The organism is Trinickia sp. (assembly GCF_051954495.1).
In the GTDB taxonomy this organism is placed as follows: Bacteria; Pseudomonadota; Gammaproteobacteria; order Burkholderiales; family Burkholderiaceae; genus Trinickia.
Map to the genome: position 1 here is coordinate 1 of NZ_JBQCHR010000124.1, position 41,457 is coordinate 41,457.

36 protein-coding genes are annotated in these 41,457 nt (G+C 65.0%); 26 read left to right on the forward strand and 10 right to left on the reverse strand.

Translation table 11 applies throughout. The features are described 5' to 3' along the window. The 4 genes from infB to ACTHNR_RS16640 all read left to right on the forward strand — a co-directional run. Positions 1-1,188: translation initiation factor IF-2 (gene infB, locus ACTHNR_RS16625; RefSeq protein WP_440548753.1), on the forward strand; the 1,188-nt coding region annotated here is incomplete at its 5' end. 160 nt (positions 1,189-1,348) lie between these two features. After that, entirely contained in the window at positions 1,349-1,717 is a 369-nt protein-coding gene (gene rbfA / locus ACTHNR_RS16630) for a 30S ribosome-binding factor RbfA (protein ID WP_440548754.1), read from the forward strand. An 83-nt stretch (positions 1,718-1,800) separates the two neighbouring features. Next, positions 1,801-2,751 (forward strand): tRNA pseudouridine(55) synthase TruB, encoded by a 951-nt coding sequence (truB, locus tag ACTHNR_RS16635; protein WP_440548755.1) that lies wholly within the window; start codon positions 1,801-1,803, stop codon positions 2,749-2,751. 134 nt (positions 2,752-2,885) lie between these two features. Continuing rightward, positions 2,886-3,206 carry a hypothetical protein gene (locus ACTHNR_RS16640; RefSeq protein ID WP_440548756.1) on the forward strand — a complete coding sequence of 107 codons (321 nt, stop codon included), beginning with the start codon at positions 2,886-2,888 and terminating at the stop codon, positions 3,204-3,206. Between the two features lie 91 nt (positions 3,207-3,297). Here ACTHNR_RS16640 and ACTHNR_RS16645 read toward each other — a convergent pair whose 3' ends face one another. The 4 genes from ACTHNR_RS16645 to ACTHNR_RS16660 form a co-directional block, all read right to left on the reverse strand. After that, positions 3,298-4,857: a DHA2 family efflux MFS transporter permease subunit gene (locus ACTHNR_RS16645; RefSeq protein WP_440548757.1), complete on the reverse strand. Its 1,560-nt coding sequence runs from the start codon at positions 4,855-4,857 to the stop codon at positions 3,298-3,300. Between the two features lie 64 nt (positions 4,858-4,921). Beyond that, the gene (locus tag ACTHNR_RS16650) at positions 4,922-6,184 is read right to left on the reverse strand and encodes an EmrA/EmrK family multidrug efflux transporter periplasmic adaptor subunit (RefSeq protein WP_440548758.1); all 1,263 of its coding nucleotides are present in this window, start codon (positions 6,182-6,184) and stop codon (positions 4,922-4,924) included. A gap of 91 nt (positions 6,185-6,275) precedes the next feature. After that, positions 6,276-7,775, reverse strand: a complete 1,500-nt coding sequence (locus tag ACTHNR_RS16655) for an efflux transporter outer membrane subunit (protein WP_440548787.1) — start codon at positions 7,773-7,775, stop codon at positions 6,276-6,278. Between the two features lie 116 nt (positions 7,776-7,891). After that, entirely contained in the window at positions 7,892-8,371 is a 480-nt protein-coding gene (locus ACTHNR_RS16660; RefSeq protein WP_440548759.1) for a MarR family winged helix-turn-helix transcriptional regulator, read from the reverse strand. A 480-nt stretch (positions 8,372-8,851) separates the two neighbouring features. Here ACTHNR_RS16660 and typA point away from each other — a divergent pair, with 480 nt between their 5' ends. The 6 genes from typA to ACTHNR_RS16690 all read left to right on the forward strand — a co-directional run bounded on the left by typA (position 8,852) and on the right by ACTHNR_RS16690 (position 18,464). Beyond that, positions 8,852-10,678, forward strand: a complete 1,827-nt coding sequence (gene typA / locus ACTHNR_RS16665; RefSeq protein ID WP_440548760.1) for a translational GTPase TypA — start codon at positions 8,852-8,854, stop codon at positions 10,676-10,678. Between the two features lie 290 nt (positions 10,679-10,968). Then, a complete protein-coding gene (locus ACTHNR_RS16670) occupies positions 10,969-13,830 on the forward strand; it encodes a 2-oxoglutarate dehydrogenase E1 component (protein WP_440548761.1) in 2,862 nt (953 codons plus the stop codon). Positions 13,831-13,933: 103 nt separating this feature from the next. After that, on the forward strand, positions 13,934-15,196 hold the full coding sequence (gene odhB / locus ACTHNR_RS16675) for a 2-oxoglutarate dehydrogenase complex dihydrolipoyllysine-residue succinyltransferase (RefSeq protein ID WP_440548762.1): 1,263 nt from the start codon (positions 13,934-13,936) through the stop codon (positions 15,194-15,196). Between the two features lie 131 nt (positions 15,197-15,327). Beyond that, entirely contained in the window at positions 15,328-16,758 is a 1,431-nt protein-coding gene (lpdA, locus tag ACTHNR_RS16680; protein ID WP_440548763.1) for a dihydrolipoyl dehydrogenase, read from the forward strand. Between the two features lie 93 nt (positions 16,759-16,851). Next, entirely contained in the window at positions 16,852-17,949 is a 1,098-nt protein-coding gene (gene zapE, locus ACTHNR_RS16685; RefSeq protein WP_440548764.1) for a cell division protein ZapE, read from the forward strand. 101 nt (positions 17,950-18,050) lie between these two features. Then, a complete protein-coding gene (locus ACTHNR_RS16690; protein ID WP_440548765.1) occupies positions 18,051-18,464 on the forward strand; it encodes a transposase in 414 nt (137 codons plus the stop codon). Between the two features lie 48 nt (positions 18,465-18,512). Here the strand turns inward: ACTHNR_RS16690 and ACTHNR_RS16695 are convergent, their stop codons facing one another. The 4 genes from ACTHNR_RS16695 to ACTHNR_RS16710 all read right to left on the reverse strand — a co-directional run bounded on the left by ACTHNR_RS16695 (position 18,513) and on the right by ACTHNR_RS16710 (position 23,632). Then, positions 18,513-19,019, reverse strand: a complete 507-nt coding sequence (locus tag ACTHNR_RS16695; RefSeq protein ID WP_440548766.1) for a DUF2147 domain-containing protein — start codon at positions 19,017-19,019, stop codon at positions 18,513-18,515. Between the two features lie 177 nt (positions 19,020-19,196). Next, the gene (locus ACTHNR_RS16700) at positions 19,197-20,888 is read right to left on the reverse strand and encodes a ShlB/FhaC/HecB family hemolysin secretion/activation protein (RefSeq protein WP_440548767.1); all 1,692 of its coding nucleotides are present in this window, start codon (positions 20,886-20,888) and stop codon (positions 19,197-19,199) included. A 119-nt stretch (positions 20,889-21,007) separates the two neighbouring features. Then, positions 21,008-22,177 carry a collagen-like triple helix repeat-containing protein gene (locus ACTHNR_RS16705; RefSeq protein ID WP_440548768.1) on the reverse strand — a complete coding sequence of 390 codons (1,170 nt, stop codon included), beginning with the start codon at positions 22,175-22,177 and terminating at the stop codon, positions 21,008-21,010. Positions 22,178-22,255: 78 nt separating this feature from the next. Next, positions 22,256-23,632, reverse strand: a complete 1,377-nt coding sequence (locus ACTHNR_RS16710; protein ID WP_440548769.1) for a collagen-like triple helix repeat-containing protein — start codon at positions 23,630-23,632, stop codon at positions 22,256-22,258. Between the two features lie 617 nt (positions 23,633-24,249). Here ACTHNR_RS16710 and ACTHNR_RS16715 point away from each other — a divergent pair. The 14 genes from ACTHNR_RS16715 (at position 24,250) to ACTHNR_RS16780 (ending at position 38,214) form a co-directional block, all read left to right on the forward strand. Then, positions 24,250-24,417 carry a Flp family type IVb pilin gene (locus tag ACTHNR_RS16715; RefSeq protein WP_440548770.1) on the forward strand — a complete coding sequence of 56 codons (168 nt, stop codon included), beginning with the start codon at positions 24,250-24,252 and terminating at the stop codon, positions 24,415-24,417. 124 nt (positions 24,418-24,541) lie between these two features. Continuing rightward, complete coding sequence (locus tag ACTHNR_RS16720; protein ID WP_440548771.1) at positions 24,542-25,051, forward strand: A24 family peptidase; 510 nt, start codon at positions 24,542-24,544, stop codon at positions 25,049-25,051. Then, positions 25,048-25,518 carry a TadE/TadG family type IV pilus assembly protein gene (locus ACTHNR_RS16725; protein WP_440548772.1) on the forward strand — a complete coding sequence of 157 codons (471 nt, stop codon included), beginning with the start codon at positions 25,048-25,050 and terminating at the stop codon, positions 25,516-25,518. The genes ACTHNR_RS16720 and ACTHNR_RS16725 overlap by 4 nt, the downstream gene beginning before the upstream one ends. An 88-nt stretch (positions 25,519-25,606) precedes the next feature. Next, a complete protein-coding gene (gene cpaB / locus ACTHNR_RS16730) occupies positions 25,607-26,548 on the forward strand; it encodes a Flp pilus assembly protein CpaB (RefSeq protein WP_440548773.1) in 942 nt (313 codons plus the stop codon). Between the two features lie 156 nt (positions 26,549-26,704). Beyond that, positions 26,705-28,102 (forward strand): type II and III secretion system protein family protein, encoded by a 1,398-nt coding sequence (locus tag ACTHNR_RS16735; protein ID WP_440548788.1) that lies wholly within the window; start codon positions 26,705-26,707, stop codon positions 28,100-28,102. Positions 28,103-28,166: 64 nt separating this feature from the next. Then, positions 28,167-29,486, forward strand: a complete 1,320-nt coding sequence (locus ACTHNR_RS16740; RefSeq protein WP_440548774.1) for a fimbrial protein — start codon at positions 28,167-28,169, stop codon at positions 29,484-29,486. Between the two features lie 3 nt (positions 29,487-29,489). Further along, complete coding sequence (locus ACTHNR_RS16745; protein WP_440548775.1) at positions 29,490-30,821, forward strand: CpaF family protein; 1,332 nt, start codon at positions 29,490-29,492, stop codon at positions 30,819-30,821. After that, a complete protein-coding gene (locus tag ACTHNR_RS16750) occupies positions 30,814-31,860 on the forward strand; it encodes a type II secretion system F family protein (protein WP_440548776.1) in 1,047 nt (348 codons plus the stop codon). Before ACTHNR_RS16745 ends, ACTHNR_RS16750 begins: the two co-directional genes overlap by 8 nt. Positions 31,861-31,863: 3 nt before the next feature. Beyond that, positions 31,864-32,883 carry a type II secretion system F family protein gene (locus ACTHNR_RS16755; RefSeq protein WP_440548777.1) on the forward strand — a complete coding sequence of 340 codons (1,020 nt, stop codon included), beginning with the start codon at positions 31,864-31,866 and terminating at the stop codon, positions 32,881-32,883. A gap of 15 nt (positions 32,884-32,898) precedes the next feature. After that, positions 32,899-33,681, forward strand: coding sequence for a pilus assembly protein (locus ACTHNR_RS16760; RefSeq protein ID WP_440548778.1), 783 nt, complete (start codon positions 32,899-32,901; stop codon positions 33,679-33,681). A 45-nt stretch (positions 33,682-33,726) separates the two neighbouring features. Continuing rightward, positions 33,727-34,128 carry a DUF3613 domain-containing protein gene (locus ACTHNR_RS16765; protein WP_440548779.1) on the forward strand — a complete coding sequence of 134 codons (402 nt, stop codon included), beginning with the start codon at positions 33,727-33,729 and terminating at the stop codon, positions 34,126-34,128. A gap of 13 nt (positions 34,129-34,141) precedes the next feature. Continuing rightward, positions 34,142-35,938 carry a TadG family pilus assembly protein gene (locus tag ACTHNR_RS16770; RefSeq protein WP_440548780.1) on the forward strand — a complete coding sequence of 599 codons (1,797 nt, stop codon included), beginning with the start codon at positions 34,142-34,144 and terminating at the stop codon, positions 35,936-35,938. A gap of 36 nt (positions 35,939-35,974) precedes the next feature. Beyond that, entirely contained in the window at positions 35,975-37,369 is a 1,395-nt protein-coding gene (locus ACTHNR_RS16775; RefSeq protein ID WP_440548781.1) for a sigma 54-interacting transcriptional regulator, read from the forward strand. A gap of 59 nt (positions 37,370-37,428) precedes the next feature. After that, a complete protein-coding gene (locus ACTHNR_RS16780) occupies positions 37,429-38,214 on the forward strand; it encodes a DUF2968 domain-containing protein (RefSeq protein WP_440548782.1) in 786 nt (261 codons plus the stop codon). A 114-nt stretch (positions 38,215-38,328) separates the two neighbouring features. On the opposite strand, the gene ACTHNR_RS16785 is transcribed toward ACTHNR_RS16780, so the two are convergent. Further along, positions 38,329-39,021 (reverse strand): GntR family transcriptional regulator, encoded by a 693-nt coding sequence (locus tag ACTHNR_RS16785; RefSeq protein ID WP_440548783.1) that lies wholly within the window; start codon positions 39,019-39,021, stop codon positions 38,329-38,331. A gap of 59 nt (positions 39,022-39,080) precedes the next feature. Here ACTHNR_RS16785 and ACTHNR_RS16790 point away from each other — a divergent pair, with 59 nt between their 5' ends. Then, complete coding sequence (locus tag ACTHNR_RS16790; RefSeq protein WP_440548784.1) at positions 39,081-39,404, forward strand: antibiotic biosynthesis monooxygenase family protein; 324 nt, start codon at positions 39,081-39,083, stop codon at positions 39,402-39,404. Positions 39,405-39,473: 69 nt separating this feature from the next. On the opposite strand, the gene hfq is transcribed toward ACTHNR_RS16790, so the two are convergent. After that, positions 39,474-39,983, reverse strand: coding sequence for an RNA chaperone Hfq (gene hfq / locus ACTHNR_RS16795; RefSeq protein ID WP_440548785.1), 510 nt, complete (start codon positions 39,981-39,983; stop codon positions 39,474-39,476). A 361-nt stretch (positions 39,984-40,344) separates the two neighbouring features. On the opposite strand from hfq, the gene ACTHNR_RS16800 reads away from it, so the two are divergent. Beyond that, positions 40,345-41,457, forward strand: a 1,113-nt coding sequence (locus ACTHNR_RS16800; protein ID WP_440548786.1) for an FAD-binding oxidoreductase, incomplete at its 3' end; no start/stop codon positions are given.

The following is a 41,457-nucleotide window of genomic DNA, read 5'->3' on the forward strand; positions in this document are numbered from 1 at the left end:
GTGGCGATCAACAAGATCGACAAGCCCGAGGCGAACCCCGAGCGCGTAAAGCAAGAGCTCGTCGCCGAAAGCGTCGTGCCGGAAGAATACGGCGGCGATTCGCCGTTTGTCCCGGTTTCGGCGAAGACGGGCGCAGGCATCGACGATCTGCTCGAGAACGTGTTGCTGCAAGCCGAAGTGCTCGAGTTGACGGCGCCGGTGACGGCGCCTGCCAAGGGTCTCGTCATCGAAGCCAAGCTCGATAAGGGTAAGGGGCCGGTTGCGACGATTCTCGTGCAGTCCGGTACGCTCTCGCGCGGCGACGTCGTGCTGGCAGGCAGCGCCTACGGCCGCGTGCGTGCGATGCTGGATGAAACGGGCAAGCCCACGAAGGAGGCCGGCCCGTCCATTCCGGTCGAGATCCAAGGTCTGTCGGAAGTGCCGGCCGCGGGCGAGGAAGTCATCGTGCTGCCCGACGAGCGCAAGGCGCGCGAAATCGCGCTGTTCCGCCAGGGCAAGTTCCGCGACGTCAAGCTTGCGAAGCAGCAGGCCGCGAAGCTCGAAAGCATGCTCGAGCAGATGGGCGAGGGCGAAGTGCAGACGCTGCCGCTCATCGTCAAGGCCGATGTTCAGGGTTCGCAAGAAGCACTCGTGCAGTCCCTGCAAAAGCTGTCAACCGACGAAGTGCGCGTGCAAATCGTGCATGGCGCCGTGGGCGGCATCAGCGAGTCCGACGTCAACCTCGCAACGGCTTCGAAGGCGGTCATCATCGGCTTCAACACGCGGGCCGATGCGCAGGCGCGCAAGCTTGCCGAGACGAACGGTATCGACATCCGCTACTACAACATCATCTATGACGCAGTCGATGAAGTGAAGGCGGCGATGTCGGGCATGCTCTCGCCCGAAAAGCGCGAAGTCGTCACGGGCATGGTCGAAGTGCGCCAAGTCTTCAAGGTGCCGAAGGTGGGCGCGGTGGCCGGCTGTATGGTCACGGACGGTGTCGTCAAGCGCTCGTCGTCGGTGCGCGTGCTGCGCAACAACGTCGTCATCTTCACGGGCGAGCTCGATTCGCTCAAGCGCTTCAAGGACGACGTGAAGGAAGTGAAGCAAGGCTTCGAGTGCGGTATGTCGATCAAGAACTTCAACGATATCGTCGAAGGCGATCAGTTCGAGGTGTTCGAAGTTACGGAAGTCGCGCGTACGCTGTAATCGCCAAGCGCGCGGCTCGGGGCGGAGCAGGCGGCTAGCCTTCTCCGCCCCGATTGTTTTATGGTGGTGCATCGGCGCGGGCGCGGACCCAAGGTTCGGCTCGCCTATGTTGCGCCCCGGGCCGCATGCTAGCGCGCCCTAACCGCTAGGCGGGTTCATCATGTCGAAGAAACGCACGTCCCCTAATCGCAACGTTCAGATCGCCGATCAGATTCAACGCGATCTGTCCGAACTCATCGCGCGCGAAGTGAAAGATCCGCGCATTGGGCTCGTCACGATTCAAAGCGTCGAGCTCACGCCCGACTACGCGCACGCGAAGGTCTACTTCACGACGCTCACCGGCGATGCCGGCGCGACGCAAACCGCGCTCAATCACGCCGCGGGACATCTGCACAACTTGCTGTTCAAGCGCCTGCATATCCACACGGTGCCCACGCTGCATTTCCACTACGACAAGTCGATCGAAAAGGCCGTCGAAATGTCGCGGCTGATCGACGAAGCGAACGCCACGCGCGCGAAAGAAGATTGAGCGTCGTCGACCAAGGGGCAGGGGTCGGGGCTTGAGCCTGGCCGGACCTGTTCCGGTCGGCCCGTTTTAAAGCAAGTTATTCGATGAAACAACCTCAACGTCCGCGTGTGCCGCGTCGCGCTCTAGACGGCGTGCTGCTGCTTGATAAAGGTCTCGGGCTATCGAGCAACGACGCGCTGATACGCGCCAAGCGGATATTGCTCGCTCAGAAGGCCGGTCATACGGGTACGCTTGATCCGCTCGCATCGGGATTGCTGCCGCTTTGCTTCGGCGAGGCGACCAAATTCTCGCAGGATTTGCTCGACGCCGACAAGACGTATGAGGCCACGATGCGGCTCGGCGTGCGCACGAGCACGGGCGACGCCGAGGGCGAAATACTGGAAACGTCCGCGGTCGAAGTCGGCATACCCGACATCGAAGCGGCGCTCGCGCGTTTTCGCGGGCCGATCTTGCAGATCCCGCCGATGCACTCGGCGCTCAAGCGCGACGGCAAGCCGCTGTACGAATATGCGCGCGCGGGGCAGGTCGTCGAACGCGAGGCGCGAGAGGTGACGATTCATGCACTCGAGCTGCTCAGCGCCAGCCTTCCGGATGTCGCGTTTCGCGTCACGTGCAGCAAGGGTACCTACGTGCGCACGCTGGCGGAAGACATCGGCGCGTCGCTGGGTTGCGGCGCGCATCTCGTCGCGTTGCGCCGCACGGGCGTCGGTGCGCTGACGCTTGAGCACGCGGTCACGCTGGAGGCGCTCGAGCAGATGGAGAGCGCGGAGCGCGACGGCTGCTTGCGCGCGGTCGATGCGCTGCTCTCGACGCTTCCGGCCGTCCGACTGGGCGGCGACGACGCCAATCGCTTCCAGCATGGGCAGCGGCTCAGGCTCGCCGGTTTGCCGACTATTCCGAGCGGCGATGGCGCAACGCGAGTGCGGGTCTATCGAGATCAGGATGGTGCGTTGCTGGGCGTCGCGCTAGCGGAAAACGGCGTGTTGTCGCCCCAACGATTGATCGCGGCGCAACCGCACGAATCACCCAAATAGTGGGCTTGAAGGACTCGGCGAAGCCTCGGCGCTTGAATGCGTCTTGCGCGTCACCTAGCGTGGGGAGGTGGTCGACGACCACCGCTAGCCGGCCAAACCGCGTCGGCGCGCTAACATGACCCGGAGGGCAGTCGATGGCAACGACGACGCTTTATCAGTTCGCTGGTGAAATGAATTCCACCGAAGGCGTACCCGCGCTGCTTGGCGATCTCGACGTCAGCGGTTGCGAGAAGATCAGAATCTCGGGTTACAGCGATGTGTTTTCCCCGGGAACGATCACGCTGATTCTCTCCATCGTAGATGACAAGGGCCAGGGTTACGGACCGCTGTTTACGACAGTGCTGCAGCCGGCAACGTCCTTCACGGAAGTCTACGCCGCACCCGGGATACGACTCAAACTGACGGCCATCTCCTCGCAAAAGACGACGATCGGCGTTCTGATCACCGGCAATTAGCGCGCACGCGCTTATGAGAGCGCTTGGCTAAAGCGCAGCCGTCCGCTTGCGTGATTCATGCGGACGGCACGATGCCTCATTCCACGTTCCTTCAATGCGCGGCGGACGCCGCGGCGCTCGAATCTCCTGCGCCGCTTCGCTCGGGCCGCGTGATCCAGATCAACGCGATGAGCACGATGAAGATGACCGAAGAAATATAAAAAAGATCGTTCACGCCCAGCTGCGCGGCTTGCTGCGAGACTAGCCGGTCGAACATGCCGTAGCGCTGCGAAGCGTCGAGTCCGAGCGAGCCCAACTGCGTCATCGATTGCCCGAACGTCGGGTCCAAGGCGCTCGCGCGCTCGGTCAACTGCGCATGATGCAGGCTGGTGCGATGATCCCACGCCGTAGTGAAGATCGACGTGCCGATGCCGCCACACATGATCCGCACGAAGTTCGACAACCCCGACGCCGCCGCGATGCGCTGGCCGGGCAGCCCCGAGAGCGTGATCGACACGAGCGGAATGAAGAAGCCCGCCATGGCGATGCCCTGCACGAGCGTCGGCAGCGCGAGCGACCACGTATCCACCCCGGTCGTGTAGCGCGAGCGCATCCAGAAGCACAGCGCGAACACGACGAAGGCCGCCGTCGCGATCTTGCGCGGGTCGGTGCGAGGGAGAAATTTTCCCGTTACCGGCGAGAGCAGAATCGCGAACACGCCCACAGGCGCCATGACGAGGCCCGCATCGGTAGCCGTGTAGCCAATGTCGGTTTGCAGCCACAACGGCAGCAAGACGAGATTGCCGAAGTAAAGCCCGTAGCCCACCGATAGCGCGATCGTGCCGCCCGTGAAGTTGCGTTTCTTGAACAGCGACAAATCGACGACGGGGTGGTCGGCCGTCAGCTCCCATACGACGAAGAACGCAAATCCGATCAGCGCCGTCAGTGCAAGCGCGACGACTGTCGTCGAGGAGAACCAGTCCAAATCCTTGCCCTTGTCGAGCATCACCTGCAGGGAACCGACCCAGACGACGAGGAGCGCGAGACCGACCATATCGATCGGCGCCTTCTTGATGACGGAATCTCGCGTGCGGAAGATCGCCCAGGTGGCGATGGCCGCCACGATCCCCACGGGGATATTGACGTAGAAGATCCAGGGCCACGAAATATTGTCCGATATCCAGCCGCCCAGAATCGGTCCCGCCACGGGGGCGATCAGCGTCGTCATCGACCACATCGAGAGCGCGAGCGGCGCTTTGGCGCGTGGGTAGCTCGCGAGCAGGAGCGTTTGCGAGAGCGGAATCATCGGGCCGGCCACGGCGCCCTGGATCACGCGGGACACGAGCAGGAACGGCAGCGTGGGCGAGAGCCCGCACATCCACGACGAGATCACGAACAGCACGATCGAGGCGAGGAACAGGCGTACTTGGCCCAGTCGTTCGGTGAGCCAGCCCGTCAGCGGGACCGAAATAGCATTGGCGACGGCGAACGAGGTAATGACCCAGGTGCCTTGATCCGACGACACGCCGAGATCCCCCGAGATCGTCGGAATCGAAACGTTGGCGATCGACGTATCGAGCACGTTCATGAACACCGCCAGCGAGACGGCGATCGTCCCGATCACGAGCTGAGCGCCGCTGAGCGGCGGGTGTGGGGCAGCGGGTTGAGCCATTGAGCAGGTGACCTCGGTTGCGGTGTCGTTTCTTCGATGCGCGGCGCGCCTCGCGCGCGCCTAGTTACATGAGCTTCGTGCTGCCGCTCGCCATCTTCGCCGTGTGCGCGGCGCGGGCGGGCGCATGCGCGACCGGCTTTTGCTGCGCGAGGCCGGCATTCGAACCGGCGTTCTCGGCGATGATGCGGGCGATTTCGGCGTCGGCTTCATCGCCGTACTTGTCGAACACGTTCGTCTGATAGACGGTGTTCTGCGCGTTGCCGAGCTGGCCGCCGCTGTCTTTCTTGATGTCGACATCGGCCTGCATCGACAGGCCGATACGCAGCGGATGGGCGCGCAGTTCTTGCGGATCGAGTTCGATGCGCACCGGCAGGCGCTGCACGACCTTGATCCAGTTGCCCGTGGCGTTTTGCGCGGGCAGCAGCGAAAACGCCGAACCCGTGCCGGCGGAGAAGCCGACGACCTTGCCGTGGTAGACGACCGACGAGCCATAGACGTCGGCGGTGAGTTCGACGGGTTGGCCGATGCGCATGTGCTTGAGCTGCACTTCCTTGAAGTTCGCGTCGACCCAAACCGATTCCAACGGCACGATCGCCATCAACGGCGTGCCCGGCGAGACGCGTTGCCCGACTTGCACCGCGCGTTTCGCGACATACCCCGTCACCGGCGCGGGCAGCGTGTTGCGCGCGTTGTTCAGGTAGGCGTCGCGTACTTTGGCCGCCGCGGCGAGCACGTTCGGGTGCGTGGCGATCGTCGTATTCGCCGTCAGTGCGCGGTTCGATGCGAGCTGCTGCTGAGCGGCGTCGAGCGCGGCCTGCGCGGCTTTCACCGTATCGCGCGCATGCGAGATCTCCTCTTGCGAGACGGCGCCCGTTTGAGCGATGGACAAGCGGCGGCGCAAGTCGTCTTGCGCACGCGAGAGATCGGCTTGGCGTTGCGCGATCTGCGCTTGGAACTGGTCGTTGTTGACGAACAGGCCGCGCACTTGACGGACGGTTTGCGCGAGATTGGCTTCGGCCTGCTGCAGCGCGACGCGCGCATCCGCGCCGTCGAGCACGACGAGCGGATCGCCGGCTTTCACGGTTTGCGTGTCGTCGGCGTTGACGGCGATGACCGTGCCCGTCACTTGCGGCGTGATCTGCACGACGTTGCCGTTCACATAGGCGTCGTCCGTGTCCTCATGAAAGCGCGCGACGAGGAAGTAGTACAAGCCGTATGCGACGGCCGCGACGAGGATCACGCCGACGAGCAGCGTCATCAGGCGCTTGCGTTTGCCGTTGTTGCCCTGCGACTGCGCGCTCGCGGCGGATTGTTGAGTGTCGCTCATGAAATGCTCTCCGTTTCTCGAGTCTCGATCGTTCGAAGCTCAATCGTTGAATCTTGCGTTGTTGTCAGGTGCCGGTTGTTGGGTTCGCCGCTCAACCCGCGGAGGGCGTCGACGCCGCCTGGGCGCCGGCCGCGGCGGGCGCCGCGACACCGGTGGCCTGCGCGTCGAAGCCGCCGCCGAGTGCGCGGATCAGCGCGAATTGCAGATCGCGGCGCTTCATCTTCAAGTTCGTGACCGTCTGTTCGGCGGCCAGCCGATTGCTGTCGGCGGTCAGAACTTGAAGCTGAGGCGAGAGGCCCGCCTTGTAGCGAATGACGGCCAGGCGATACGCCTCGGTCGATGCGTCGAGCGCGCGCTGCGCATCGCTCATTTCCGTGTCGATCGAGCGGATCGACGCCACCTGCGTCGCCACGTCGGACATCGCGTTGATGAGCGTTTGGTTGTAGTTCGCCACGTCCAAGTCGAAATCGGCGTAGCGCCCCTTGAGCTGAGCGCGCAACGCGCCGGCGTCGAAGATCGGCAGGTGGATCGCCGGACCGGCCTGCACCGTGCGGCTGGCAGCGGTCAGAAAATGCGCCCAGCCGAACGCGTCGAGGCCGATGGCGGCCGCGAGGTTGATGTCGGGGAAGAACTCGGCCTTGGCTTCCTTCACGTTCGCGAGCGCGGCTTCGATCTGCCAGCGCGCCGCGACGATGTCGGGCCGGCGCGAGACGAGATCGGCCGGCAAATTCGACGGCAGCGCCACGTTGCCGCCCGTCGCCAATGCAGGTTCGGCGATTTGCAGGCCGCGGTCCGGGCCCTTGCCGAGCAGCGCGGCGAGCTGATAGCGCACCGACTTGATCTGGCCGTCGAGGTCGGACAGCGTCGCCTGGCTGGTCGCGATGTTGCCCAGCGCGGTTTGCTTCTCGACGTTCGTATCGAGCCCGGCCGACACGCGCCCGTTCGTGATCGTGCCGACTTCCTGGCGATTGCGAATTTCGCGGGCCGCGATGTCGCGCAGCGCGTAGAGCTGCGCCAGCTGGTTGTAGGTGCGAGCGACCGACGAGGCGAGGGTGATGCGCGCCTCCTGCATGTCGGCTTCGGCGGCCTTCTCTTGCGACAGCGATGCCTTCACGCGCTCGCGGTTCTTGCCCCACAGGTCGAGATCCCATGACGCGCTCGCCAGCGCGTTGTGCTCGGTGAACCAATTGCCGCCGAACGGGGGCGGGTACAGGCCGTTGCCCGAGAGCAACTCGCGCGTGACCGAGTAGCTGCCGTTGACTTTGGGCAGCAGGTCGGAGCGCGCGCTTTCGATGTACGACTGCGCCTTGGCGATGCGGGCCTGCGCCTGGGCGATCGACGGATTGCCCGTCAATGCTTCGTCGATGAGCTGGGGCAGTTGCGGATCGCCGAATTCGCCCGCCCAACCGAGCGACGGCCACTGGCCCCCCTCGCTCGGCAGGCTCTGCGTCGATTCCAGCGCGGCGGGCTGCGTCATCTGCTTGTCGCTATGAATGCCGGCGTAGTTCGCGCACCCGGCGAGCACGAGCGCGGCGACCGCGGCGGCGATCGTGCCGAGGCGCACCCCGATCGACGCGGGGAAGGAAGTCATCGCACGGCCTTTCAATGTGAACGTATTCATGGACTTTGCAACTTATTTTTGGCGATTGATGGGCGAAACTCGTTGCCGGGTCAGCCAAGGCTGCCGAGACGAACCGGCTGGCGGCGCTATTGCGCGGCCGGGTCTCCCGTGTTGGCGAGAATGCGCCGGAGCATGCTCTTGAGGAAGCCGACTTCCTCCGGCGTGAAGCCGGCCAGCGCCTTGTCGAGCACGCCGCCGAAGATCTCGGGCATGCGCGCTGCGAGCTCGCGCCCTTCGGGCGTCACGGCCAAATGAACCGCGCGGCGATCTTCTGAACTGCGAACGCGCGAGAGCAGATTACGCTTTTCCAGCCGATCGATCAGCCGAGTGACCGCGCTCGCGTCGATGCCGTAGTCTCGAGCGAGTTCGGCGGCCAGCGAACAGCGGCCGCTCGCGATCATGAACAGCATGCTGGCCTGCGTGCTCGTAATGCCCAAGTCGTTCAGCGTGCGCTGCGTCACGAGGTTCGACAGGCTCGACTTCACCCGAGCGAGCAGGTAACCGACGCTCTCGTCCAACTGGTAGCTGCTGACTTCCGGCGGCAGCGGCGGGGACGGTTCCTTCATGGCGATTTCCGTGCGATTGCAATAGTTGACTAGGCATGATTGTAGGCGCAGGAAAGATGACTCGGCAAGCATTTCTTTGGGCTCATCCGTAGTATTTAAGCAACTTCTTAATGTGCGGGCCTATTATGCGGCATGTATGCGGAACGTTGCTTGCAACCGAGACGAATGTTGTTTGCAAGCAAGACGAATGGTGACGGTGCGGGCGACTTGCCGCGTCGCGAGATGCCGTCCGGGCGGGGCCGGTCGACCATCCCTCATCGATCGTCGACTGGTTCTCATGCTTTCGCCTGTAGGGCGTCATAAGCCCGTGCTATAATCACTAGTTACCCAGAAAGTGCGCGCACCCATTTTTCGGTTCCGCCTCGGCCCGCCGCCCAAACGGCGTTTCGCGCAGGCACCCGGCAGCTGAAGGCAGCATGAAGGCAGCTTGCATCCGGCACTGAGTTTTTCGTTTCGCGCACGCAACCGTCCCTTATTCCTATGACTCGCGCTCTCCGCAATATCGCCATCATCGCCCACGTCGACCACGGCAAGACCACGCTCGTCGACCAACTGCTTCGCCAGTCGGGCACGTTCCGAGAAAACCAGCAGATCGCGGAACGCGTGATGGACTCGAACGACATCGAAAAAGAGCGCGGGATCACGATCCTCGCCAAGAACTGTGCAGTCGAGTATGAAGGCACGCACATCAACATCGTCGATACGCCGGGCCACGCCGATTTCGGCGGCGAGGTCGAGCGCGTGCTGTCGATGGTCGACTCCGTGCTGCTGCTCGTCGATGCCGTCGAGGGCCCCATGCCGCAAACGCGCTTCGTCACGAAGAAGGCGCTGGCGCTGGGCTTGAAGCCGATCGTCGTCGTCAACAAGATCGACCGTCCGGGCGCCCGCATCGACTGGGTCATCAATCAGACGTTCGATCTGTTCGACAAGCTCGGCGCAACCGAAGAGCAGCTCGATTTCCCGATCGTCTACGCATCGGGCCTGAACGGCTACGCCTCGCTCGATCCGAGCGCGCGCGAGGGCGACATGCGTCCGCTGTTCGAAGCGATTCTCGAGCACGTACCCGTGCGCGCCGCCGATCCGGACGGTCCGCTGCAGTTGCAAATCACCTCGCTCGACTATTCGACCTACGTGGGCCGCATCGGCGTGGGCCGCATCGCCCGCGGGCGCCTGAAGCCGGGCCAGCCCGTCGCGTTGCGCTTCGGGCCGGAAGGCGAGGTCATGAACCGCAAGATCAACCAGGTGCTGTCGTTCCACGGGCTCGAGCGGGTCCAAGTGGAAGAAGCGCAAGCAGGCGACATCGTGCTGATCAACGGCATCGAGGATATCGGCATCGGCGCCACGATTTGCGCGCCCGACACGCCCGAAGCGCTGCCGATGATCACGGTCGACGAGCCGACGCTCACGATGAACTTCCTCGTCAATTCGTCGCCGCTGGCCGGCAAGGAAGGCAAGTTCGTCACGAGCCGCCAGATCCGCGACCGCCTCACGCGCGAACTGAATCACAACGTGGCGTTGCGTGTGCGCGACACCGGCGACGAAACGGTCTTCGAAGTGTCGGGCCGCGGCGAATTGCACTTGACGATTCTGATCGAAAACATGCGCCGCGAAGGCTACGAGCTGGCCGTGTCGCGTCCGCGCGTCGTGTTGCATGAAGTCGACGGCGTGAAGCAAGAGCCGTACGAATTGCTGACGGTCGACGTGGAAGACGGCCACCAGGGCGGCGTGATGGAGGAGCTTGGTCGCCGCAAGGGCGAACTGCTCGACATGGCGTCGGACGGCCGAGGCCGGACGCGTCTGGAGTACAAGATTCCCGCGCGCGGGCTGATCGGCTTCCAGGGCGAATTCATGACGCTCACGCGCGGCACGGGTCTCATGAGCCACGTATTCGACGAGTACGCGCCCATCAAGGAAGGTACGCTCGGCGAGCGCCGCAACGGCGTGCTGATCTCGCAAGACGACGGCGCCGCCGTGGCCTACGCCTTGTGGAAGCTGCAAGATCGCGGCCGTATGTTCGTGAAGCCGGGCGACGCGCTCTACGAGGGCATGATCATCGGCATCCACAGCCGCGACAACGATCTCGTCGTGAACCCGATCAAGGGCAAGCAACTCACGAACGTCCGCGCATCGGGCACCGACGAAGCCGTGCGCCTCGTGCCGCCCATTCAAATGTCGTTGGAGTACGCGGTCGAATTCATCGATGACGACGAACTGGTCGAAGTCACGCCGCAGTCGATCCGGCTGCGCAAGCGTCACCTCAAGGAGCATGAGCGTCGCCGGGCCAGCCGCGAGGCGGCGGTCGACTGATCGCTCGACCATCGACGGGGCGGCATCGCCCCTTGCCCAGCGCGGGCGCCGCATGGCGCCCGGACATGCGACAAGCCGCCTCTTTCGGGCGGCTTTTTGCTTGCTGGGCGGGCGAAAGCACAGAGTACGGCCGGTCTAGACTATTCGTTCTGTGATATGCTGCGCGTGCTAGTTTTAGGTCCTTCCAAGCAAGACTTGATTCGCGCAATCCGCTAAACGGTCAGGCCGTGTCGCGGAAGGTTGAGTAACCCGCTATTTCTCGAGAAGCTCGAAGAAAGGTGAGCGTAAACATGATGAAGCAATTCCAGCTGAACTCGTATTTGTTCGGCGGCAATGCTCCGTACGTTGAAGAACTGTACGAGCAATACCTAGATAATCCCGCGTCCGTCCCCGATAACTGGCGCGAATATTTCGACGCGTTGCAGAACGTGCCTGCCTCGGACGGCAGCGCGGCCAGCGACGTGGCCCATGGCCCCATCGTCGAATCGTTCGCCCAGCGCGCGAAGGCCAATGCCTTCATTCCGCGGGAGGTTGAAGCAGGCGGGAATCTCGCCACCGCGCGAAAGCAAGTCCACGTCCAGTCGCTCATCAGCGCCTACCGCTTCATGGGCTCGCAGTGGGCCAACCTCGATCCGCTGAAGCGCCGCGAGCGTCCGGCCATTCCCGAGCTCGAACCTGCGTTCTACGACTTCACCGAAGCCGACATGGACCAGACGTTCAGCGCGAGCAACCTGTATTTCGGGTTCGAGCAAGCGTCGCTGCGCGATATCGTCAAGGGCCTGCGCGACACGTACTGCGGCACGATCGGCGCCGAGTTCATGTACATCAGCGATCCCGAGCAAAAGCGCTGGTGGCAGGAGCGCCTCGAATCGACGCGCGCCACGCCGGCTTTCTCGGCCGACAAAAAGAAGCACATCCTCAATCGTCTGACGGCAGCCGAAGGGCTCGAGCGTTATCTGCACACGAAATACGTGGGTCAGAAGCGCTTCTCGCTCGAAGGCGGTGAAAGCTTCATCGCCTCGATGGACGAAGTCGTTCGCCACGCAGGCGCGAAGGGCGTGCAGGAAATCGTCATCGGCATGGCCCACCGCGGCCGTCTGAACGTGCTCGTCAACACGCTCGGCAAGATGCCGTCCGACTTGTTCGCCGAATTCGAAGGCAAGCACGTCGACGATCTGCCGGCCGGCGACGTCAAGTACCACAAGGGCTTCTCGTCGGACGTCGCCACCGAGGGCGGCCCCGTGCACCTCTCGCTCGCGTTCAACCCCTCGCACCTCGAAATCGTCAACCCGGTGGTCGAAGGTTCGGCCAAGGCGCGGATGGACCGCCGCGGCGACGATTCCGGCCTGCAAGTGCTGCCCGTGCAGATTCACGGCGATGCGGCGTTCGCGGGTCAGGGCGTGGTGATGGAAACGCTGAACCTCGCGCAAACGCGCGGCTACGGCACGCACGGCACGCTGCACATCGTCATCAACAACCAGATCGGCTTCACGACGTCCGATCCGCGCGATGCGCGCTCGACGCTGTACTGCTCGGACGTCGTCAAGATGATCGAAGCGCCCGTGCTGCACGTGAACGGCGACGATCCCGAAGCCGTCGTGCTCGCCACGCAAATCGCGATCGATTTCCGGATGCAGTTCCACAAGGATGTCGTGCTCGACATCGTCTGCTTCCGCAAGCTGGGCCACAACGAGCAGGACACGCCGGCCGTCACGCAGCCGCTGATGTACAAGAAGATCGCGCAGCATCCCGGCACGCGCGCGCTCTACGCGGAAAAGCTCGTGCAGCAAGGCGTCATCTCGGCGGAAGACGGCGAAAACTTCGTCAAGGCTTTCCGTCAAGCGATGGACGAAGGCCACCACACGATCGACCCGGTGCTCTCGAACTACAAGAGCAAGTACGCCGTCGACTGGGTGCCGTTCCTGAACCGCAAATGGACCGACGCGGCCGACACGGCCGTGCCGCTCGCCGAACTCAAGCGTCTGGCCGAGCGCATCACGACGGTGCCTGAAAACTTCAAGGTGCACCCGCTCGTCGAGCGCGTCGTCAACGATCGCCGCGCCATGGGCCGCGGCGAGGCGCCGCTCGATTGGGGCATGGGCGAACATCTGGCCTACGCCTCGCTCGTCGCATCGGGCTACGCCGTGCGTCTGACGGGGCAGGACTCGGGCCGCGGCACGTTCACGCACCGCCACGCGGTGCTGCACGACCAAAACCGCGAGCGCTGGAACGACGGCACGTACATCCCGCTGCAAAACGTGGCCGACGGTCAAGCGAAGTTCACCGTCATCGATTCCGTGCTGTCGGAAGAAGCCGTCCTCGGCTTCGAATACGGCTACTCGACGGCCGAGCCGAACACGCTCGTGGCGTGGGAAGCGCAGTTCGGCGATTTCGCGAACGGCGCGCAAGTCGTGATCGATCAGTTCATCTCGTCGGGCGAAGTAAAGTGGGGCCGCGTTTCGGGCCTGACGATGCTGCTGCCGCACGGCTACGAGGGCCAAGGTCCGGAGCACTCGTCGGCGCGTATCGAACGCTATCTGCAGCTGTGCGCCGAGCACAACATGCAAGTCGTGCAGCCCACGACGCCCGCGCAGATCTTCCACCTGCTGCGTCGCCAGATGATCCGCCTGTTCCGCAAGCCGCTCATCGTCGCCACGCCGAAGTCGCTGTTGCGCCACAAGGAAGCGGTGTCGGATCTGTCCGAACTCGCCAGCGGTTCGTTCCAGCCGGTGCTGGGCGAAGTCGACGGCACGATCGATGCGAAGAAGGTCAAGCGCGTCGTCGTTTGCTCGGGCCGCGTCTATTACGATCTCGTCGCGCATCGCCGTGAGGCGAAGGCGAACGACGTCGCGCTCGTTCGTATCGAGCAGCTCTATCCGTTCGCGCACAAGCAGTTCGAAGCGGAGATCAAGAAGTACGACAACGCGACGGAAGTGGTGTGGGTGCAGGACGAGCCGCAAAACCAAGGGCCGTGGTTCTACATCGAGCACCACCTCAAGGAAGGCATGAAGGAAGGGCAGAAGCTGGCATACAGCGGACGTCCGGCTTCGGCCTCGCCCGCGGTCGGCTACTACGCGAAGCACTACGAACAGCAGAAGGCGCTGATCGAAGGCGCGTTCGGCCGGCTCAAGAGCGCGCAGATCGCCAAATAAATAGACGATAGCGAACCCGGAAGGCGCGAGCGCGCTGCATGCGCCGCGACGCGAGGCCGGGTTCGCCTCCCACACCAGACATAAAGAGTTCAGGAAAGATCAAATGGCTATTGTTGAGGTCAAGGTTCCGCAGTTTTCGGAGTCGGTTTCGGAAGGCACGATGCTGCAGTGGAAGAAGAAGCCCGGCGAAGCGGTGACGCGCGACGAAATCCTCGTCGAAATCGAAACGGATAAGGTCGTGCTCGAAGTGCCGGCGCCGGATTCGGGCGTGATGGCTGAGATCATCGTTGGCGACGGTGCGACGGTGGAGTCGGAGCAACTGCTCGCGAAGATCGACACCGAAGGCAAGGCCGGCGCAGCCGCCCCGGCAGCCGCTGCTGCGCCCGCAGCGGCCGCACCTGCCGCCGCTGCGGCAACCGCTTCCGCCGCCACGGCATCGGCCGGCGGCGTCGCTTCCCCGGCAGCCGGCAAGCTGATGGCCGAGAAGAGCCTCACGGCCGATCAAGTGCAAGGCACGGGCCGCGACGGCCGCATCACGAAGGGCGATGTCCTGTCCGCCGGCGCCCCCGCCGCGCGCGCGCCGGCCGCCGCCCCCGCCGCGAAACCCGCCAAGCCGTCGCTGCCGGACGTCAAAGCGCCGGCCTCGGCCGACGCCTGGCTGCAAAACCGCCCCGAACAGCGCGTGCCGATGTCCCGCCTGCGCGCGCGTATCGCCGAGCGTCTGCTCGAGTCGCAGCAAACGAACGCCATCCTCACGACGTTCAACGAAGTGAACATGGCGCCCGTCATGGACTTGCGCAACAAGTACAAAGACAAGTTCGAGAAGGAACACGGCGTCAAGCTCGGTTTCATGTCCTTCTTCGTGAAGGCCGCCGTGCACGCGCTGAAGAAGTTCCCGCTCGTGAATGCGTCGATCGACGGTAACGACATCGTCTACCACGGCTACTTCGACATCGGTATCGCCGTCGGCTCGCCGCGCGGCCTCGTCGTGCCGATCCTGCGCAACGCCGATCAAATGTCGCTGGCCGACATCGAGAAGAAGATCGCCGAGTTCGGCCAAAAGGCGAAGGACGGCAAGCTCTCGATCGAGGAAATGACGGGCGGTACGTTCTCGATCTCGAACGGCGGCGTGTTCGGCTCGATGCTCTCGACGCCGATCATCAACCCGCCGCAGTCGGCCATTCTGGGCGTGCACGCGACGAAGGAGCGCGCTGTCGTCGAAAACGGCCAGATCGTCATCCGTCCGATGAACTATCTCGCCCTGTCGTACGACCACCGGATCATCGACGGCCGCGAAGCCGTGCTCTCCCTTGTGGCGATGAAAGATGCGCTCGAGGATCCGGCTCGCCTGCTGCTCGACCTGTAATCCTGTCATGCTCGCGCTCGCTCAGCCCGCACGTGGGTTGAGCGTCGAGCGAGCGCTTTCAATGCACTGAATGAAATCGCGGCGGCGAGCTTTTAGCAGCGTGCTCCCGTCGCGTCAGCAAAAGGATCGTCATGTCCCAAGAATTTGACGTCGTCGTGATCGGCGCGGGCCCGGGCGGCTATATCGCCGCGATCCGCGCCGCGCAGCTCGGCAAGAGCGTCGCGTGTATCGAAAAGTGGAAGAACCCCGCCGGCGCGCTCAAGCTCGGCGGTACGTGCTTGAACGTCGGTTGCATTCCGTCGAAGGCGTTGCTCGCTTCGTCGGAAGAGTTCGAAAACGCGTCGCATCACCTCGACGTGCACGGCATCAGCGTGGGCGAGCCCAAGATGGACGTCGCCAAGATGATGGCGCGCAAGGACGGCATCGTCGAGAAGATGACGGGCGGCATCGAGTATCTGTTCAAGAAGAACAAGATCACTTGGCTCAAGGGGCACGGCAAGTTCGTCGGCAAGAACGACGCCGGCGTGCAGATCGAAGTGAGCGGCGAAGGCGCGGCCGAAGTCGTGACGGCCAAGAACGTCATCATCGCGACGGGCTCGAAGGCGCGCCACCTGCCGAACGTGCCGGTCGACAACAAGATCGTCGCCGACAACGAAGGCGCGCTCGCCTTCGACGCCGTGCCCAAGAAGCTCGCCGTCATCGGCGCAGGCGTGATCGGCCTGGAGCTCGGCTCGGTTTGGCGCCGCCTCGGCGCCGATGTGACGGTGCTCGAAGCGTTGCCTGCGTTCCTCGGCGCGGCCGACGAATCGCTGGCCAAGGAAGCGGCGAAAGTCTTCAAGAAGCAAGGGCTCGACATCCATCTGGGCGTGAGCATCGGCGAAGTGAAGACGTCGAAGGACGGCGTATCGATCGCTTACACCGACAAGGACGGCAACGCGCAGACGCTGGACGCCGATCGGCTGATCGTGTCGGTGGGCCGCGTGCCGAACACCGACAATCTCGGCCTCGAGGCGATCGGCCTGAAGGCCAATGAGCGCGGCTTCATCGACGTCGACGATCACTGCCGCACGAGCGTGGCGAACGTCTACGCGATCGGCGACGTCGTGCGTGGGCCGATGCTCGCGCACAAGGCCGAGGACGAAGGCGTGCTCGTGGCCGAAGTCATCGACGGTCAAAAGCCGCACATCGACTACAACTGCATTCCGTGGGTGATCTACACCGAGCCGGAAATCGCATGGGTGGGCAAGACGGAACAGCAATTGAAGGCCGAGGGGCGCGAAATCAAGAAAGGCCAGTTCCCGTTCTCGATCAACGGCCGCGCGCTCGGCATCGCGAAGTCGGACGGCTTCGTCAAGATGATCGCCGATGCGAAGACGGACGAGTTGCTCGGCGTGCACATCATCTCGGCCAACGCGTCGGACCTGATCGCCGAAGCCGTCGTCGCGATGGAGTTCAAGGCTGCGTCGGAAGACATCGGCCGCATTTGCCATCCGCACCCGTCGCTGTCCGAAGTGATGCGCGAAGCGGCGCTCGACGTCGACAAGCGCGCGCTCAATAAGTAACGGCCTCGCCCCGGGCTAGCAGTCGGGGCTGAGAAGCCACGACGAAGGCGGGTAGGGCGCATCCCTCCCGCCTTCGTTTTTTTTGTTTGCACGATGAACGTCATCGAATATTACGAGCACGAGCTCAAGACCCGGGGATATGCGGCCGATCCCGCGCAACGCGCCGCGGTGGACCGTCTGCAGCAATGCTACGACGAGTGGGTCGCTTACAAGGCGCGCCGCTCGAATGCGCTGCGCAAACTGATCGTTCACCCGCAATTGCCTCGTGGCGTCTATATGTGGGGCGGGGTCGGGCGCGGCAAGAGCTTCCTCATGGACAGCTTCTACGCCATCGTGCCCGTGCAGCGGAAAACGCGCATCCACTTCCACGAGCTCATGCGCGAAGTGCATCGCGTGCTCGAGGAACTCAAGGGGCAGGCCGACCCGCTCGACGAACTCGCGCGGCGGATCGCCAAGCGGTATCGATTGATCTGCTTCGACGAGTTCCACGTCTCCGACATCGCCGATGCGATGATTCTTTATCGGCTGCTCGATAGGCTTTTCACGAACGGCGTGCAGTTCGTGATGACGTCGAACTACGATCCGGACACGCTATATCCGGACGGGCTGCATCGCGACCGCCTGCTGCCCGCCATCGAGCTCATCAAGGCGAACCTCGACGTGTTCAACGTCGACGCCGGTGTGGACTATCGGCAGCGTACGCTCGCGCAAGTGAGCGTGTACCACACGCCGCTCGGCGCCGAGGCCGATCGCGCGTTGCGCACGGCGTACGGGCAGCTCGCGGCGGTACCCGACGAGAGCCCGCTTCTGCATATCGAAAAGCGCGAACTCAAAGCGCTGCGCCGCGCCGACGGCGTGGTGTGGTTCGACTTCGCCACGCTATGCGGCGGGCCCCGCTCGCAAAACGATTACCTCGAATTGGCGACGCGTTTTCATACGGTCATTCTCTCGGACGTACCGCAAATGTCGCCGCGCATGGCGTCGGAAGCGCGGCGGTTCACTTGGCTCATCGACGTGTTCTACGACCACAAGGTCAAGCTTTTGATGTCGGCCGCCGTGCCCGCCGAAGCGCTTTACGTCGAAGGGCCGATGGCCAACGAATTCAGTCGAACGGTGTCGCGCATCGTCGAAATGCAGTCGAAGGAGTATCTGGAGACGCCGCGCAGAATCGTCGATACGTCGCTCACCTGATGGTCGGCCGATCGGCGCGGCGAAATATCGGAGTTTTCTGATAGTCACTGTGCGCCGCCGGGCATATCGTGCATTTTCCTTGTTCTGAGAGGGAGGCGCCGATGACCCCGTATAGCGACGTGACGGAAGAACAGTGGCAAAGCATCGTGCCGCTCATTCCGGAGGTATGTTCCCGCAGGCGGCGCATTCGGGGGCGCCCCGTGACCGATACGCGAGCGGTGCTCAACGGCGTGCTGTGGGTGATCTACAGCAATGCCGCGTGGGCGTCGATGCCTAAGCGCTACCCGGCGTACCAAACGTGCCATCGGCGCTTTAAAAGGTGGTACTCGGCCGGCGTATTCAAGCAGGTGCTCACACGGCTCTACGGGGAAGCGGGTTTGGCGCTCTGCGAAACCATCAAGGCGCGCATGCGTCCGAAGCGGGGCGCCAAGACGCCGCGCCCGCCAGCCCCGCCGTTCGTTTCGGTCAATGTACCGAAATTGGCTTATCTCGCTTCGCTGCGCCGCGCGGCGTAAGCGAATTGCGTTGGGACGGCGCTGCCGTGGCCCAACGCACCCCCTTCGTCAATTCTTCGCTTGCGCGGCGTCTTGCCGTATCCACGTTTGTGACCGGCCGAGCAGCGAGATGCCGATGTACCCGCGCACGACGAGCTTTTGGCCGCCGTCCTCAAGGTGCATGTTGCACCGATAGATCTTGCCGTTTTCGGGGTCGAGGATATTGCCGCCATCCCACTTGTCCCCGTCGTGCTTCATGTTCTTGATGATCGTCATGCCGAGGATCGGCTGATCCTTGCGCTCGTCGGTGCAGGCCGTGCAGAGCTTGCCCGGTTTATCGGCGGGGTTGAGCCCCTTGATGACCTTGCCGCTCAGCGTGCCGTCGTCGCTCTGCGAGATCTGCACGAGGGCCTTCGGCTGATGGGTGTTGTCGTCGATCGTCTGCCATACGCCCACCGGCGTATCGGCGCCTTGAGCGAATGCGGCGGCGGCGCCGGCTAAAAGCGCGCCCGCGACCGCGGCGCGTTTGACGGCGGTCCAACTCCACGTTTTGGTGTAATGCGAGATGTGCGTCATGTGTCGTCCTCCTTGATGTAGTGATTCGCCTGTTTTATGAGATGCGCGACGGCGTGTCGGTTCGCGTCGCGTCTTATAGGAATGCGGCCAGGATACGCGCGAAAAGTTCGCATCGTTTTGTAGTGGTGCCTCTAATCAGCACGCCGCGCAGCGGTAGGGCGGCGGCGTGCTTCGTGCTCAAAACAGTTGGTATGAAAACGTCGCATTAAGCCTCGGGCCGCGCGAGGGGCTTTCGATCGGCGCATCGCCGACGGCTTTGGCAATCGACAGGTCCAGGCTGTAGTGCTTGTTGTCGGTCACGCGAAAACCCAGGGCGAGCGACGCGAGTTTGCTGGGCGCGGCGGGGCCGGTATGCAGATAGACGCGCGCCATGTCGAACGACACGTAGGGCGTCCATGTCTGCAAGTAGCGCGAGCCCACGGCGATGGGGCGGTTGATCTCGAACGATGCGCCGAAGCCCGAATCGCCCGAGGCTTCGCCGGGTTGGTAGCCCAATGCGAAACGCTGCGCGCCGAACGCGATTTGTTCGGAAGTCGGCAGCGAGTCGGGGCTGTATTGGCCTGTCAGCGCGAGCGCCGTACCGATTTTGAACGGCCACTCGTTGGTCTGCGAGAAACTCGCGCCGGTGCGCACGAAAGTGAGCGAAACGGGGTTCGTTTCGACGACGCCCGGCACGTTCGTTTCGCCCGCTTTAGACGCGCCGAGCACACCGAACGCTTTCGCCACGTTCAAGCTCGCGCGGCGTGTCTGCCCCGTGCGCGTATCGGCGTAGTCGAGCTGAGCCTGCACGACGCGCACCTGCGAGCGCAGGGCAAGCGTCGCGCCCGTCAAGGTATTCAAATAGCGGTTCTCGTCATGGGCGGCGTAGGCGGACATCGTGCCCATGAGGCTACGCGCGTTGCTCAGATAGAGCGGGTAGGCCGCGGACACGCCGAGCTTGTCGTTGACGACGGTCCGTGCGACGTATGAGGGCAGACCCGGGTTGTCGGTCGGATTGCCGTGATAATGCGAGGCATTGATTTTGGCGATGAGGCCTTCGCTGCCGATGGGCAATGCGCCGGTCGCGGCATAGTACGTTTGGTTGTCGCGGCCTTTGGGGACGAGCGTCGATATGCTGAGGTCCTCGCCGAGCGAGGCGAGCCCGTTTTCCGTTACGGTCACGAGGCCCTGCACGCCGGGGTGGTGGAAATCGATGCCGGTCGCCACGTTGAACGGTTTGCGCTCGACATTCAAATCGAGCGAGGCGGCGCCGTCGGTCGTTTGCGGTGGTTGGACGGTTGCCGATATTTTCACGCCGGGCAGCAGGCCCAGCGCATTGACATAGCGCTCGAAGGTGGCGCGTCGCAGCGGGCGTTCGTTGCGGATGCGATCGGCGATGTCGCGTATTTTTCGCTCGGTGCCGCCGGGGTTGCCGGTGATCTTGACGTTCGACACATAGCCCTCGACGACCGTGACTCGCACCACGCCGTTCTCGAATGTCTGCGCGGGAACGAACGCGAACGAAAGCGCGTAGCCGCGCGCCTGGTAAAGCCGCGTCACCTCGTTGGCGGCTTCCACGAGATCCCCGATCGCGACGCGCTTGCCGACGAACGTCGAGAAGTGTGAGGCGACGTCGGTAAATGCGATGGATTTGACGCCGTCGATTTCGATTTTGCTCGGCGTGAGCTGCGTTTGGAGCAACTTCTGAAGCTGTTGCTCGTTCGATTGAATTTGGACGCTGACGTTCGGTGCGCGGCTAGGCGTTTGAATTTGAGGCAGCGCTTGGAGCGGATTGCCGGTCGCGGCGGGGCGCGTTTGGGCGAGCGCGGGTGTTACCGCACCCGCGGCGACGAGCGCAAGCCACACCCATTGATTGGTTGTCCTAACCATGTTGGTTTCCTCGTTGGCCGTTTCATCTGCGGGCGCTTCGCCTCGCTTTTTTCATGTCCGCTGCGGTGCGGTGTGCACGCTCGCGCGTGCGCGGGCATGCACACCGGACGCCGGGAGCATTACGGCAGCTTGCCGACGAGCGGAAGGCCGCCCCCGAGCAGCGAACTCAGTCCACTCGTTGCCGAACCCGCGCCGGCCGTCGTACCGCTGCTGCCGCTCGTGGCGCCGCTCGTTGTGCCGAGCGCGCCCGTCAGGGGAGCGAGCGGGCTGCCGCTCGTGCTACCGCCGAGCAGTCCCGTGAGCGACGAAAGCGGGCCGCCGGCGCCGGTCCCGCTTGTCGGTGCGCCGGTTTGCACGGTCGTCGTGGAACTGCCGACGATGCTCGTGATGAGGCCAGGAATGGGGGCTGCGCCGTTCGGCCCGGCGGAATTCACGAGTCCGCCGGCGTTGACGACGGTATTGCCGACGCCGGACACGAGTTGGCCGACGTCGGCGACGACCGGGTTGGTCGAGGCGCCGGCCACTTGCGCGCCGGCGCTTTCGAGCGCGCCGCCGACCTGGCCCAGCAAGCCCGACACGGGTTGACCGAGTCCCGTGACGGCGCCGACGCTTTGCGTCTGCTGGCCGAGCGTGACGACGAGCGGGGTGATTGCGGAACTGATCGGCTGCGTGACTTGCCGCACGGCCGAGGAGGACAGCGTATTGCCGAGTACTTGGCCGCCGGCGTTGACGCCGTTGGCCAGCGTGTCGAGCGCACCGGCCACCGGCGTCGTCACGGGCGCGAGCGGCGAGAGCGGGCCTGTGCCGAGCGCATCGACGGTCTTGGCGACACCTGCGATGACGCCGCTCATCGCGCTGACCGTCGGGCCGGTTCCCGCGAGCGTGGCGTCGACGGGATCCGAGGCCGAGCCGATTTGACCGAGCCCGTTGCTGACGGCGTTGGCCGCGGTGTCGATTACCGCGCCGGTCGACGATACGGTTTGGCCGACCCCTTGCAATACGGGCGTGTTCACGCCTGGAATCGTCGTCGACGAGATGGCGTTGCCGAGGTCGCTGGCTACGGCGCCCAGCGTTGTCAGCGCGCCCGAGGTCCCGGTCTTCGTTGGGGTAGGTGTGGGATCCGGCTGAGGCGTGACCGTGCTGCTTTGCGGAGGCGGCGGCGCCGTGACGCCGTCGCCGGCGCAAGCCGCGAGCAGATAGGCGACGGCGAACGCCGTCAGCGGTGCGCGCAGCGTGGTCGCGTTCGTGCGTGCGGTTTCGATGATTTTCCGATGTTGCTTCTTCGACATGATGTGCTCCTCGTGGCCGATGGCCGAGATGCGCCTGAAGTTGCGGTCCGCCTAGCGGGCGCCGGCGGACCGCGCTGCTTATTTCTTGGGGAGGGCGCCGGTCAGGCCGCTCGTCAGCGACGACAGGCCCGAGAGCGGGTTCGTGCCGCTGCTCGTGCCGGTGCTGCGGCCGGTCAGCGCGCCGGTCACCGTCGTCAAGAGGCCGCTGACCGGCGCGAGCGGATTGGCGCCGCCGGTGCTGCCGCCGGCCGGCGCGCCGAGCGCGCCGGTGACGGTCGACACGAGGCCCGTGACCGGCGCGAGCGGGTTGCCGGTCGTGCCGCCGGGAGCCGTAGAGCCGATCGTTCCCGTCACGCTCGAAAGCAAACCGCTTACGGGGGCGAGCGGGCCGCCGCTCGCGCCGCCGGCCGTGCCGGCGATGCCCGACAGCGCACCGGTGAGCGGCGCGAGCGGGTTGCCGGCGCTGGAGCCCGTGACGAGACCGCCGACCGAGGCGAGGGTCGTGCCGGTCGACGTCAAGACGGCGCCGATTCCGGTCGTGACGGGATTGCCGCCGGTCGAAGCCACGATGCCGCCGGCTTTTTGGAGGCTACCGCCGACCGTGCCGAGGAGCCCGGCCAGCTGCGGGCCGGCGCCGGTCGTCATGCCCGCGGTCTGGGTCGTGGAGGCGAGGACGGAGGTGATCGGTGTGATCGTCGTACTCAGCGATTGCGTGACCTGCTGCACCGCGCCGCTCGCGAGCGTGTTGCCGAGCGTCGTGCCGCCGCTGCCGATGGCGCCGCCGAGCGTTTCGAGTGCGCCGCCCACCGGGCCCGTAATCGGCGCCAGTGCGGAGAGCGGCCCGCTCGCACCTAGGCTCGTCACGAGCACGCCCGCGTCCGTGACGGCATTGCCGAGCTGGCTGACGGCCGGCCCCGCGCTGGCGAGCGTCGTTCCCACGGGGTTGGGCGTGGCGCCGGTTTGGCCGAGCCCTTGAGTGATACCGCTGCCCAGCGTCGACACCGCCGCGCCTACGCTTTGGACGGCGGCGCCGGCCGCCTGCGTGGTCTGAGGGTTGGTTCCGGGCAGCGTTTGTTGGCCGATCTCCGCGCCGATGCCCGAGACCGTCGAGCCGCCCGCGCTGACGACGTTGCCGCCGTTTCCGAGCACTTGGCCGACGGCGTTCGCCGTGGCGCCGCTACCGCCGCCCGAGCCGGTCGTTGTCCCTCCGCCGTTGTTGGATCCGCCTCCTGTCGTCGAGCCACCGGAGCCGCCCGTCGTCGACGAGCCGCCGCCGGTTCCACCGCTGCCGGCGCCGCCGGTGGTCAGCGCGCCGCTGCCGCTCCCCCCGCCGCCGGGGCTCAGTCCTTGGCTAAGCGTACCCGAGCCGCCGCAGGCCCCCAGCGAAAGCATCGCCGCCACGGCCGTCGCAATCCATGTAGCGCGTGTTGCCCCGTTTATTTTCCGTGTGTTCATCGCCGCTCCTCGTTTGGTTTGTCCAACTAGTTGCGGGCGCAAGTAGTGCAATGGGCATGCCAACGATGCGAGAAATGGCGGGGGCGTGGCGTCGAATTACACGCTCGGGCTGATTCGACGAGGGTTTGCGGGCGGCGACTCGGATAGGACGCCCTCTAACGATCGAGTAAAAAGTCGCCGACGCGAGATGCAATTGAATAGAACGTAACGTAACGAGGCGGCCGAGGCGTTACCGATGTGGCCGTAACACGTTATTGAACGGCTGTGTCTCAGCATTTAGTGCAATCCATCTAAGCTATCGTAACCCCTAGGCTCAATGTGATCACAAGACCCCGTGAAGAAGTGTAGAGTCGCGCTGTAGTCAGATTGAGTGTTCAACTCGCATCGGCGATAAGCAAAAGAAACAAAGCCGACAGATACCGGAGGGAGCCATCGACTCATTATTCGCAGCTCATCGTTAGAACCGCGCAGCCAGAGTCGGATTGCGGGCGAAAGTGGGGCGGCACAGCAACGTCGAATAAGGAAAACGGTGGGGTAACGAGGCTTGCGCTCGACCCTTCCGTGCAAGTCGCCGAGCAGAACTCGCACGACGTCGATCTACACTTCGAGGAACATTCATGAACGAGCTCGTCAAGCGTTTCGTAAGCGAAGATCGCGGGGTGACCGCGATCGAGTATGCACTCATCGCCGGACTTATCGCGGCCGCTATCGCCACCATAGTCGGCACCATCGGCACGAATATCCATGCGGTCTTCACCGCTGTCGCCGCAGCCATCACAACGTGACATTTATCCCGCGGCGAAGTTTTAGAAAATGGGATTTCGTCTCGTCGATGAATACCTGATGCGCTGATTGCCTCGGCGATCGGCGTAGATTAATTCGGCCATTTCCAGCTATTCGAAAGTACGCATGCAACCAGCAAGCGCTTTATTCGCCGTGTGGGCCGTGCTCGTCGCCTGGGGAGATTGCCGCGATCGCCGTGTCGCCAATTGGCTCGTCGCAGCGGGCGGCGCGGCGGCGATCGCGTGCGCGGCCCTTCACGCGTCGCCGCTCGGCGTGTCGCCCACGCAGGCCGTGGTCGGTTTCGTCGTGGGGCTGGCCTCCTTGTTGCCGTTCTTCCTGCTAGGCGTGATGGGCGCGGCCGACGTGAAGGTGTTCGCCGTGCTCGGTGCATGGTGCGGCGCGGCGGCGTTGTTCGGCGTGTGGGCGGCGGCGAGCATTGCGGCGCTCGTGCATGCGCTTGCCTTGATCGTCGCGGCTAAGGTGAGATCGCGCAACGACCGTCCGTGGTCGCCGTGGCGCGGCGGGCGACCGGCGTTCGCCGTCGGGGCGCGTCGTGCGTCGCCTTATGCGGCGATGCTCGTGGGCGCGGCGTCGCTGCGCTGGTTCGGCCATGTGCTGCACGGGGCGACGCAATGATTCGGTGCGGCCGTCATACGTTGCGCCCGCACGCGCGGGCCGCCGGCAGCGCGGCCGTCGAATTCGCACTCGTCTTCCCGCTGCTATTCACGGTGCTGTACGGGATCGTGACCTATAGCGTGCTGTTCGTGGCGCAGCAGAGTCTGACGTTGGCGGCCGAGGAGGGGGCTCGGGCGGCGCTCAACTATCAGAGTGCGACGAGCGTCGCCGGCGCATTGACGGCGCGCAGCGCGAACGCCTGCAGCGTGGCCAGTCAATCGACACAGTGGCTGCGCGCCTACGCGCTTTGCGCCGCACAGACGCAAAGCTGCAGCTACAACAGCGCCATGCAATGCGTGCAGGTGACGCTGACGTACGACTATGCGCGTCATCCGATCGTCCCGAAGCTGCCGCTTTTGAGCCTCGCGTTGCCGCAGACGTTGTCCAGTGTCGCCACGGTGCAGCTCGACCCGGAAAACTTGTTATGAAGCGCCTGCACGGACGGCCTTTTACCTGCGCCATCGCTGCGAAGGCGGGGCCGGACATCCATCGATCGTCGCCTCCAAGGAAACGAGCATGACGCATCTGAACGTCACGAAGATCACCGCCGGCGCATTGATCGTCGCGGCGCTGCTGCTGGGGCTCTACGCTTGGACCTTGAGCCGGCATTCGGCGCCCGCGGCGCAGGCGACGCCGGTCGCGGTGGCCGCGGCTCCGGACACGATGTTTCCCACGGTGATCGCCACGCGCTTGTTGCCCGCCGGCACCCCTATCACGGGCGATGCCTTGCGCGTCGTCATGCTGCCGGTGCGGCCGAGCGGTGCGTTTTCGGATGCATCGCTCGTGACGCAGCGTGTGCCGCTGTCGGACATCGGCCCCAACGTCACGGTCTTGGAGGCGTACCTGTCGTCGGGTTTTGCCGAACAAGTCGGCTTGGGCGAGCGTGCCGTGGCCGTGCATGTCGATGAGGCCAGCGCCGTCGGCAATCGAATCCGGCCCGGCAACTTCGTCGATGTGTTCTTCACCCTCAAACGAGAGGGGGCCGGTGTCGGCCCGCAAGCGGAAGTCACGCGGTCGCAGACGCGCTTGCTGCTCTCGCGCGTACGCGTGCTCGCGTTCGGCAGCACGGACTCGGGCGCCGGCAACCCGGCGCAGGTGGGCGTCGGCGTGCGCACCGCGGTATTGGCCGTCCCGACGGCCGACGTCGATCGCCTCGAGTTGGCGGACAGCACCGGGCATGTGCTATTGGCGCTGCGCAACCCGCGCGACGAGGGCGGAGTCGCGGCCGCAGACGGACAGGGCGCGCGACGGGCAGGCTTGATTCGCGCCGGCGCGGCGGCAGCCGGCAGCCAGCCGCTGGCCATGCAGCAAGCCGCCGCAGGCGTGTCGCTAAGTGAGTTGGCCGGCGGTTTCGGCGCGACGGCAAGGGCCGCCGCACGTGCGCGCAGCGGGCCGTCTCATGAAGCAGGCGCGATCGAAGTCATCCGAGGGGGGCGCGCGCAGACCCTGACCGAGTAGCGGCGATCGCGCGGGTTCGATCGCGAATATCAAGAAAGGCCGGAAACGAGGACGGCATACGACATGGCGAAGACAGCAGCGGGGGGCAAACGTGTGGCGATGGCGTACGCTCGGGTAGGCGGCATGCTTTTCATGATGCTTTGCGCGAGCGGTGCGATGTCGCATGCGGCGCAGGCGCAAGCCGTCGCGCAGCGCGGGCCGGAGACAGCGTCGAGCGCCGCGGTGGAGTTGAGCGTGGGCGAGCAGCGTCAGCTCGCGGCGGGTCGCTCGCTCTCGCGCGTCGCAGTCGGCGATCCGGATGTTGCCGATGTTCTCGTGATGCGTGAGCGCAACGGAAAGGGCGGCGTACTCGTCGTCGGCAAATCCCCCGGGACGACGAATCTGATGCTCTGGGACAAGGCGCAGGCGGCGCCGCAAACGCTGACGCTCACGGTCAGGCCCGCCGCCGCCGCCGCGCTGGCAAACGGCGCCGCGCCGCACGTCGCGACCTATGACGGGGACGTGGTCGTGTCGGGCAGTACGCCGACGATGGAAACGCATCAACGCGGCGTCGACCTCGCGGCGCTTGCGGCGAGCAAGCGCTCGCGCGCGAATACGTCGAGCGGCGATCGACGCGGCGCGCTCGCCGGCAATGGCGGGCGCGATGGCGCAGGCGCCACTGCCGGCGCGATCGTCGACGAATCGACAGTGGCCACGCGCAGCATCGTTCAGGTCGATGTGCGTGTGGTCGAATTCAGCCGCACCGTGCTCAAGGAGGCCGGCTTGAACCTGTTCAAGCAGAGCAACGGTTTTGCATTCGGATCGTTTGCACCGTCGGGTTTGACCTCGGTCACGGGTGGGGGAACATCGAATTTCCAGGCGGTGGGCGCTGTGCCGATCGCGTCCGCGTTCAACCTCGTGCTCAATTCGGCGGGACGGGGCTTGTTCGCCGATCTCAGTCTCATGGAAAGCAACAATCTCGCGCGCGTGCTGGCAGAGCCGACCCTCGTCGCGCTCTCGGGCCAGAGCGCGAGTTTTCTGGCGGGCGGCGAAATTCCCGTTCCCGTGCCCGAAGCGCTCGGCACCACGTCGATTCAATACAAGCCCTACGGCGTCGGGCTCACCCTCACGCCGACGGTGCTCAGCGCGCGGCGCATCGCGTTGAAAGTGGCGCCCGAAGCGAGTCAGCTGGACTTTCAGAACGCAGTGACGATCAACGGCGTATCGGTGCCGGCGATCACCACGCGGCGCGCGGACACGACCGTCGAGCTCGGCGACGGCGAGAGCTTCGTCATCGGCGGTCTCATCGATCGAGAAACGCTGTCGAACGTGGGCAAGGTGCCGTTGCTCGGCGACCTGCCGATCATCGGCGCGTTCTTCAAGCAGCTCAACTACCAGCGCAAGGACAAGGAGCTCGTGATCATCGTCACGCCGCACCTCGTTTCGCCGCTGGCGAAAGATGCGCGGTTGCCGTCGCTGCCCGGCGAGCAATCGGAGCAGCACGGTGGTCCCGTCTGGCGATCGTATTTGGGCGGCGCGCTTTCCGGCGATGTCGGGCCCGGCTTCTCGCGATGAAGGCGGCGTATCGGTCATGGGCCGGGCAAACTACACAAGCGCAGACCCGGCAGGGGGAAGCAGGATGAATGCGAGGGCGCCAACCTTGACAGAGCCAGAACGGGCGATCGTCGATTGCTTCGTGTTCGCGTCGAGCGACGAAGCCAACGTTCGATGGCTGGCCGACGCGCTTGCGACGACGGGCGCCGTGGAGGCGGCGGGGCACGACCCGGGCGCACTCGCGCAGCGCATCGCCGCGTTACGGCCTTCGCTCGTGTTCGTCGATTTCTCCGGCGGGCGGATCGACGCGGCGAACCGGGCCGTGCAGGCGGCGCGCGCGTCGTCGCTGCAGGCGCCGGTCGTCGCGGTGGGTAAGCTCACCGAGCCGCAGAGCGCCGTCGCGGCGCTGCGCGCGGGCGTGCGCGATTTCGTCGACCTAGCGGGCGCGTCGCAAGAAGCGGCGAGGATCGCCCGCGAAGTGCTCGAGCACGCGGCGCAAACGCCTGTGCGCCACGGGCGGCTCACGGCGCTGCTCGGCGCGCGTGTCGGCGTGGGCGTTTCCACGCTCGCGGCTCATCTGGGCGTACGGTTGCAAAAGCGCGGCGCGCCGGCGGGGCGGCAAGCGGCGCTCGTCGATCTCGGTCTGCCGGCCGGCGACGGCATGCTGTATCTCGACACGCGCAGCGAGTTCGACTTCGTGGAAGCGGTGCGCAATCTGCGCCGTTTCGACGAAACCTTCGTGCATACGGCGCTTGCCCGCCATGCGAGCGGGCTCGCCTTGACGACGCTCTCGCCCGATCTATCGGCGTTGCGCACCGTCTCGTATGCATCGGCGGCGGCGCTGCTGACGCGCTTGCGCGCTTTCTTCGATCAACAGATCGTCGATCTGGGCGGCTTTTCGAATCATGAATTCGTCGCCCAGGTCGCTCGAGCCGCGGACGACGTCTGGCTTGTTTGCAATCCCGCGATCGCGTCGGTGGTGTCGGCGGCCGATTTGCTGCGCGAACTGGCGGCCGCGCAATTCGACACGGAGCGAATCGGCGTGGTGGTGACGCAGTACGACGTGCGCCTCGGGTTATCGGCAGAGCAAATCGCGGCGCGGCTGGGTTTGCCGCTCGTCGCGACGTTGCCCTCGCGGCGCGTGGCGCTTGCGCAAGCGGCGAACCAAGGCAAGCTGCTGGCCGACATCGCCGAACGCGATCCCTATGTGCGCGCCGTCGATGCGCTCGTCCAGCGCATGGCATCGCAAGCAGACGCGGCGGACGTTGCGGGTGCGGTGGGCGGCGCGGCGTTGCTCGGTAAGGCGGAGGAGTCGACGCGAACGGCGCGATTTGCACGGCTTGCGCGATTCGGCGGGTTCGATCGATTCATGCGATTCATTCATCTTCCTACGAAGCGGTCATAAACGATGGCAAACGAAATCGAATTTGCCGACGATGCTTCCTCGTTCGCGCATACGCAGCAGTTTCAAGACATCAAGAACGCGGCGCACGAGCACTTGCTCACGCGCATCGAGGAGCTGGGCGCCGAGTTCGGCCGATGGTCGCGCGCGGCGATCAATCAGTTCGTCGATCTCGAGATGGACAGTTTCGTTCGTCTGCGCCGTATTCCGATCAACGAGAGCGAAGTGCGGCTCATCGCGCAAGCCTTGACGAAGGAACTCGCCGGATTCGGGCCGATCGAGGATCTGCTGAGCGACCCCGCCGTAGAAGATATCCTCGTGAACGGGTACCGCGACGTCTATGTTTCGCGTCACGGCATCCTCACTAAAATGGCGGTCCGTTTCGCCGACAACGCGCATTTGCTGCGCATCGTTCGACGCATTCTTGCACCGATCGGCCGGCGGCTGGACGAATCGAATCCGATGGTCGATGCGCGCTTGCCCGACGGCGGGCGGGTCAACGTCGTCATCGAACCGCTGTCGATCGACGGGCCCGTGGTGTCGATCCGCAAGTTCCGCAAGGATCCGCTGCGCCCGGCCGATCTGCTCGCCAACGGCACGTACGACGCCGAGATCGGGGCGCTGCTCGAAGCGGCGGTGGCGGCGCGATGCAACGTGCTCGTGTCGGGCGGCACGAGCTCGGGCAAAACCTCGTTGCTCAATGCCCTTGCGTTTCATATCCCCGAGCCCGAGCGTGTCGTCACGATCGAGGACACGGCCGAGCTTTCGCTCAACCATCCGCATGTCGTGCGTCTGGAGAGCCGGCCCGGGGGCTTTGACGGAACGGGGCTCGTCACGATTCGCGATCTGCTGCGCAACTCGCTGAGAATGCGGCCCGATCGCATCATCGTCGGCGAAGTGCGCGGCGGCGAAGTGCTCGAAATGCTGCAAGCCATGAATACGGGCCACGATGGTTCGATGGGCACGGTGCACGCAAGCTCGCCGCGCGAGTGTCTGTATCGGCTGGAGATGCTCGCGGGTTTCGCGGGTTTTCAGGGCACGGAGTCGAGTTTGAGGCGCCAGATAGCGAATGCGATCGACTTCATCGTGCAGATCGGCCGCCTCTCGAACGGACGGCGCCGCATCTTGTCGGTCACGGAAGTCACCGGGCTTTCGGACACGATCATCGCCACGCAAGAGCTCTATCGCTATGAACCTCACGTCGATGCGGACGGCGAGGAGATCGACAACTGGACTTCGCTGGGCATTCACCCGCATTCCCCCAAACTTGCCCGCTATAAGTCGATGCTCGGCGCGAGCTTCGACCAGGACTTTTCGCAGGGGGGCTTCCGTGTCTAAAGGCGCGGCGATACTCGCGGCCTGCGCGCTTTTGTTTCTTGCCCTTGCCCTGCTGCTTTGGCAGCGCGGCGCACGCGCGCAGCGCCGAATCGGGGCCCAGCGCTTCATCGATAGCCGCCTTGCCGCGACGGGAGTGGCGGTCGCGGGCAGAGGCGGCGCAGCGACAACGTCGGCGTCGGCGCCGCTCGCTCGTATGGCGCAAGGCGTGCCGCCGGCGAACGCGCATGCGTCGCCGCGGCCCGGCAAAGCGGCAAGTCCTACCGCCGGCGACCGACGCGGCGTGCACCAGCGGCGGCGGCCCATGCCGATCATCGTCGAGAACCTCGTCGTGCGGGCGGGGCTCGCCGACGCCGGCGCTCGGTTGGCGTTCGCCTGCGCGGCGTTGGCGTTGGCGCTTGTTTGGATCGGATGGCGCGCGGGCGCGGTAGCCGTGTCCGCGGCCGCGATCGGTGCTGGCGCGATCGTGGCCGTGCTGTTGACGGCGCGTGCCCAGCGGCGGCGCTTGGCGATCATCGTGCAACTGCCGACGTTTCTCGACGGAATCGTGCGGCTCGTCACGCTCGGCAACAGCGTCCCCGCGGCGTTCCAGGCCGCGTTACAAACCACGGAAGCGCCGTTGCGCGAATGCCTCGATCACGTGTCGCGAATGATGCGTGCGGGCGTGGAAATCGATCGCGCGCTGGCGCACGTCGCGGCGCTCTACGGTGCGCGCGAGTTCGAGTTCGTCGGCGCGGTGCTGCGCCTATCGGTGAAGTACGGCGGCCGCGCGGATGTCATGCTCGAACGCATGGCGGCGTTCATGCGCGACCTCGAGCAGGCCGAGCGCGAACTGGGCGCGATGTCGGCCGAGACCCGGCTTTCCGCTTGGGTGCTGGTGGCGCTGCCGCTCGCGATCGGCGCGTTCCTGATCGCCAACAATCCGGCGTATTTCAGCGCGATGTGGGGCGACCCCGACGGGCGGCACTTGATTTACCTCGCATTTGCGCTGCAGGCCGGCGGGGGGTATTTGCTTTATCGGATGACGCGCTTGAGGACATGATCGATGCGGCCTGACCGACTGATCTCGCTGGCCCTGGCGTTGGGCGCCCTCGGATGTCTGCTGCTCGCCTACGTGGCGTTCGCGCGCGTGGCGGCGGAGCGACGCGGTGCGCGCACGCTCGAGAACGCGCTGGAAAGGCGTGTGGCCGCAGCCGTCGCGTCGCAGCGGGCGTCCGATGCCGCGGGCGCGCGTCGCCCCGGGCCGAGCGACGCCGCTTCGGCGCCGCCGCCTTCGACGCCCGCCGGACGCATGGCGAGGTGGCGGGCGCGCGTCGGTCACGCGGGCGCGCGCTGGCTCGACACCCCGCTCGGCCGGCATATCGTCGCGAGCGAAGACCGGCGCCTCATTGAGCAATGCGGCTTTGTCGACGCCGATGCGCGCGGCTTCTTTCTGCTTTCTCGGTTGGGGTGCGCGCTGGCTGTGCCGTCGCTCGCGAGCTGGCTCTGGGGGGCGCTGATCCCGGGGGGCTACCGCGTCGTCTTCGCCATTGGCGCGTTCGCGGTCGGATTCATGCTGCCGAAGCTGGCCCTGGCCCGGCGCGCCGCGATCCGGCGCCGCGCGGTGGCCGACGAAATGCCGGTGCTCGTCGATCTGCTGCGTCTGCTTCAAGGTGTAGGCCTCTCGCTCGATCAGAGCTTGCAGGTGACGGTGGGCGACTTTCGTTCGATGCTGCCGGTGCTGGCCGTCGAGCTCGAACTCGCGCAGCGTCAATTCGCGGCGGGCCGCACGCGCGAACAATCGCTGCAGCGTTTGGGCGCGAGTTTCGATAACGAGGATTTACGCGCCGTGGTGCGGCTGATGATTCAGGTGGACCGCCATGGCGGTGCGGTGCAGGAGCCGCTCAAGCAATTCGGCGACCGCTTGCGCGAAACGCGCCGGGCGATGCTGCGCGAAAGAATAGGACGGCTCACCGTGAAGATGACGGGCGTGATGATCGTCACGCTGCTGCCGGCGCTGCTGATCGTCACGGCCGGCCCCGGCTTGCTTGCGGTCGTTCGATCGTTGAGCGCGGTTCATCGATGAATGCGGAGGGATGACTTGAGCGATCCATACACCGGCCGTCCTCGTACGCGTACGTTGCGCGAAGCGGTTTGCGTCGCCGCGCTCGCGTTGTGCTGCGGCGCCTGCGCCTTCAAGGAGTCCGGCTATGGCGCGGGCGCGCAGGCCGAGCGCGCGGCAGCGCAAGCGGCGGCCGACAAAGATCCCGCTCCCGACACGCCGGGCATGTATCTCGCGCTGATCGACCGCATGCAGCACCAAGGGCTCTATTACGCGTCGCTAGCGCATATCGACGCTTACGAAAAGCAGTACGGCGCGACGCCCGAGTCGACCTTGCTGCGCGCCGATGCGCTGCGCGAGACCGGCCAGCCGTCCGCGAGCGCGCAAGCCTACCGCGCGTTGCTGCGCACGGCGCTGGCGGCGCGCGGTCATCGCGGGCTCGGTCTGCTCGCCGGTGCCGCGGGCGACTTTCGGGAGGCGTCGCGCCAATTGACGCAGGCCGTCGCGCTGGCCCCGACCGATGCGGCGACGCTCTCCGATCTCGGCTATGCCTTGTTGCGCGAGGGCGCCGTGGCCGATGCGCGGGTGCCGCTCATGCAAGCGGCCGAGCTCGACGCGCATAGCGCGCGCATCAAATCGAACCTTGCGCTGCTGATGTTCGCACAAGGTCGAGCAAAAGAAGCGCGCGCCTGGATGGATGACCAGCGGTTCTCGCCGCCGGTGCGTTCGGCGATTCGCGAGGACGCCGCCAAGGTGGCGTCGGCGGCGCGCTCTTATCGAGTCGGTGCAGCCGCGTCGCGCGATGCGGCAGCTTCGCGTTGAAGCCTACGTGCTTCGAGCAATGACGCTATGGGAGGCAGAGATACGATGAAACAGGCATCGAAGATCGGCGCCGCGCTGCGCAGGGTAGGGGGTGCGACGTGCGCGATCGCCTGCATGAGCGCGCTCGTGTGCGGCGAGGCGCAAGCCGGTTCGCCCGACGCGGATGCATCGTCGCGCGCAAGCGCGGGGGCGGGGAGCCGTCACGCAGCTTTGATCGGCGATGCAACGCGCGAGTGGCTCGAATTGCAGCGAACGAACGCGGCTGCCGCACCGGCTATGCCGATGCCCGGTGCGCAAGCGACGCTCGCCTACGAGCGATACATGAACTCGTTCCGAACCAAGATTCCCGCTTCGTTCGGTTCTGCCTTCTCGGGCGAGGGCGGTGCATCGCGTGCGGACGCTACGGGCGCCGGAGCGATCTCCACGCCGCCCTCGGGCTCGAACTGAGGCTAGCCCGCCCATGCCGCACACATCGACATCGATCATGCATCGTCGCCGGGCTCTTGCCACGGAGGGGTTGGCCTTCGAACAGAGGAGCCGATGCGTGGCCGGGTCGACGCGGCGAAATGCTCGGCGCCAGCGCGGCGCCGTGGCGCCCATCGTCGCCTTGTTCATGACGATCGTGATTGCGTCGCTCGGTGCGCTCGATGTCGGCAACGCGTTTTTCGCGCGGCGCGCGCTGCAGCGTACGGCGGATCTGGCGGCGCTGGCGGCCGCTCAAACGATGGACGACGCTTGCGCCCAGCCCGCGGCCATGGCGCGCGCGAACGCGCGGGTGAACGGCTTCGACGCCAACGCGACCGGCAATTCCCTGACGATCGTCTGCGGACGCTGGGACGCGAACACTGCATTCGTCGCCGCCAACGCAGCAACGCCGCTAAACGCCGTGCGGGTGAGCGCGCAGCGAACCGTCCCCTACTTCTTCCTAGGCCCCGCGCGGCGGATCAGTGCGAGCGCGACGGCGAAAGCGACGAACTTGGGCGCCTTCACGATCGGGACGACGCTCGCGCAGTTGCAGGGCGGCCTCGTCAATTCGATGCTGGGCGCGCTGCTCGGCGCGAATCTGAATCTCGCCATTGCCTCCTACGAATCGCTGGCGAGCGCACGCGTGCGCATGCGCGACTTGGCGGCGGCGGCGACTGTCGGCACGGTGCGTCAATTGCTGGCGGCGCAATTGACGCTCGCCCAGTTGGCCGATCTCATGGCGACGGCGCTGTCCTCCGGTTCGATCGCCGACGCCAACCTGCAGACCGACCTCGCCACGCTGCAGGCCATCGCTAGCGGCGCCGTCGCGAAAACGGTGCAAGTGCCGCTCGGCGATGGCGAGAGCGGACGCGGGGTGTTCTCGATCGAAGCGGCGGACAGCCAAAGCGCGCTCGATGCGACAGTCAGCCCGTTCGACGCGCTGCTCGTCGCGGCCGAGGTCGCGAAAGCGGGCCAGCCGCCCGTCGCCTTGGCGGCGGGCATGAACATCGCGGGCTTAGCGGCCACGGTGCAGGTGCAAATCATCGAACCACCCGTGCTTGCCATCGGCGAAGCCGGAATGGACCCGGCTTCGCAGCAGTGGCGCACGCTAGCGCATACGGCCCAGGTGCGCTTGTATCTGAACGTCGCGCTCGGCACGCCCCCGCTGCCGCTCATCGGCGCGGTGGCGCTCAATCTGCCGCTCTCGCTCGAAGCCGCACCGGGCACGGCGTGGCTGCAAACCGCCAACTGCGCGCCGACGAAAGCGGCAAGCACGTCGACGATCGGCGTGCAGCCTGGGTTGGCGAAGGTCTGTATCGGCGATCCACCCGGCGCTTTCTCCGCTTCGCAGCCGTTCAGCTGTACGAAAAGCGCGACGCTCGTGAACGTGACCAATGTCGTGAAGGTGACCACGAACGCGTCGTTGCCGGCGGTGGTGCCGCAGGCGTCGGCGGCGACGCTGACGTTCGACGGCGTGACGCCCAACGCCGACGACTACCAAAGCGCCAATTCCAATGCCGTCGGCTCCGTGCTGGCGACGGCGCTCGCTGGGCTCACGGCGTCCATGTCGCAGCCCGGTGGGCTACACGTCACGCTGCTGGGCGGGCTGCCGCTGCCGGTCGACCTTGTCGTCGGCGCGGTGCTGGCGGCGCTTACGCCGGCGCTCGATCAGTTGCTTGGCGGGATCGACTTGGCCATCGATCCTTTGCTTCAGTTGCTCGGCGTGCAACTCGGCGTGGCGACGATCCACGATTTGTCGTTGACCTGCGGCGCTTCGCAGCTCGTCGATTGACGCCCGGAACATCGATGTTTAGGACACCGAAAAAAGATGAGAACCGCCCATACAATCGAGGAACTGGATATTTACGTCTGGGAGGGCAAGGCAGACATCGTCGAGCGCGTGGTGCGCTGCATGTCGAGCTTCGACGTGGACGTGATTCGCGCCGACGATATGACGAACGCGCCCGAGCGAAGCGCATCGCGTGCATCGATCGCGGTGATCAGCGTGAGCATCATCGACGGCGGCGGCGCGAAGCTGCGCGACTGGCAGGCTCATACCGGCATGCCCGTGATTTGGGTGGGCGCCTTGCCGCGCGAGCGCGATCCGGCGATGTATCCGGCCGAATACTCGCACGTGTTGCCGCTCGACTTCACGGGCGCCGAGTTGCGCGGCATGGTGACCAAGCTCCTGACGCAGCTGCGCGCCCACAGCGCGCAGGCATTGGAGCCCACCGCGCTCGTCGCGCATTCGGACAGCATGCAGGCGCTGCTGCACGAGGTCGATACGTTCGCCGATTGCGATACGAGCGTGCTGATTCGCGGCGAAACGGGCGTGGGCAAGGAGCGCATCGCACACCTTTTGCATGAAAAGCATGGCCGCTACGGCGCGGGCCCGTTCGTCCCCGTCAATTGCGGAGCCATCCCCGACGGTTTGTTCGAGTCGCTTTTCTTCGGGCACGCCAAGGGGTCGTTCACAGGCGCGGTGGGCGCGCACAAGGGCTATTTCGAGCAGGCTGACGGCGGCACGCTGTTTCTCGACGAGATCGGCGATTTGCCGCTCTACCAGCAGGTCAAGCTGCTGCGCGTGCTGGAAGACGGGGCGGTGACGCGTATCGGATCGGCCGCGCCCGTCAAGGTCGATTTCCGCCTGGTGGCTGCGACGAACAAGGATTTGCCGCAACTCGTCAAGGACGGCGCGTTTCGAGCCGATCTCTATTACCGCCTGGCCGTGATCGAGTTGCGCATCCCCTCGCTCGAAGAGCGCGGCGCCATCGACAAGATCGCGATCTTCAAGGCGTTCATCGCTTCGGTGGTCGGCGCCGAGCGCCTCGAGAGCCTGCCGGAGATTCCCTACTGGCTGGCCGACGCCGTGGCCGACACCTACTTCCCCGGCAACGTGCGCGAATTGCGCAACCTCGCTGAGCGGATCGGCGTGACGGTGCGGCAGATCGGCGCCTGGGACGCCGCGCGACTGCGACGGCTGATCGCCCACGCCCGCAATGCGCAGCCGGCGCCGGCCGAAAATGCGAGCGAAGTCGTGGTCGACCGCAGCAAATGGGACATGGCCGAGCGCACGCGCGTGATCGCGGCACTCGCCTCGAACGCATGGCGGCGGCAGGACACAGCACAATATCTCGGAATCAGCCGAAAAGTCTTGTGGGAAAAAATGCGGAAGTACCAGATATTCGACGAGGAGCCCGAAACGCGAGAAAGTGAGGGATAATGGCGCGCTTGAGTCAAAGTTGTCTCAAAAAGTAGAACTATTAGCGCAGGAAAGGACATATGAGCCACTATTCGCGTATGCGGGGGACCGCGCTTGCAGCGCTGATCGCAATCGGGGGATTGGGAATCAATGGTTGCGCCACGGCGCAATCGGCCACGGACAACGCCGCAAACGTTGCACCGTCGGCGCCTTCTACTGTCGTAGCCGCTTCGTCGGCGCAGCCGCCGCAATCGGCGCAATCGGCGCAGCTGTCGGCGCCCGTCACGTCGCCTGACCAAGCGGCATCCGCCCCGGCGGCCGACGAAGGGGGCGATGGGCAGGGAAATGTTGCCGAATTACAACGGCTAATGCACGGCACGGAGCTGTCGGAGCTGCGTACCGCGTACAACGGGACCTACGGGGCGAGCCTGTTGCTGCACGGTAAAGATATGACGTATTACGTCGTACTCTTTCAGCAGAAGAATTTCTGGCGCGTGATCAAGACGACGAACGAGGATTATGCGGAAGCCGTGTATGCCGAGTTCACACGTCGGAGTGCGCAGCTTGCCGATGTTGAAATCAAGCGAACGAAACTCGCGGCTCAAAAGGCCTACACCGAGGAACTGATCGCGGCCGCGCAAGCGCGCGCCGATCGCCTGCAGGCCGATCTCGACGTCGCACGCAAGCAACAGGAACTCGCCGCGAGCCGTCAGAAGCAGGCGCGTGAAGAGGCCGCGGCGTTGCAGAACCAGAAGCTTGCGGCGCAGGAGCAGTTGAGCGCGGTGCGGCAACAGGTTCACTCGCTGCAGCAGCAGGCGGAACGGGGCTTGCCCCGCACGCGCGCCCAGCGTCACCGCAAGCACTGACGCGCACGGGCATCCTTGGATGCCCTCGCTCGGGTCAAATCGTCGCCGTCGTGCGGCCGTTCAGACGGCTGCATGACGGCGCTTTCGCTTTCGTTTTCGCTTTCGTTTTCGTCTTCATGTTCGGTGGCGAGGCGGCGCCGCTCCGTCGCTCGATTCGCGCTGCCCGATCGCTTGTGCAACGACTCTTTCCACGATGCGTTTCGCGCTGGCCAAATGCGCGACCGTCATCGCCTTCGCGCCGCGCGCATCGCGGGCACGGCATGCCTTCAAGATAGCCAAGTGTTCGTGCTGAAACGCCGGCGTATCGGCGAGCAAGGTGCTTTGCAGCCGCTCGTAACGCTCGACTTGGCCCCGCAGCTCGCGAATCGCTTTGAGTTGGCGAGCATTGCCGCACGGCGCATAGAGCAACTCGTGGAATTCGCGATTCAATTCCCCTTGCTTCTCGGTAGTCGCTGCTTTGCCGAGTAGGCGGTGCACGAGTTCGGCGCGCACGATCGTTTCCTCGGTCATTCGCTTCACTGCGCGAAAGATCGCATCGCCCTCGAGCAATGTGCGTAGCCCGTAGATTTCGTCGATGTCCGCCGGGGTCAAGGTGCGCACGACGGCGCCCCGGTTGCGATGGATATCGATGAGGCCTTCTGTCTCGAGCGTCTTCAAGGCTTCGCGCAGCGGGATGCGGCTGACCGAAAAGCGATCGGCCAGATCGCGTTCGACGAGCCGCATGCCGTCGCGCAGTTCGCCTTTGGCAATCAAGACGCGCAGCGATGAGGCGATGGTATCGGCGGTGGAATCGAGCTTCGTTTGCATGTGTGATGTTCGCAAAGTTTGGCATAATGGTATACCAAACTACCAAGACGGAGGCTTACATGTCGTTTGCGGATACCGGCGCCACGCCGTACTACGCCGTGATTTTTACGTCGATGCGCACCGAAGTCGACGATGGGTATTCAGAGATGGACCAAATACTGAGCGAAGCGGCGGAAAAGCAGCCCGGCTATTTGGGCGTGGAGTCGGCGCGCAGCGGGGTCGGCATTACCGTTTCTTACTGGCGGGATCTGGAATCGATCGCGGCTTGGAAAGCCGACGCGACGCATCTCGTCGCCCAGCGGCAGGGGCGCGAGCGTTGGTATGAGGAATATGTGACGCGCATCTGCAAGGTCGAGCGCGATTATTCGTTCAAGAAGGACTGATCGAACGGGAGGGTTGGCCGTCAGGCCAATGCGCGGCGGCGGGGCGCACCCGCCGCCGGCGGTGGGGGCTTATTCGTCGCGATTGCCCGAATCGCCGTTGTCGTTTCCGTGCCCGTGGTTGCCGCCTGGGCTGCTGGGCAGCGTGCTGAACGGACGGCGCCGGCGCGTGACGACCACCGGGCCCTCCGACGAGCGATGCTCGGGGGCGGGCGACGAGCCGTAGTGCTCGCGCGGTTCCCTCGGCTCGCGCGGCTCGCGCCCCTCGCGAGGCTCACGGCCTTCACGGCCCTCGCGCGGCCCCGAACCTTCGCGCGAGCCATGGCGCTCGCCGTAGCCGCCGGTGCGCGGACCGCGCGGGCCGGGGCGCGTGCCCGTATCGAGCTGGATCGTCGAGATCGCGCGCTTGTAAATGCCTTGCAGCCCCACGGGCGTGCGCAGCATGACGAGGTATTGATCGAACGACTCGATGCAGCCCGTTAGGCGAATGCCGTTGACGAGGTAGATCTCGACGCGCTTGCGCTCTTTGCGCGCGGCGTTCATGAAGTCGTTTTGCGGATGCGATTCTGACGGATTCGGCATTGCTAGGACAGCAGCGGGGGCTGCTCCACGGTTGGTTGGCGGCTACGCGACGATACGCGCGCGAATGGGCCGGATTTTACCCTGTGTGCGCGAAGTGCGTGTCGATTTGGCTGAGATCGCCTGCTTCCACGCGTCGTTAAGGCGTTTTCCGACGAAGTTTCGCACTGTCGCGGCGTGGCGTGGTCCCGTAAACGCCGGCCATTTGGCCGAAAGCGGTAGATATTCCGAATGTTTTCTCGCATTTCCTTGCGCCCTGAAGCGCCGCGCTTATCATCGATGAGAATCGAGATAACGACCTTGGCGCCGACTGCGCCGCCGATCGCACGTACTTTACGCAAACGACAACTTCAGGCTCCGATCGATGAATGTGCGTCCGCAGAACCTATCGGAAGCCCGATTCGCGCAAGCGCTACGCGAGTTGGCTTCGATTGTCGGCCAGACGAACATGGTCACGTCCGCCGATGGCTTGCGCGAGTACGCCGACCCGTTCGCGCCGCAACCCATGGCGCGAGCGTTCGCCGCGTCGGCCGCCGTATTGCCCGCTTCCGTGGACGAAACGCGCCAGATCTTGCGGGTCGCGCGCGCCTATCAATTGCCGCTCTGGCCCGTTTCCACGGGCCGAAACTTCGCCTACGGAGGGGCAGCGCCGCGTTTGACCGGCTCGGTCGTACTCGATCTGAAGCGCATGAACAGGATTTTGGCGGTCGACGAGAAATTGGCTTATGCGCTCGTCGAGCCCGGCGTCACGTATTTCGATCTCTACGCCCATTTGCGCGAGCACGGGCTGAAACTTTGGATCGACCCGGCCTCGGCGGGGTGGGGAAGCATCGTGGGCAACACGCTCGAGCGAGGCTTCGGCTACACGCCTTACGGCGATCACGCGGCGCATCAGTGCGGCATGGAAGTGATGTTGGCAAATGGCGAACTCGTGCGCACCGGCATGGGCGGAATCGAGATCGGCCAAGCTTGGCAGCTTTACAAGCCCGGTTACGGGCCTTCGTACGATGCGATGTTCATGCAATCGAATTTCGGCGTGGTGACGAAGCTGGGCTTGTGGCTGATGCCGCGCCCGGAAAGCTATGTCATCGCGCACGTGAAACTGCCGCGGGAAGGCGATTTAGAGGCGGCCGTGGAGACGCTTCGGCCGCTCAGGCTCGGTGAAACCATTCGTCATCATGCCGTGATCGAAGGCGCGATTCGTCATGCGGCGGGCATGTCTTCACGTAGCGACTGGTATGACGGCGCCGGGCCGGTTCCCGAGGCGGTCGTCGACAAGATGGTGGCCCGGCTCGACATCGGGCGTTGGAACGTGCACTTCGCGATTTACGGCGAACCGAGCGTCGTGCAAGCGCGGTTCGATATTGCACATCGCGCGTTTGCGGCGTTGCCCGGTGCGCGGATCGACGCGCATCGTTATACACCGGATGCGGAGCCCGTAGGCGGCAGCGAGCGCAATATGGCGGGCATTCCGGCG

What these genes read in the sequence shown, in the direction of transcription:
- ACTHNR_RS16695 (WP_440548766.1), bottom strand. Translation starts at nt 19,019, where the DNA reads ATGACGCACATCTCGCATTACACCAAAACGTGGAGTTGGACCGCCGTC.
- rbfA (WP_440548754.1), top strand. Translation starts at nt 1,349, where the DNA reads ATGTCGAAGAAACGCACGTCCCCTAATCGCAACGTTCAGATCGCCGAT.
- hfq (WP_440548785.1), bottom strand. Translation starts at nt 39,983, where the DNA reads ATGCCGAATCCGTCAGAATCGCATCCGCAAAACGACTTCATGAACGCC.
- lpdA (WP_440548763.1), top strand. Translation starts at nt 15,328, where the DNA reads ATGTCCCAAGAATTTGACGTCGTCGTGATCGGCGCGGGCCCGGGCGGC.
- typA (WP_440548760.1), top strand. Translation starts at nt 8,852, where the DNA reads ATGACTCGCGCTCTCCGCAATATCGCCATCATCGCCCACGTCGACCAC.
- zapE (WP_440548764.1), top strand. Translation starts at nt 16,852, where the DNA reads ATGAACGTCATCGAATATTACGAGCACGAGCTCAAGACCCGGGGATAT.
- ACTHNR_RS16655 (WP_440548787.1), bottom strand. Translation starts at nt 7,775, where the DNA reads ATGACTTCCTTCCCCGCGTCGATCGGGGTGCGCCTCGGCACGATCGCC.
- ACTHNR_RS16755 (WP_440548777.1), top strand. Translation starts at nt 31,864, where the DNA reads ATGCGGCCTGACCGACTGATCTCGCTGGCCCTGGCGTTGGGCGCCCTC.
- ACTHNR_RS16705 (WP_440548768.1), bottom strand. Translation starts at nt 22,177, where the DNA reads ATGTCGAAGAAGCAACATCGGAAAATCATCGAAACCGCACGCACGAAC.
- ACTHNR_RS16670 (WP_440548761.1), top strand. Translation starts at nt 10,969, where the DNA reads ATGATGAAGCAATTCCAGCTGAACTCGTATTTGTTCGGCGGCAATGCT.
- ACTHNR_RS16660 (WP_440548759.1), bottom strand. Translation starts at nt 8,371, where the DNA reads ATGAAGGAACCGTCCCCGCCGCTGCCGCCGGAAGTCAGCAGCTACCAG.
- ACTHNR_RS16735 (WP_440548788.1), top strand. Translation starts at nt 26,705, where the DNA reads ATGTCGCATGCGGCGCAGGCGCAAGCCGTCGCGCAGCGCGGGCCGGAG.
- ACTHNR_RS16770 (WP_440548780.1), top strand. Translation starts at nt 34,142, where the DNA reads ATGCCGCACACATCGACATCGATCATGCATCGTCGCCGGGCTCTTGCC.
- ACTHNR_RS16790 (WP_440548784.1), top strand. Translation starts at nt 39,081, where the DNA reads ATGTCGTTTGCGGATACCGGCGCCACGCCGTACTACGCCGTGATTTTT.
- ACTHNR_RS16710 (WP_440548769.1), bottom strand. Translation starts at nt 23,632, where the DNA reads ATGAACACACGGAAAATAAACGGGGCAACACGCGCTACATGGATTGCG.
- cpaB (WP_440548773.1), top strand. Translation starts at nt 25,607, where the DNA reads ATGACGCATCTGAACGTCACGAAGATCACCGCCGGCGCATTGATCGTC.
- ACTHNR_RS16650 (WP_440548758.1), bottom strand. Translation starts at nt 6,184, where the DNA reads ATGAGCGACACTCAACAATCCGCCGCGAGCGCGCAGTCGCAGGGCAAC.
- ACTHNR_RS16645 (WP_440548757.1), bottom strand. Translation starts at nt 4,857, where the DNA reads ATGGCTCAACCCGCTGCCCCACACCCGCCGCTCAGCGGCGCTCAGCTC.
- ACTHNR_RS16700 (WP_440548767.1), bottom strand. Translation starts at nt 20,888, where the DNA reads ATGGTTAGGACAACCAATCAATGGGTGTGGCTTGCGCTCGTCGCCGCG.
- ACTHNR_RS16780 (WP_440548782.1), top strand. Translation starts at nt 37,429, where the DNA reads ATGAGCCACTATTCGCGTATGCGGGGGACCGCGCTTGCAGCGCTGATC.
- ACTHNR_RS16725 (WP_440548772.1), top strand. Translation starts at nt 25,048, where the DNA reads ATGATTCGGTGCGGCCGTCATACGTTGCGCCCGCACGCGCGGGCCGCC.
- ACTHNR_RS16690 (WP_440548765.1), top strand. Translation starts at nt 18,051, where the DNA reads ATGACCCCGTATAGCGACGTGACGGAAGAACAGTGGCAAAGCATCGTG.
- ACTHNR_RS16640 (WP_440548756.1), top strand. Translation starts at nt 2,886, where the DNA reads ATGGCAACGACGACGCTTTATCAGTTCGCTGGTGAAATGAATTCCACC.
- ACTHNR_RS16715 (WP_440548770.1), top strand. Translation starts at nt 24,250, where the DNA reads ATGAACGAGCTCGTCAAGCGTTTCGTAAGCGAAGATCGCGGGGTGACC.
- ACTHNR_RS16785 (WP_440548783.1), bottom strand. Translation starts at nt 39,021, where the DNA reads ATGCAAACGAAGCTCGATTCCACCGCCGATACCATCGCCTCATCGCTG.
- odhB (WP_440548762.1), top strand. Translation starts at nt 13,934, where the DNA reads ATGGCTATTGTTGAGGTCAAGGTTCCGCAGTTTTCGGAGTCGGTTTCG.
- ACTHNR_RS16775 (WP_440548781.1), top strand. Translation starts at nt 35,975, where the DNA reads ATGAGAACCGCCCATACAATCGAGGAACTGGATATTTACGTCTGGGAG.
- ACTHNR_RS16740 (WP_440548774.1), top strand. Translation starts at nt 28,167, where the DNA reads ATGAATGCGAGGGCGCCAACCTTGACAGAGCCAGAACGGGCGATCGTC.
- ACTHNR_RS16720 (WP_440548771.1), top strand. Translation starts at nt 24,542, where the DNA reads ATGCAACCAGCAAGCGCTTTATTCGCCGTGTGGGCCGTGCTCGTCGCC.
- ACTHNR_RS16745 (WP_440548775.1), top strand. Translation starts at nt 29,490, where the DNA reads ATGGCAAACGAAATCGAATTTGCCGACGATGCTTCCTCGTTCGCGCAT.
- ACTHNR_RS16765 (WP_440548779.1), top strand. Translation starts at nt 33,727, where the DNA reads ATGAAACAGGCATCGAAGATCGGCGCCGCGCTGCGCAGGGTAGGGGGT.
- truB (WP_440548755.1), top strand. Translation starts at nt 1,801, where the DNA reads ATGAAACAACCTCAACGTCCGCGTGTGCCGCGTCGCGCTCTAGACGGC.